The 57,671-nt window shown below is 38.0% G+C and carries 48 protein-coding genes, 6 tRNA genes and 1 pseudogene (1 of these 55 running past the window's edge); 24 read left to right on the top strand and 31 right to left on the bottom strand.

What is annotated here, in order from left to right; genetic code table 11:
- Nucleotides 1-847, top strand: partial view of a leucyl aminopeptidase gene (locus tag DNK85_RS09200; protein WP_235842420.1) — the 3' portion only. Its footprint begins 557 nt before the window's first position; only the last 847 of its 1,404 coding nucleotides appear in the window; its start codon lies off the left edge, out of view; the stop codon is at nucleotides 845-847.
- A 181-nt stretch (nucleotides 848-1,028) separates the two neighbouring features.
- Here DNK85_RS09200 and DNK85_RS09195 read toward each other — a convergent pair whose 3' ends face one another.
- The 7 genes and pseudogenes from DNK85_RS09195 to ilvB form a co-directional block, all read right to left on the bottom strand.
- Entirely contained in the window at nucleotides 1,029-1,430 is a 402-nt protein-coding gene (locus DNK85_RS09195; protein WP_162896646.1) for a helix-turn-helix domain-containing protein, read from the bottom strand.
- Nucleotides 1,414-1,605, bottom strand: coding sequence for a type II toxin-antitoxin system HigB family toxin (locus DNK85_RS09190; protein ID WP_119329274.1), 192 nt, complete (start codon nucleotides 1,603-1,605; stop codon nucleotides 1,414-1,416). The genes DNK85_RS09195 and DNK85_RS09190 overlap by 17 nt, the downstream gene beginning before the upstream one ends.
- Before the next feature lie 22 nt (nucleotides 1,606-1,627).
- Complete coding sequence (gene ilvD, locus DNK85_RS09185) at nucleotides 1,628-3,310, bottom strand: dihydroxy-acid dehydratase (protein WP_119329273.1); 1,683 nt, start codon at nucleotides 3,308-3,310, stop codon at nucleotides 1,628-1,630.
- 21 nt (nucleotides 3,311-3,331) lie between these two features.
- A complete protein-coding gene (locus DNK85_RS12145; RefSeq protein ID WP_328587300.1) occupies nucleotides 3,332-3,703 on the bottom strand; it encodes an alpha-isopropylmalate synthase regulatory domain-containing protein in 372 nt (123 codons plus the stop codon).
- A 363-nt stretch (nucleotides 3,704-4,066) separates the two neighbouring features.
- Nucleotides 4,067-4,957, bottom strand: a pseudogene (thrC, locus tag DNK85_RS12140) (threonine synthase); the annotation flags it as partial.
- Between the two features lie 188 nt (nucleotides 4,958-5,145).
- Complete coding sequence (locus DNK85_RS09175; RefSeq protein ID WP_119329271.1) at nucleotides 5,146-5,442, bottom strand: acetolactate synthase small subunit; 297 nt, start codon at nucleotides 5,440-5,442, stop codon at nucleotides 5,146-5,148.
- A 5-nt stretch (nucleotides 5,443-5,447) separates the two neighbouring features.
- Nucleotides 5,448-7,160 carry a biosynthetic-type acetolactate synthase large subunit gene (gene ilvB, locus DNK85_RS09170; RefSeq protein WP_119329270.1) on the bottom strand — a complete coding sequence of 571 codons (1,713 nt, stop codon included), beginning with the start codon at nucleotides 7,158-7,160 and terminating at the stop codon, nucleotides 5,448-5,450.
- 624 nt (nucleotides 7,161-7,784) lie between these two features.
- On the opposite strand from ilvB, the gene DNK85_RS09165 reads away from it, so the two are divergent.
- The 4 genes from DNK85_RS09165 to DNK85_RS09150 all read left to right on the top strand — a co-directional run bounded on the left by DNK85_RS09165 (nucleotide 7,785) and on the right by DNK85_RS09150 (nucleotide 11,485).
- Nucleotides 7,785-8,357, top strand: a complete 573-nt coding sequence (locus DNK85_RS09165; protein WP_119329269.1) for an outer membrane beta-barrel protein — start codon at nucleotides 7,785-7,787, stop codon at nucleotides 8,355-8,357.
- Between the two features lie 392 nt (nucleotides 8,358-8,749).
- Nucleotides 8,750-9,262, top strand: coding sequence for a DUF4442 domain-containing protein (locus DNK85_RS09160; protein ID WP_119329268.1), 513 nt, complete (start codon nucleotides 8,750-8,752; stop codon nucleotides 9,260-9,262).
- Nucleotides 9,263-9,491: 229 nt separating this feature from the next.
- Entirely contained in the window at nucleotides 9,492-10,229 is a 738-nt protein-coding gene (locus DNK85_RS09155) for a response regulator (RefSeq protein ID WP_119329267.1), read from the top strand.
- Nucleotides 10,226-11,485, top strand: a complete 1,260-nt coding sequence (locus tag DNK85_RS09150; protein ID WP_119329266.1) for a sensor histidine kinase — start codon at nucleotides 10,226-10,228, stop codon at nucleotides 11,483-11,485. The genes DNK85_RS09155 and DNK85_RS09150 overlap by 4 nt, the downstream gene beginning before the upstream one ends.
- 7 nt (nucleotides 11,486-11,492) lie before the next feature.
- On the opposite strand, the gene DNK85_RS09145 is transcribed toward DNK85_RS09150, so the two are convergent.
- Entirely contained in the window at nucleotides 11,493-12,515 is a 1,023-nt protein-coding gene (locus tag DNK85_RS09145; protein ID WP_119329265.1) for a DUF475 domain-containing protein, read from the bottom strand.
- Nucleotides 12,516-12,768: 253 nt separating this feature from the next.
- A complete protein-coding gene (locus tag DNK85_RS09140; RefSeq protein WP_208123163.1) occupies nucleotides 12,769-14,481 on the bottom strand; it encodes a M4 family metallopeptidase in 1,713 nt (570 codons plus the stop codon).
- Between the two features lie 425 nt (nucleotides 14,482-14,906).
- On the opposite strand from DNK85_RS09140, the gene DNK85_RS09135 reads away from it, so the two are divergent.
- A complete protein-coding gene (locus tag DNK85_RS09135; protein ID WP_208123162.1) occupies nucleotides 14,907-15,197 on the top strand; it encodes a type II toxin-antitoxin system HigB family toxin in 291 nt (96 codons plus the stop codon).
- A 2-nt stretch (nucleotides 15,198-15,199) separates the two neighbouring features.
- Entirely contained in the window at nucleotides 15,200-15,643 is a 444-nt protein-coding gene (locus tag DNK85_RS09130; RefSeq protein ID WP_119329263.1) for a helix-turn-helix domain-containing protein, read from the top strand.
- Nucleotides 15,644-15,664: 21 nt separating this feature from the next.
- On the opposite strand, the gene DNK85_RS09125 is transcribed toward DNK85_RS09130, so the two are convergent.
- From DNK85_RS09125 to DNK85_RS09100, 6 genes are all read right to left on the bottom strand, one after another.
- On the bottom strand, nucleotides 15,665-16,078 hold the full coding sequence (locus DNK85_RS09125; RefSeq protein WP_119329262.1) for a hypothetical protein: 414 nt from the start codon (nucleotides 16,076-16,078) through the stop codon (nucleotides 15,665-15,667).
- A 146-nt stretch (nucleotides 16,079-16,224) separates the two neighbouring features.
- A tRNA-Leu gene (locus DNK85_RS09120) sits at nucleotides 16,225-16,307 on the bottom strand.
- 6 nt (nucleotides 16,308-16,313) lie between these two features.
- Nucleotides 16,314-16,389: transfer RNA gene (locus DNK85_RS09115), tRNA-His, on the bottom strand.
- A 178-nt stretch (nucleotides 16,390-16,567) separates the two neighbouring features.
- Nucleotides 16,568-16,644: transfer RNA gene (locus tag DNK85_RS09110), tRNA-Arg, on the bottom strand.
- 29 nt (nucleotides 16,645-16,673) lie between these two features.
- Nucleotides 16,674-16,750, bottom strand: a tRNA-Pro gene (locus tag DNK85_RS09105).
- 12 nt (nucleotides 16,751-16,762) lie between these two features.
- Nucleotides 16,763-16,838: transfer RNA gene (locus tag DNK85_RS09100), tRNA-Phe, on the bottom strand.
- A gap of 200 nt (nucleotides 16,839-17,038) precedes the next feature.
- Here DNK85_RS09100 and DNK85_RS09095 point away from each other — a divergent pair.
- Complete coding sequence (locus DNK85_RS09095) at nucleotides 17,039-17,527, top strand: dihydrofolate reductase (RefSeq protein ID WP_119329261.1); 489 nt, start codon at nucleotides 17,039-17,041, stop codon at nucleotides 17,525-17,527.
- Nucleotides 17,528-17,614: 87 nt separating this feature from the next.
- Here DNK85_RS09095 and lolD read toward each other — a convergent pair whose 3' ends face one another.
- Genes lolD through DNK85_RS11590 form a run of 3 tightly spaced genes read right to left on the bottom strand, consistent with a single transcriptional unit; the run spans nucleotide 17,615 to nucleotide 19,721 of the window.
- On the bottom strand, nucleotides 17,615-18,289 hold the full coding sequence (lolD, locus tag DNK85_RS09090) for a lipoprotein-releasing ABC transporter ATP-binding protein LolD (RefSeq protein ID WP_119329287.1): 675 nt from the start codon (nucleotides 18,287-18,289) through the stop codon (nucleotides 17,615-17,617).
- 7 nt (nucleotides 18,290-18,296) lie between these two features.
- Nucleotides 18,297-19,547, bottom strand: a complete 1,251-nt coding sequence (locus tag DNK85_RS09085; RefSeq protein ID WP_119329260.1) for a lipoprotein-releasing ABC transporter permease subunit — start codon at nucleotides 19,545-19,547, stop codon at nucleotides 18,297-18,299.
- Nucleotides 19,548-19,583: 36 nt separating this feature from the next.
- Nucleotides 19,584-19,721, bottom strand: a complete 138-nt coding sequence (locus DNK85_RS11590; RefSeq protein ID WP_162896644.1) for a hypothetical protein — start codon at nucleotides 19,719-19,721, stop codon at nucleotides 19,584-19,586.
- Nucleotides 19,722-19,780: 59 nt separating this feature from the next.
- Between DNK85_RS11590 and aphA the strand changes: the two genes are divergently transcribed.
- The 4 genes from aphA (at nucleotide 19,781) to dsbD (ending at nucleotide 23,342) form a co-directional block, all read left to right on the top strand.
- On the top strand, nucleotides 19,781-20,482 hold the full coding sequence (gene aphA / locus DNK85_RS09080) for an acid phosphatase AphA (protein ID WP_119329259.1): 702 nt from the start codon (nucleotides 19,781-19,783) through the stop codon (nucleotides 20,480-20,482).
- 90 nt (nucleotides 20,483-20,572) lie between these two features.
- Entirely contained in the window at nucleotides 20,573-21,190 is a 618-nt protein-coding gene (lexA, locus tag DNK85_RS09075) for a transcriptional repressor LexA (protein ID WP_119329258.1), read from the top strand.
- A 177-nt stretch (nucleotides 21,191-21,367) separates the two neighbouring features.
- Nucleotides 21,368-21,514, top strand: a complete 147-nt coding sequence (locus DNK85_RS11585) for a hypothetical protein (RefSeq protein ID WP_162896643.1) — start codon at nucleotides 21,368-21,370, stop codon at nucleotides 21,512-21,514.
- A 13-nt stretch (nucleotides 21,515-21,527) separates the two neighbouring features.
- Complete coding sequence (dsbD, locus tag DNK85_RS09070; protein WP_119329257.1) at nucleotides 21,528-23,342, top strand: protein-disulfide reductase DsbD; 1,815 nt, start codon at nucleotides 21,528-21,530, stop codon at nucleotides 23,340-23,342.
- A gap of 161 nt (nucleotides 23,343-23,503) precedes the next feature.
- Here the strand turns inward: dsbD and iglH are convergent, their stop codons facing one another.
- The 6 genes from iglH to DNK85_RS09040 form a co-directional block, all read right to left on the bottom strand.
- Complete coding sequence (iglH, locus tag DNK85_RS09065; protein ID WP_119329256.1) at nucleotides 23,504-24,976, bottom strand: type VI secretion system baseplate subunit TssF/IglH; 1,473 nt, start codon at nucleotides 24,974-24,976, stop codon at nucleotides 23,504-23,506.
- A 5-nt stretch (nucleotides 24,977-24,981) separates the two neighbouring features.
- Nucleotides 24,982-28,185, bottom strand: a complete 3,204-nt coding sequence (locus tag DNK85_RS09060) for a DUF4280 domain-containing protein (protein WP_119329255.1) — start codon at nucleotides 28,183-28,185, stop codon at nucleotides 24,982-24,984.
- 9 nt (nucleotides 28,186-28,194) lie between these two features.
- A complete protein-coding gene (gene tssI, locus DNK85_RS09055; RefSeq protein WP_119329254.1) occupies nucleotides 28,195-28,686 on the bottom strand; it encodes a type VI secretion system tip protein TssI/VgrG in 492 nt (163 codons plus the stop codon).
- Nucleotides 28,686-29,105 carry a type VI secretion system lipoprotein IglE gene (gene iglE, locus DNK85_RS09050; RefSeq protein ID WP_119329253.1) on the bottom strand — a complete coding sequence of 140 codons (420 nt, stop codon included), beginning with the start codon at nucleotides 29,103-29,105 and terminating at the stop codon, nucleotides 28,686-28,688. The genes tssI and iglE overlap by 1 nt, the downstream gene beginning before the upstream one ends.
- 98 nt (nucleotides 29,106-29,203) lie before the next feature.
- Nucleotides 29,204-32,587, bottom strand: a complete 3,384-nt coding sequence (locus tag DNK85_RS09045) for a hypothetical protein (RefSeq protein ID WP_119329252.1) — start codon at nucleotides 32,585-32,587, stop codon at nucleotides 29,204-29,206.
- Nucleotides 32,584-35,223 carry a hypothetical protein gene (locus DNK85_RS09040; protein ID WP_162896642.1) on the bottom strand — a complete coding sequence of 880 codons (2,640 nt, stop codon included), beginning with the start codon at nucleotides 35,221-35,223 and terminating at the stop codon, nucleotides 32,584-32,586. The genes DNK85_RS09045 and DNK85_RS09040 overlap by 4 nt, the downstream gene beginning before the upstream one ends.
- A 637-nt stretch (nucleotides 35,224-35,860) precedes the next feature.
- Here DNK85_RS09040 and tssB point away from each other — a divergent pair.
- The 5 genes from tssB to iglJ are packed head-to-tail and all read left to right on the top strand — an operon-like array spanning nucleotide 35,861 to nucleotide 40,725.
- Nucleotides 35,861-36,430, top strand: a complete 570-nt coding sequence (tssB, locus tag DNK85_RS09035; protein WP_119329250.1) for a type VI secretion system contractile sheath small subunit — start codon at nucleotides 35,861-35,863, stop codon at nucleotides 36,428-36,430.
- Nucleotides 36,431-36,442: 12 nt separating this feature from the next.
- On the top strand, nucleotides 36,443-37,993 hold the full coding sequence (tssC, locus tag DNK85_RS09030; RefSeq protein WP_119329249.1) for a type VI secretion system contractile sheath large subunit: 1,551 nt from the start codon (nucleotides 36,443-36,445) through the stop codon (nucleotides 37,991-37,993).
- Between the two features lie 57 nt (nucleotides 37,994-38,050).
- Nucleotides 38,051-38,719, top strand: coding sequence for a type VI secretion system tube protein IglC (gene iglC / locus DNK85_RS09025; RefSeq protein ID WP_119329248.1), 669 nt, complete (start codon nucleotides 38,051-38,053; stop codon nucleotides 38,717-38,719).
- A 32-nt stretch (nucleotides 38,720-38,751) separates the two neighbouring features.
- Nucleotides 38,752-39,927: a type VI secretion system baseplate subunit TssK gene (tssK, locus tag DNK85_RS09020; RefSeq protein ID WP_119329247.1), complete on the top strand. Its 1,176-nt coding sequence runs from the start codon at nucleotides 38,752-38,754 to the stop codon at nucleotides 39,925-39,927.
- Nucleotides 39,928-39,936: 9 nt separating this feature from the next.
- Nucleotides 39,937-40,725, top strand: a complete 789-nt coding sequence (iglJ, locus tag DNK85_RS09015; RefSeq protein WP_119329246.1) for a type VI secretion system baseplate protein IglJ — start codon at nucleotides 39,937-39,939, stop codon at nucleotides 40,723-40,725.
- A 44-nt stretch (nucleotides 40,726-40,769) separates the two neighbouring features.
- Here the strand turns inward: iglJ and DNK85_RS09010 are convergent.
- A tRNA-Glu gene (locus tag DNK85_RS09010) sits at nucleotides 40,770-40,845 on the bottom strand.
- A 446-nt stretch (nucleotides 40,846-41,291) separates the two neighbouring features.
- Here DNK85_RS09010 and lepB point away from each other — a divergent pair.
- From lepB to rnr, 4 genes are read left to right on the top strand one after another with little or no spacing between them, the layout of a single operon-like run.
- Nucleotides 41,292-42,125 carry a signal peptidase I gene (gene lepB, locus DNK85_RS09005; RefSeq protein WP_119329245.1) on the top strand — a complete coding sequence of 278 codons (834 nt, stop codon included), beginning with the start codon at nucleotides 41,292-41,294 and terminating at the stop codon, nucleotides 42,123-42,125.
- A 3-nt stretch (nucleotides 42,126-42,128) separates the two neighbouring features.
- Nucleotides 42,129-42,812, top strand: a complete 684-nt coding sequence (rnc, locus tag DNK85_RS09000) for a ribonuclease III (protein WP_119329244.1) — start codon at nucleotides 42,129-42,131, stop codon at nucleotides 42,810-42,812.
- Between the two features lie 2 nt (nucleotides 42,813-42,814).
- On the top strand, nucleotides 42,815-43,747 hold the full coding sequence (truB, locus tag DNK85_RS08995) for a tRNA pseudouridine(55) synthase TruB (protein WP_119329243.1): 933 nt from the start codon (nucleotides 42,815-42,817) through the stop codon (nucleotides 43,745-43,747).
- Nucleotides 43,725-46,145 (top strand): ribonuclease R, encoded by a 2,421-nt coding sequence (rnr, locus tag DNK85_RS08990; protein WP_119329242.1) that lies wholly within the window; start codon nucleotides 43,725-43,727, stop codon nucleotides 46,143-46,145. Before truB ends, rnr begins: the two co-directional genes overlap by 23 nt.
- A gap of 23 nt (nucleotides 46,146-46,168) precedes the next feature.
- Here rnr and DNK85_RS08985 read toward each other — a convergent pair whose 3' ends face one another.
- The 6 genes from DNK85_RS08985 to acnA form a co-directional block, all read right to left on the bottom strand.
- Nucleotides 46,169-46,849 (bottom strand): YdcF family protein, encoded by a 681-nt coding sequence (locus DNK85_RS08985; RefSeq protein ID WP_162896641.1) that lies wholly within the window; start codon nucleotides 46,847-46,849, stop codon nucleotides 46,169-46,171.
- A gap of 217 nt (nucleotides 46,850-47,066) precedes the next feature.
- Nucleotides 47,067-48,020 (bottom strand): protein translocase subunit SecF, encoded by a 954-nt coding sequence (secF, locus tag DNK85_RS08980; RefSeq protein ID WP_119329240.1) that lies wholly within the window; start codon nucleotides 48,018-48,020, stop codon nucleotides 47,067-47,069.
- 9 nt (nucleotides 48,021-48,029) lie between these two features.
- The gene (gene secD, locus DNK85_RS08975; protein WP_119329239.1) at nucleotides 48,030-49,976 is read right to left on the bottom strand and encodes a protein translocase subunit SecD; all 1,947 of its coding nucleotides are present in this window, start codon (nucleotides 49,974-49,976) and stop codon (nucleotides 48,030-48,032) included.
- 214 nt (nucleotides 49,977-50,190) lie between these two features.
- Complete coding sequence (yajC, locus tag DNK85_RS08970; RefSeq protein WP_119329238.1) at nucleotides 50,191-50,544, bottom strand: preprotein translocase subunit YajC; 354 nt, start codon at nucleotides 50,542-50,544, stop codon at nucleotides 50,191-50,193.
- A gap of 308 nt (nucleotides 50,545-50,852) precedes the next feature.
- Complete coding sequence (locus DNK85_RS08965; protein WP_208123161.1) at nucleotides 50,853-51,398, bottom strand: transposase; 546 nt, start codon at nucleotides 51,396-51,398, stop codon at nucleotides 50,853-50,855.
- A 193-nt stretch (nucleotides 51,399-51,591) separates the two neighbouring features.
- Nucleotides 51,592-54,282, bottom strand: a complete 2,691-nt coding sequence (acnA, locus tag DNK85_RS08960; RefSeq protein ID WP_119329236.1) for an aconitate hydratase AcnA — start codon at nucleotides 54,280-54,282, stop codon at nucleotides 51,592-51,594.
- Nucleotides 54,283-54,642: 360 nt separating this feature from the next.
- Between acnA and DNK85_RS08955 the strand changes: the two genes are divergently transcribed.
- From DNK85_RS08955 to DNK85_RS08945, 3 genes are read left to right on the top strand one after another with little or no spacing between them, the layout of a single operon-like run.
- Nucleotides 54,643-55,647 carry a sensor histidine kinase gene (locus DNK85_RS08955; RefSeq protein ID WP_162896640.1) on the top strand — a complete coding sequence of 335 codons (1,005 nt, stop codon included), beginning with the start codon at nucleotides 54,643-54,645 and terminating at the stop codon, nucleotides 55,645-55,647.
- A gap of 43 nt (nucleotides 55,648-55,690) precedes the next feature.
- Complete coding sequence (locus DNK85_RS08950) at nucleotides 55,691-56,386, top strand: response regulator transcription factor (RefSeq protein WP_119329234.1); 696 nt, start codon at nucleotides 55,691-55,693, stop codon at nucleotides 56,384-56,386.
- Nucleotides 56,387-56,395: 9 nt separating this feature from the next.
- Nucleotides 56,396-57,346 carry a hypothetical protein gene (locus tag DNK85_RS08945; RefSeq protein WP_119329233.1) on the top strand — a complete coding sequence of 317 codons (951 nt, stop codon included), beginning with the start codon at nucleotides 56,396-56,398 and terminating at the stop codon, nucleotides 57,344-57,346.
- The last annotated feature ends 325 nt before the right edge of the window (nucleotides 57,347-57,671 follow it).

The raw sequence follows: 57,671 nt of genomic DNA, 5'->3' as shown, positions 1-57,671 counted from the left end.
ACATGGTACATTGCATTATATTGGTGAGGATGAAATGCATAAACTTGGCATGGGCTGCATTACTGCCGTAGGACGTGGTTCGAGCATGCCCAGCTATATTGCTTGTATGGAATACCACGGTGGTAGTAAGGATGATAAACCGATTGTTTTAGTTGGTAAAGGTTTAGTCTACGACACTGGTGGTTTATGCTTAAAGCAATGGCAAAGTATGGCTAGCATGAAGATGGATATGGGAGGAGCCGCCACTGTATTTGGTACAATGAAAGCAATTATTGAACTTAAGTTGCCGGTTAATGTCATAGGTGCTGTTGCCCTAGTTGAAAACTCCATTGATGGTAACTCCTATCGTCCAGGTGATGTATTAACAAGTATGAAAGGTATTACTGTTGAAGTCGGTAATACCGATGCCGAGGGTCGCTTAGCGCTATGCGATACACTGACCTATATAGAACGCTATGATCCAAAAGTTGTGATTGATATTGCGACCTTAACAGGGGCCATGGTCATCTCTCTTGGTGGAGATATCAGCGGACTGTTCGGCAATAGCGATGCATTAGTCAATGATATTAAGCTTGCCGCTGAAGAAAGCCATGATCACGCCTGGCACATGCCTTTGCACCAAGCATATCATGAACAGTTAAAAAGTGAGATTGCTGATGTATATAATATTGGTGGCCCAGCAGCAGGCAGTATTACCGCAGCACTGTTCTTATCGAAATTCACTGAAAAATACACTTGGGCACATTTAGATATTGCAGGTTCAGCAATGAAAGGTTTCGAAAAAGCCACCGCCACTGGACGTCCTGTACCGATGTTAACACAATACATAATCAACCAAGTAAAATAAGACAATATCCATATCACCGCTCGCCTTCATTATTTAACCGTTGGCTGAGCTTAGTCGAAGCCATCATTGTGTGGCTGTTGGCTGAGCCTAGTCGAAGCCTTTCTTAGGGAAACACCCTTCGACTGCGCTCAGGGTACGAGAATGTTACTTCAATAAAACGAATACCATTACGAATGACATATCAAAACCAAGTATTAATGGAAACATTAAAACGCTTGGATAACGCTTTGATATGCTCGAGTGTTAATTCTCTTTCACCATTTAGAATCTTAGACACCAGTGACTGTGAACCAATCTCAGGCAAATCTTTTTGAGTTAAGCCATTTGCTTTTATTAGATAAGCTAAGATATCTTTAGCCTCTGCACTATTATCTGCACCTAAATGTTTCTGTTCATAATAAGCGACTTGCTTAGCTAATGTTTTGGCAAAAGATTGGATCTCGACTGTTCTCTCACCAGTTGGCAAGCCCATGAGTTCACGCAATAATTGCTTTGATGCCTCATACTGTTTCTTTGTTTTGTATGCCTCTAAATATGGCATTAATAAAACCCAAGATTTACTAATATCATTTATCGTTAGCATGCTTCTTTGCCTCTTTTTTGAGTATGCTTTGCTTTTTGTTATACTCTTCGTGCGTCCATATATGGCGCACATCAATCACTGCAAAATCATAATCAACAATCGTTACCATGCGATAATTATGTCCTGCTACGTCAAAATATGACAAATTGTCATCAAAAACGCTAGATGATTTTATGACTTTTTGTCATTTTTAAATATCACAAATCAGTGACACAACCTTGAGAGGCAGAAGCAACTGTCTTAATATACTTCTTCAAAGCGCCTTGTTTAGCTTTAAGCTCAGGTGCTCGCCAATTGGCGCGACGCGCATTAAGCTCATCATCCGATAGGTCAACGTCAATGCGATTATTCACAGCATCAATTGTGATCTTATCACCATTTTGAATCAAGGCAAGATTACCTCCTACTTGTGCTTCAGGAGCAATATGTCCAACGATAAAGCCATGTGATCCCCCTGAAAAACGACCATCGGTGATAAGAGCGACATCTTGCCCTAAACCCGCCCCCATAATTAATGAGGTTGGCTTTAACATCTCTGGCATACCGGGGCCTCCTTTTGGTCCTTCATAGCGAATAACAATAACGTCACCCTTTTTAACACGACCTTCTTCAACGGCAGTTACCAGTTCTTCTTCAGCATCAAATACGTTTGCTACTCCGGTGAAGGTTTCACCTTCTTTGCCCGTAATCTTAGCCACTGAACCTTCACTGGCAATATTACCAAATAGCATTTGTAAATGCCCCGTTGCTTTTAAAGGATTAGTTAATGGACGAATAATGTCATTATCTTTTGGTAGATCTTGAACTTCAGCTAGATTCTCCGCCAATGTTTTGCCGGTTACAGTCATGCAATCACCATGCAACAGCCCTTCTTTTAGCAACATTTTCATCACAGCAGGTGTGCCACCAATCGCATGTAAGTCTGCCATAACATATTTACCACTTGGTTTAAAGTCAGCTAATAATGGCACTTTGTCACTAATACGCTGGAAATCAGCCAAGGTTAATTTAACACCAACCGAATGCGCAATAGCAATTAAATGAAGAACGGCATTGGTTGAGCCCCCCATTGCCGTGATCACAACCATTGCATTTTCAAACGCGTGTTTAGTCATGATATCGCGTGGTTTAATATCTAATGCCAATAGATTCTCGATAACACTACCGGCCTTATCACATTCTTGAATCTTCTTAACATCAGTTGCTGGTGTTGATGAGCTAAATGGCAAACTCATACCCATTGCTTCAATCGCACACGCCATAGTATTAGCAGTATACATACCGCCACATGCTCCAGCGCCAGGACATGCTTTTTTAATCGTCTCAACGCGTTCTTCCTCACTAATGCTACCAGCAAGACACGCGCCATAACTTTGGAATGCTGTAACGATATCTACAGGTTTACCACGCACAACACCCGCTTGAATCGTACCACCATAAATCACAAAACCAGGACGATTGAGTCGTCCTAATGCCATCATGCATCCTGGCATGTTTTTGTCACAACCTGGGATAGCAACCAAGCCATCATACCAATGTGCTGACATCACGGTTTCAATCGAGTCTGCGATTAAATCCCGAGATTGCAATGAGTAACTCATACCATCGGTACCCATTGAAATACCATCACTAACACCAATGGTATTAAAGCGCATACCAACAAGATCTGCTTTAGTAACACTATGTTTTACATATTGTGCCAATTGATTTAAATGCATATTGCAAGTATTTCCCTCATACCAAACACTCGCAATACCTACTTGCGCTTTCTTCATATCTGCTTCATGCATCCCCGTGCCATAGAGCATCGCTTGCGAGGCCCCTTGGGTTTTATCTTGGGTGAGCACTTGGCTATAACGGTTTAGCTTTTGATTTGTCATTATGATTCTATTCCTTTGTTTTTATGCTGGATGCGCAATATTATACGCATCAATAAATGCCTCAACAGACGCCTGAATAATATCTGGTGAAACACCCTTACCAACGGAGTTCTGGCTGCCTTTAATTAATTTCATTTCAACGTATACTGGCGCATCAGCACCCTGTCCACGAATCTGCACCTTATAATCAGTTAATTTATATTGAATCTCACTTGGACACGCTTTGCACAAAGCGTGAATAATTGCATCAACAGGTCCAACCCCTTTATTTGATGCATAGTAAAGCTGACCATTGAGCTCAACAGTAACTTCAGCTTCGGCAATTTTATCTTGTCTTGTGATCACTTTAAATGAAACGACTTTTAAAATATCACTACGTGTGACATCGACCATTTCCATCGCATCTTGAACAATGTCTTGCAGATCTGAAATATGAATCGCACGCCCTTTTGCTAAAAAGCGCTCAATACAACTTTGCACCTTGGCAATTAGATCATCATTATAATTGGCACCAAATAAATCCCCTAACGCTTTTTTTGTTTGACTAGCATTTGGCATTTCATCAAATAACACTTGATCTTTTTCAACGAAAACCATCGTTTTATTATCAAAGAAATTACTGTCATAGAGCTTGTCAAAGTCTTTTTCATTTGGATAAATAATCGGTGGTTGAATCGCTGATTTCAACACTACTGACGGATCCTTTAAACCCTCACCTGATAATACACAAACAACGCGCTGCCCAGCTTTAATCAAGCCTTGTTCCTTTTTCTTAAACAAATGTGCAACCGTTGCCGCTGAAGCACTTTCAACAAATAAACCTTCTTGTGTTGATAGATAGTATTGTGCTTTTAGCATATCAGTATCACTCACTGCGGATGCCTCACCACCGGTTTGGTAAATTGCATCAATTGCTTTATCACCATCAATTGGGAAAGGTACCGCAATTGCTGTAGCAATCGTATCAGCACGCGCTAATGGCTCAAGGTGTTTTGCCTTTTTGTCAAATGCATTCACTAATGAGCACGCGCCTGTTGATTGCACACCGACTAGACGTGGTATTTTATGAATCAGTCCCATGTCTTTATACTCGGAAAAGCCCTTAGCATAAGCCGTAATATTGGTACCACAGCCAACCGGAATAATTACCTCATCAGGTACTTGGAATAATAGCTGATCAATAACTTCAAAGGCACCTGTTTTTTGTCCTTCAACACGAAAAGCATAATCTCCCGCCAGAAAGAACTTGCGTGATTTAGCAATCTTATAAGCAAGATTAGCTGCATCATTATAACTGCCTTTGACTTGGATAATTTTGCCACCAAATGAAATCACTTGCGCAAGCTTCGACATAGAAACCCCTTCAGGTACTATGATAAAGCACGGCATTTTAGCCGCAGCAGCATAGCATGAACACGATGCAGCCATATTCCCAGTTGAAGCTAAAATCACGCCATTGGCACCTAACTCTTTAGCAATACTGATATCAACTGCAGAACCGCGATCTTTAAAAGAACCCGTTGGGTTTTTACCCTCAACTTTGAAATATAAATCAATCCCTAATTCTTTACCCAAAACTTTACTTTTAACAAGCGGCGTGGCACTTTCACGTAATGAAACGAAATTTGCAGGCTCCTGAATCGGCATTAATGGTAAATATTTAGAAAGGCAAGGTGCTGCAGAGACAAAATAATCCAAATTGATTTTACGTTTAATACGCTCAATGTCCATTTGCACTTCCCACGGAGCAGTTTCACCTGCAAAAACAAAATCATCAGTAGTTACAACATCTTTAGTATTAAAATCTAGCAGTTGATACATCTATTTCTTATCCCTTAGGCGACTTTCAGTGATTCTTTATTTGTAGTTTCTTCGGTAGTAATTGTTATACTATTTGAAATCTGAATATCGATCACTTCAATCACTTTTGCTAATTGTCTCACCACTTTTTGTATTTTCTCATCATGAGAGTGCAATACCAAGCTAAAATGTGAAACACCTTTATTGGCAGTTTCGAAAACATTCATCTGTTCGATATTGATTCTGTGACGCGAAAAGATCGATGATATACGTTGTAAAACAGATAAAGCATTTTCTGTCGTCATTGAGATAAAGTAAATTCTCTGTTGCATAAATCTTACCCTCCTACGGATAGTTGTGTATTACTAATTGAAGCACCTGCTGGCACCATCGGAAAAACATTTTCTTGCTGTTCAACCACCACTTCTAAAAAGAATGCGTGTGGTGCGTCTAACATCTCTTGAATACTTGTCTTTAAATCCGCGCGATCAACAACGCGTTTACCGCGGATACCATAAGCTTCAGCAACTTTTACAAAATCAGGTGATGAGATATTAGTATAGGCATAGCGCTCTTCAAAAAAGAGCTCCTGCCACTGTCTTACCATTCCAAGATAGCCATTATTCAGAACGATCATTTTAAGATTAATACCTTCTTGATTAAGTACAGCAAGCTCTTGGATATTCATCTGAAAACCACCGTCCCCAGCAATAGCAATCACTTGCTTTTGATCTTTAACACCAACTTTTGCACCAATTGCTGCAGGAAGTGCAAAACCCATTGTGCCTAAACCACCTGAGGTAATATGACTATTGCTGTTTTTAAACTGATAATAGCGTGCCGCAATCATCTGATGTTGTCCAACATCACTAACAATAATCGCCTCCCCTTTTGTCTTTTCAGATAAAATTGCGATGACTTCCGCCATTTTTAGCTCATCTGTAACTGGCTTTGTTTCATTTTTGATAACGGTGTTATATTCTTTGGCATGATGTTCAACAAATACCTTATGCCAATTATCATGTTTATTCTGACAAACATAAGGCAAAAGTGCTGTTAATGCTTCTTTGGCATCGGCATGAATCGCGACATCAGCTTTAACGTTTTTATCAATCTCTGCCAAATCAATTTCAATATGAATCACTTTTGCATGTGGTAAATAAGACTTAAGATCACCCGTGACTCGATCATCAAAACGCATGCCTACAGCAACAACAAGGTCAGCATCATTGCATAAGACATTAGCCGCATAATTACCATGCATGCCAAGCATTCCATGATACAGTGGGTGATCTACAGGAAAAGATGATAAACCTAACAAGGTACTAACCACCGGCATATCTGCTTTTTCTGCCACTTTGATAAACGCCTCTTCAGCGCCAGAGATCATTACACCGTGGCCTGCAATCATAATCGGTTTTTTTGAAAGATTAATCAGTTGTGACGCCTTGTGCACACTATCCATATTAATCATTGGTTTTTTAAGCCATTTAGGCTTAATCCCCCCTTTTTTTACAGATTGATGGGCACTCATATACTTCATCATTCCCACTTGGGCATCTTTAGTAATATCAATCAACACTGGACCTGGGCGCCCATTTTGAGCAATTTCAAAGGCTTTCTTAAAAACACTAGGAATTTCATTTGGATCTGTGATTTGGTAATTCCATTTAGTAGCAGTTACCGTCATGCCGATAATATCTGCTTCCTGAAAAGCATCTGAGCCCAATAAACTACTAAATACTTGACCGGTTATGCAAACCACTGGGATAGAATCAATAAGCGCATCAGCAATACCAGTGATCAAGTTTGTTGCCCCAGGGCCTGAAGTTGCAATAGCAACGCCAACGCCACCGGTTGCGCGAGCAAAACCAACCGCACCATGAATGGCAGCTTGCTCATGACGAACCAAGATGTGATGCAGCTTATCTTTTGCATCATAAAGGGCATCATAGGTCGGCATAATCGCCCCCCCCGGATAACCAAAAATAGTCTTAGCACCCTCTTCTAATAGTGCTTTAACAATTGCTTGCGCGCCGGTTATTTGCATACCTACTCCCTTCTGTGTCTCTATTTCAACTTATTCACATATACCTATCAAAAAACACTTTACAACTAAACACCACAAAATGATTTGCGATGGGTACATTCTTTCTTTAGCATCACAAAGCAAGCAAGAGAAATAAAAAAGCAAAAAAAAACCCGCATCTTCGGTTGGAAGATGCGGGTTTCCTAATCTTGGCTTTTCTTAGCTACAGCCGCGCACCTTCCGATCGCTCAATGACGACCAGAATAATCAGAATCAGGCTGATTACTGGTGAACGTAGCATAAATCTATCTCCAAAACTTGTGTCTTTACTAATAAATGCTAAGCACTAAACTAGCAATAGATTTTGCGAAACACAACCTTTTATTTACAAATTCTTGAAATTTGTTTTCTTGCGTATAACATAACTCGGCGGATTGAAAACACTACAAATATTCCAACAACCCTCCTCGTATAGCAAAAAAATTGAGATTTTTTGCTATTTTTCTGCATTTTTTATCTAAAAACACTCAATCAAACTTGCGTTTTTAGCATACCTTGACTACCCTTGCGATCGGTAATTGCGTTCAGTTACTTTTGGAACTTAATACATAAGAAATAATAGAAATAAAATCAGGAGAGGAAATTATGAAGAAAATTATTGCAACAACGGTCGCTGCAGCGGCACTGATTAGTGGTTCAGCTTTTGCTGCTGGTGCTCAAACCGGTTTTGTAGTTGGTGGTAATGTTGGCTATGCATATTCACAAAATGGATGGCTTAAAAATGCTAATAACCTTCCGGGTGGTAAAAATGGAAATATTGCGGGTGGATTGCTTGTTGGATATGACTTTGCTTTAAGCCCTATGCTTAGTGTAGGTGTTGAGCTAGGTGGTCAATACTTTAATAAAATAAGTAAAAATGACGCTGGTAAACTCAATATGTGGAGCGTACCTTTATTTGCCACTGCAAAATTCTACATTCCAGGTGCCATGGGCTTAAATATCTTTGGAAAAGCTGGATATGCCTACAATAAACTTACTGGGGACACTGACGGTATGGCAACAAATTTATGGCGCCCAGTTGCAGCAACTGGGTTAGGATTCCAAATCAACCAAATAAATATCTTTGCTCAATATCAATATAACTGGTTACCTTTATACGGAGAAAATGCGGGCGAAAGCACAGTGTCTGTCGGTTTAACTTATACCCTTCCTATGTAATTAATTATCTCAGATCACTCTTTACTTTAGGCGAGCTATTGACTCGCCTTATTATTGCTTTATAGAGCCCATTATTTTGTAATGGCTAAAACCAAATATTTAAACTCAAAGCGCTTATCGTACCCTGAGCATCAGTCGAAGCGATGCACTGAGCATCAGTCGAAGTGGGTATGCTTATGCAACTATATACACATAAAGGCTTAGCCAACGCTTATAAAAGAGCAATGAAATCATATAGCTGATTGCCCATCATTTCGCACTCAGCCAACGTTCACACAACGCTAATGTGCAGGAAAGACAATTATTATCATATTCAACAGCTAGTTTACGCTATGCTTAGTTGGGTGATAAGTATAAAATATGCCATCGCTTAATAAAAAATGGATTGTTATATGCGGCATAAAGCGCGTAAGTTTCTAGGAAAAGTGCCGGTTGGTGTTGTTAAATTTATTATGAACCGTTACCGACCTTATCGCGGCGCGGGTATTAAGACATTACATATTGCCAAAGATTATCGCTATATTAAAGTTGCTATGCCATTAAAATGGTATAATCGCAATTATTTTGGTACACATTTTGGCGGGTCATTATTTGCGATGACTGATGCATTTTATCCAATAATGCTCAGTCACATTTTAGGGCAGGATTATATTATTTGGGACAAAAAATCTTCGATAGAATATATTGCCCCTGGCAAGACAACCGTTTATTGTGAGTTTCGTTTAAGTGATGAAGATATCGATCAAATAAGACAACAAACCACTGTTAATGGCAAAATATACTTCCAAAAAGACATTGAGATCTATGACCAAAATAAACAAACAATTGCTCGCGTTTTACGCACTATTTATATCAAAGACAAGAGATTTACTGCATCAGACAGTGACAAGCTTGTGAAAAGCTAGATGATTGGTTTTGCCAAGAAGTATTTTACATCTGTCGTAAGTCATTTTGCATTTTTGTATTTTTCTATATCCAATTGCGCGATGATTTGTGAAAATTTTGATTAAAAACATGTAGGAAATATATATTAGATATGAACTTGTATTTGATCATTAAATTTACCTTGCAAAATAATCTAAAAAGCTTTTAATTATCTTTATAAGACGGCAACATGATGGAGCAGTACGTAAAATGACTTTACCCCATAGCCCAATGGCTTTGATTAAAACTATTCTAATTATTGATGATGACAAAGAGATCACCAAAAGCTTAACGCAAACACTTCAAAGCCGCTTTAATCTTGAGACATTTGCTATTCATCATCCCAAAGAGGTCAATAAAACCTTAAACCAAAAACAGTTTGATGCCATTTTGCTTGATCTAATGCTACCTGAAACTGACGGTATTGAAGTATGTCGCCAAATTCGAAACATTACCAATACACCAATTGTAATGATTACCGCCTCACAAGAGGTTTCCGATCGCATCTTAGCATTTGATGCCGGTGTTGATGACTTTATAGTAAAGCCTTTTAGCACTTTAGAGTTAATGGCACGGATCAACGCCATTTATCGACGCATGACACATGCTTCGCCAGAGCTTAAAGATAAGATTTATCAGTTTGATCGTTGGCAGTTTGATACGCGTACTTCTTTATTGACAAATGAAAAGGAAGAGGTCCAGCTATCAACGGCTGATGCTAATTTGCTCATGGCTTTTCTTGAACATCCACGGCGGATTTTGGAGCGTGAGTTTCTACTTAATCACACTAATACGAGTAAACGTGATATTTATGATCGCGCAATTGATGTCCGCGTTGGTCTATTACGCAAGAAAATCGAAGAAAATACCAAACATCCTAAACTCATTCAAACCCACCATGGACGTGGTTATGTGTTTAATGCGCATGTTACCAAGAAAGCCATATGAAACAATATAAAAGTTTATTGTATATTTTAGTGTTTTTTGGATTAAGCATTATCTGTGTAAGCTATCTTTTCATGACCGCATATCGCCAGATCAATGAAGATATTCACGCAGAGCTTCATCATAAAATCGCTTGGGAAATTGCCAAAATTGTCAAATATGGTGAAAATGAAGACCTAAGGGAGTTTATTCAAACATTTGACAGTCAACACTTCTCTGATATACAGATTCAGCGTATTGAGCTTGAGATGGCTTTATCTAAAGCACCACAGTTTCACCCGGATTACACCATCAAGAATGCGCAAGATCTTGAGAAAAAAATATTGCAACATCAAACAGGCGTGCATAAGTTCTCAGTTTTTATTCATTCAGACCTATGGCTTAATATCCATGTAGTGAAAAATTACCATTACTTTTTTTCATTATTTACAGCCGAATTTGCAATTATCCTACTGATTGTTATATTACTGCTATTTGCTTGCTGGTTATTACTACGTTTATATCGATTGACTGAACTTAGCCAAAGCATGTTGATTGAACTTGGGCTTCCCCAAAACACATCCATTTACCTTGGATTAATTTCCGGTCCCAAAGCATTATTTGAACAAATGAAAACACGTATCTACAATTTGACGCGTACACGCGCGCAGTTGATGTCTTCGATTTCTCATGATATTAAAACACCCTTAACACGCATGCGTTTTCGCTTAGAGCAATTGGAGTTAAGGGGAGATACTGATGCGACTAAGAGTATGGCTGATATTGACCATATCAATGAGGTTGTTCAGAGCTTCTTATCACTGTCTAATCTACATTTTCAGCAGCGCAAAAAAATTGATCTGAACTTAATGTTACTAACACTACAAGACAACTACGCCGACATGGGGCATTATATTAATTACAAGGAAGCACCTAACATCATTGTCTATGGTTCAGCGCAAGTGTATAACCGCATATTAACAAACATTCTTGATAATGCCTTTCGCTTTGCTGATAAGGTTGACATTTCATTATCTCAAACCAAGCATCTCATTGAACTCATCATTCTTGATCATGGGCAAGGGATCCCTCACGATAAACTAAGCAAAATGACGCAATTTGGTTTCTCTGACAATAGCCAGAATACTAAAGAACATAAACAACACTACGGGCTAGGCTTAGCTATCGTCCATGAACTGGTTAGTCTCACTGGTGGTATGATCATCTTTGAAAATGATCATACTCTTGGCCTTAAAGTTACAATGACTTGGGCAAAATAAATTTTTCTTACATCATAACCATCTTCTTTTCTTGGTTAACATAGCTTTTGGAGTGGATAAAAGCCATCATAATTAACACTATACTAACCACTCCTATAATATATTCAGGTATTGCGATAAAGTTTTTTAACCACATCGTCAGTGCCAAATAACCGATTGAATAATGCGCACCATGCTCTAAAAAAGGTAGATTATTTAAGGTGTTTCTCTTAACTATAAAAAGGGTTAATGAACGAACAAACATCGCACCAATCGCTAACCCCAAGAGAATAATGATAATATCATTACTAATCACAAGAGCAGCAAACAAGCCGTCAAAGCTAAAAGAGGCATCTAACACTTCAAGATATAAAAAGCCAATAATACCTGCTTTAACAAGCGATGATAATTGATTCACCTTAGTATTGATTAATGCCAAGCAATGACTTAATAAAATACCCAATACCAGTGCAATGAGTACTGCAATTGATGCCTTATATATCCATACATAAACACTAAAGAAAATAACACCAAAAATCACCGCAATAATCAGTGGCAGAATGCTTGCGCGCTTATTAGCACATTTCTGCTCTAGCCAACTAAACCATAATGTACGCCCTTCATCTGTGAATAAAAAATTTAAAAAAATCATCAATAAAAACCCACCACCAAATGCACTGATCAATGCGTAATTACTGTCTAAAACGTGTTGAAACTCTGCCGTATTATGCAGCGCTAATCTCAAGGTGCTTAAGAAGGGCAATTGCGTACTGACACTTACCAGTAACACCGGGATTAATAAGCGCACAACAAATACAGCAACGAATATTCCCAACCACAAAAACATCTGCTGCCAAAATGACGACATTTTTGTTAATACTTTGGCATTAACGACTGCATTATCAAAACTTAAAGATACTTCAAGCACTGCCAATAGCACGATCAAATAAATGACATTAAGATAATGCGTCGGTTGATAGATCATACCCAATGCTAAACATATGATCGTCACAAAGCTTGATCCAATAAAGAAGCGTAGGTAATGCTGCATTTATATGTACTTAAGACTAGGCTAACATGCACTAATAGCACAACCATCTCCTAGCCCAGTCAGTTAAGGAAATAGTGTACTACCAGTCTTGCTAAACCTATGTGATTTCTCGACAATCAGTCGCATATGCCATGGCTTTGTTTGCCAATTATGTTGACATATGCCTTGGGTCGACACACCCAAGAAGCTACTCCCTAGTAGAAGTCGGGACATTATAACGTAGATATTATTTGTGTAAACAAGTTTTAAAAACTTAGCAACTAGCTGTACTGACACCAACCTCTGTGAATGCCTTTTTAACATCTGCTGTCGAATAGTGCAGATCTTTGGCAGCATTGACCACGCCACAAGCAGCCTGCTCAAAAGTCACTGAAGGTGTCCAATATTTGACATTTGCCAACATCATCGCATGAAACGCTTCTTTCACACCTTCAGCATATTGATTGGACAACCCTTGCACTTGATTATCAGATGCCCATGTGCTTGCCAATAAATAGAATGCTTTATTAAACACGCCACTACCAGTATGAACGATATATGATTGATTACCACGTGCTTTCTTAAGCATTTGATTGTAACTGATCTTGCATATCAGCGCCCCGTTAAGTGTCGGATCATAACAGTCAGCTGAAGCACCATCTTGTGATGGGTTATTCATATAACGTAAAGCTACGCCATCACCTTTCATAATGGTTTCACCTAATCCCCAACCAATCTGCCCTTTTGGGTCTTCTGGGTAAAACTTCACATAATTAATTTCGTTTTGGCTCAGTAAATAGGCTCTAACGGTTTGTCCTGCCATATCTGAAAATGCCTCATTTAAAGAACCTGATTGATTTGTATAAATAAGCCCTGAATGTTGTTCTGTAAAACCGTGACTTACTTCGTGACCTGCCACATCTAAAGATACCAGAGGATAAAAATCACTACCATCACCAAAGGTCATATTTTTACTATTCCAAAAAGCATTATCATAATTACTGCCATAATGGACACGCATCACAAGTTGCATCGGCTCATTATTTTCAGATAATGCATTAATGCCATACCAGTCTTTATACATATCAATAATAACATCACCAAAATATTGCGCGTCATTAATAGCAGAATATGCGCCATTAATCTCATCTTGCCCAGTATTTTTGCCACAGGTATAAGAATAAGGTGTGGTCGTATTATCATCCCACTTTTGTTGTAAATTGACGGTTCGCACACGAGTATTTTCCATCGTGCACTTTGTCCCTTTTTTTGTCACATCCAAAGAGGGCATCCCATCTTGACCATACCAATATTCTTGCACCTTTTCATTGCCACCAGGACCTGTATCCTCAAAATTTTGGATATTATCCCAGCTTGTCACCACTTGCCCTGTTTTAGCATCAACATAATAACGCATATCCTGTGGTTGATTATTTGCTTTTTGCGCGAAAAACTTAACCTGATAGATCAATTTTGGTTGTTGATTTTCAGTGATGATTTGTAGCTCAGCACTTGGTGCATTACCATTTAGATAATCCACCTGATAACCATTAGCATTTTCATTGTATACAGTCAAAGATTGGGCAATTGCCTGCTGCGCCGAAATATTTGGGCTTGTATCAACATTAAGGTCTTTAACCACTTCACCGTTGGCTTTTTCCTGATTAGCAGCTAATAACATATTATGTCCATTATTTTTAGCAATCGTAATCTGAGCGCCTACGACCTTGATCCCTTTATAATACTGCTGATAACGCTCATAATTAACACCAGCCATACTGGATTGAGATATTTGATTTAAAGTATTTATTTGCGGTGTTGCCATGAGCATTACATGCGCATTATTCACCTGATCTATTTGATTTGTTTGCAAATGAAACCCCTGTAAATCATCGATTGGTACATTGGTTAAATTAACCTTCTCTGCGGCATAAGCTCCTGTTGCTAACATACCTAAGCCTAATACAATACTCTTTTTAAACTTCATTCCTTTCTCCTTGTTATGACTATTTATCTCACAGCTTCTGGTTATAAATGAACATTGGGCAACAGATATTTACAACATCATTTATTAGCAAAAAATGCTGATAAAACATGTCTAAATACACTAATTGCAAGCAAAAGAAGCGATCCTTGCCTGTGTTTTAAATAAACTTTTCCCTTTGTTACATGAAATAGCTTTGCTATGACGGTAGTATTTTTACCACAACATTTTGGGCAGGTAAATAGAATGATTAAAAATTTGTAACAAATTGTATCTTTATGTTGATTGATACTAGATTAAACATACTCTTATTGAGCTACTTAAAAGTACCTTTAAAATAATATGCTTGATTTATATGTCAAAATGACATAATCTTACACAGGAACCCACTAACCAATATTTAAACCATGCATTTAATCAGTAGAGCAATGCTTATCGCATACTGCGAGTACAATACCCAAGCAACAGAACCACTGCTTGAGTGGGCGTACAAGATAAAATTATCTACTGCAAAAAGCCTGCATGAGCTAAGAGAGTCATTTGCTAATAGTGTTGACTCGGTGGGTAAGTATACAGTTTTTAATATTGGTGGTAATGCCTATAGATTAATTACTACCATTCATTACAACAGGCAAAAAGTATACACCAGAGCAATTTGGACTCATGCAGAATATAGTAAGCGTGCAAACCAAATGAAATTATTAAATGGAGGCATATAGCGATGTTAGAAACAAAAAAAACACAGCAAGCACTAAGTGTGGTTGCTCCATGGTTTAAGCCACCAACAAATGATAGCGAACTAAATCAGCTAATAAATTTATCCCTAGAGCTAGCTGACCTTATAGGCGACAACACTCAGCACGAATATTTACCCATTCTGGAGATAATAGAACAGCATATTGCTGATTATGAAAACATGCACTTGCCCGAGCTTTCGGAGCTAACCACACCCAACAAGCTGGTTCAGTTTCTTATGGCGGAATATAACCTTAAGCAAAAGGACCTTGTAGACATCTTCGGCAATCAAGGAAATGTTTCAAAATTTTTAAATGGACATCGCCAGCTAACCCTAGAGCAAGTAGCCAAACTAAGTAAGCGCTTTAATTTAAGTGCTGACGCTTTTATCTCTTGGGAGAATATGAATAATAGTGATTCAGTTCACTAATTTGAGCACCCTGAAGCTACTCTAATTAAGTAATGTACGGTAATTGTAATCATCAAATTTACTATCAGAAGGTATTATATTATCTTTCACTCCACAGCTATAAACTTCCTGCTGATAATCTTTCTCTGTTATCTCATATCTGATGCCCATATACCCTAAGTTAGGCGTAGGGCTATCATATAAATAACAACCCTTTTTATCAAATACCTCAATTTTCACTACTGGCAAACATGTTGATTCTCGTCTTGAGACCCATGGATTGGTCGGAGTATTTTGATATTTAGACATTATCTTTACTGCACCTGAACCAGATGATTCTGAAGCTGCTTCATCTCTTGCTTCTGCCTCGTCCAAAGCTGCAATCAATAAAGTGCTTGTGTCTTTGGTTATATTTTTATTGATTAATTCTAATTTCCATAACGTTAGGTCAGTCATTCTTTACTCCTTTCAACTATTTAGCACCCCACTGACTCAGATATCTCTGACACATAGGGATAGTAAAATGATACATTAATGCCATCTATCGAGAAAGTATAAATAAAAAAGTATCTAATAATTTGAGGCGTTATAAGATGATTATTTGGTGCGGACGGGGAGACTCGAACTCCCACGGTCACCCGCTGGAACCTAAATCCAGTGCGTCTACCAATTTCGCCACGTCCGCAAAGACTGGGGTGAACGATGGGACTTGAACCCACGACAACCGGAATCACAATCCGGGGCTCTACCAACTGAGCTACGCCCACCATAAATTGTAATATTGCAGCCTAAGTTGCTAGAGCTGCTTTTTCTAAGCTCGGCTCCTGCCTCACTAAGAAAACCGGTGCTGCGCTGTCCGTGCTTCGCCTGTTCGATCTAAAACTGTCTGACAGTTTCTTAACGATCTCACCCAACTTGAGCTACGCCCACCATAAACTCTTTTAATGGTACGCCCGGCAGGATTCGAACCTGCTACCCTCGGCTTAGAAGGCCGATGCTCTATCCAGATGAGCTACGGGCGCATTTTCTCTTCCGCCATTGACGGCAATAATGGTCGGAGCAGAGGGATTCGAACCCCCGACCCTCTGGTCCCAAACCAGATGCGCTACCAAACTGCGCTATGCTCCGAATATTTTATAATGGTGGCCAGAGGCAGAATCGAACTGCCGACACGAGGATTTTCAGTCCTCTGCTCTACCGACTGAGCTATCTGGCCAATGCCGCATATTAAAGCGGATTTACCCAACTCGGTCAAGCACTTTTTTGAATAATTTACTCCACCACTGAGAAAGGCTACAAACTAGACAAACAAAGGCTTTGGTTGTTTGCATTAAATACAATTTTATCCCCAATCTTGCTAATTTCTACGCTACAATGCTGACTATCCATTTCAATCACTAAGGAGTAAAATTCATTATGTTATCGATTATCGTCGCCTATGATCAAAAGCAAGGCATTGGTATTAAAAACAGTTTGCCTTGGAAGTTATCTAATGACTTAAAAAACTTTAAAAAACTGACCGAAAACAATTATATCGTCATGGGACGCAAAACATTTGACTCGATTGGGCAAGCACTTCCCAATCGCAAGAATATTATTCTGACACGCAAAAAAAATTATACACAAGATAATTGTGCCATCATCCATGACATTGAACATATCCTCAATCTAGCCAAAGAGAAGCCACATTATGAAATTTTCATTATCGGTGGTGCTGAAATTTATGCTGCTTTTCTACCCTTTGTTGATCGTTTATATATTACAAAAGTGCATACTATAAAAGAGTCAGATGCTTTTTTTCCAAGATGGCAAGAGTCACAATTCAAACGCATTGGGCAACGCAGCTATCAAAGGGATCAAAACAATGAATGTGACTTTGATTTTGAAGTATGGGAAAGGCTTTAGTAGCTTTAATGTTGATGGTATAAAATATCATCATGCAAAAGTACCAAGTAGCTAATGAAAATCATATAGAAAGTGTTTTTGGATTAGCTATATACATCCATCCGTAATTTTATACACCTTGTCCATTTCGCTGGCAAAGCGCTCATCATGTGTCACAACGACAAATGCTGTTTTAAATGCATTACTCAACTCGTGCATTAACTTCAATACTTTCTCTGAGTTTTCAGCATCAAGGTTGCCGGTTGGTTCATCCGCCAAAATGCAACTGGGTTTAGTCACTAAAGCACGAGCAATTGCAACACGTTGGCGCTCACCACCGGATAATGCACTGGGCTTATGTTTAATGCGATGCGCTAAACCTACCGCTTCAAGCATATGCATAGCATCTTTTTGTGCTTGAATTTTTGAGATATCTTTACGCATCATCAACGGCAACATCACATTATCTTGTGCACTAAACTCAGGTAATAAATGGTGAAATTGATAAATAAAGCCTAAGTGCTTATTTCTGAGCAAAGCGCGTTTATTAGGCGATAATGAATCAATGCGTTTACCCGCTAGATAAACCTGCCCTTTAGTGGGAGAATCAAGTCCTGCTAACATATTCAACAATGTGGTTTTACCAGAGCCCGATTGACCTAAAATTGCGACTTTTTGCCCATAATCGACATGCAAATCAATGCCATGCAGGACCCCTGTCTCAAACTTGCCTTCTTTGTAAACCTTGTCAAGGCCTTCACAAAAAATAGCATACTGATTAATATCCGAGTTACTCATAACGCAAGGCCTCCGCTGGTTGGACTCTTGAGGCACTCCATGCCGGATAAAGTGTGGCTAAGAAACTCAAAATAAGCGAGGCAATTGCAACATGCACCAAATCACCCATAATCAGTTTTGATGGAATAAAATCAATTTGATAAACACTCGGACTTAAAAATTGCACATGAAAAACCATCTGAATCCAGTTAACAATTTCTGTGGCATTAATTGATAAAACAATTCCTAGAATAATGCCGATAACCGTACCAATTATACCAATTGCTAAACCTTGAATAATAAAGGTCATAATAATCTGGCGCGATGACATGCCTAAGGTGCGCATAATCGCAATATCTGAGCGTTTATCAGTAACCACCATCACTAGTGATGACAATAGATTAAAAATTGCTACGGCTATAATTAACATTAAGATAAAAAACATCATTGTTTTTTCCATTTGCAATGCCTGGAAAAAGCTCTTATTTTCATCTGTCCAATCACGCGCCATATAAAAATCTGGCAGAATTTGATTATTTAACATCTCCTTTAAAAATGGTGCTTGATAAATATCTTTTACACCCAGTTGCAAGGCTGTAACTGAATTCCCCATTTGAAATAGTTTCGCTGCGTCTTCAATGTTTACTAAAGCATAATAACTATCATATTGGTAACTCACACTAAAGATGCCCGAGACTTTAAACTGCTTCAAACGTGGAATCATGCCAGCAGGTGTTAGATTTGCTTGCGGCACAATAAGGGTAACCTTATCTCCTATTTTGACGCCTAATGAGTCTGCCAAATATTTACCCAGAACGATATTAAACTTACCCGATTGCAATGATGACAACCTTCCTTGTTGCATATGCTCAGCAATCGGCACCACAGAGCGCTCATATTTTGGATTAATCCCTTGAATCGCGGCAAAGGCATTGGTGGCATTGGCTGATAACATGCCTTGGCCTTCGATAATGGGAGCTGCCCCTGAAATAAGCTTATCCTTTTGTTTTAGTGTTTGTGCTAGGCTCTCCCAGTTATATAGCTTACCTCCTGCTTGGTAAACTTTAACCGGTGGCACCATCATTAAAATACGATCTTTGATTTGCTCGTCAAAGCCGTTCATCACTGACATTACTGTAATTAACACAGCAACACCCAAAGCAATCCCAATAAATGAAATGGCTGAAATAATCGAAATAAACTGATTTTTCTTTTTCGCACGTAAATAACGCAAACCAATAAACAATGGTAACGGTCGATACATCTATTCATCCGTCAAATTAAACGCATCAGCATCATATCATAGTTGTGCTTGATGACATACAGTGATGCTAGGGATAATCGTTTTGATCTCATCATGTAATTGAACATCAGAATATTGATCATCGTTTACTTTGATTCCATACACAACAACTAATAATTCAGATGACAATCTCACTTTTTTTGTTTATTTTGCAGCGACAACATACCCATACAATTAAACGAGGAAGTTAAAACATGCTTAAGAAAGTTATATTAATTACATCTTGTGTTGTCTTTGCGTCATTAACACAAACAACATTTGCCAATACGTATAGCACATTAAATCCGGGAGTAACAACGAGTGAGCTTAGCCATCGCATGCCGGTGCACTGGGTGTCTATTGCGCAAATCAAACAGAGTTTAACCAATACACAACCCATTAATGTTGGTTTTGATGTCGATGATACTTTGTTATTCTCAAGCCCTGGCTTCTTTCGTGGCAAGCAAGAGTTCTCTCCTAAAAGCAATAAATATCTCAGTAACCCACAGTTTTGGCAAAAGATGAATAATGAGTGGGATTATTTCTCCATTCCAAAGCAATCAGGATATGCACTCATTCAGATGCATCTTAAACGGGGAGACCATATTTACTTTATTACTGGCAGACCGAAAACAAAAACGGAACAATTAACCCGCATTCTACAACATGATTTTGATATTCCTAAAGATAAAATGAATCCAGTTATCTTTAGCGGCCCTAAGCATGGCGCTAAAACGCCTTATATCAAAGAGCATAAAATCACGCTTTATTACGGTGACTCTGATAGTGATATTACTGATGCACGTGCTGCTGGGGCAAAAGCAATTCGTGTTCTGCGCCCATTGAACTCAACAAATAAACCTATGCCACACAGTGGTAAATTTGGTGAAGAGGTGCTGGTCAACTCACAAAAATAAACTTAATTTGAACTTATGTGCATTTAACACTTGATTTTAAACTTATTTAGAACATAATGAGCGATAAATCAATGGAAATGAGATGCATCCATGTTAAATAACAAAGAGCAGCAAGTTTTAAACATTATTCAAACTTTCCAAACTGAAAACGGCTATTCTCCAACTTTTAGTGATATTGCAGATGCTTTGAACCTTAAATCAAAAGCCACAGTTTCTTACCACATCAAAGCACTTAAAGAAAAAGGTTATATTCATATCCCCAAAGGCAAACGCAAACATATTGAAATCATTGATCAAGCACATAATAAACATCACAATTCCTTACATTTGCCATTGATTGGTACGATTGCCGCTGGTTTACCATTAGAAGCTTATGAGATAATTGAAACCATCGATTTATCTGAACTTTTAAATATGCCTGATCGCTATTTATTGAAAATCTCAGGCAATTCAATGCAAGACAGTGGCATCTTAGACAATGATCTTGTATTGATTCAAAAACAGCATATTGCCCGCAATGGGCAAATTGTCGTGGCATTCATCGATGAAAAGGAAGCTACTTTAAAGGAATTTAAAATGCAGGATAACAAAACTGTAACACTTATCCCGCATAATAAAGACCTCCCCCCGATGGTCTATCCTGCGCATCGCGTGAGCATTCAAGGTGTTTACTTAGGAATGCGCTTGGATAGGTCATTTTTACTATAAAAAAGAAAAGGAGAAAATCATGCTGAAATTCAACAGCCATATCAGTTATACTTTACGGATAAGTAAATATGACCAAAAACATTATGAACAACGCCGCCAAGCGCTAAAACAGCGCCTTTATCAAAGCGTATAATGTCAATAATTTAAATTAAAGTAAAAACTAAGCCAGGAGGGTTTATGAAACATTCATCTTCTTTTGAAAGTAATCTGCGTCACACTGAACTTAAGCTTGAGGCTGAAGAAATGTTAAGTGCAGGTGTACCTTTATCGGTGATTGCCAAAACGCTAAAACTGAAAATCAGCGATATTTTAGACTTGCAATAAATACCACTACTATATGAGGTTGTTTACACTGACCACCACCAAAGAAGCACTGAAATTAAGTGATTTTTTAGCACAGATTAAACCGACTATTGATGCACCTTCTGTTTTACTTAGACAGTTAAACTCTTTGTTGTTGTTATTGATGTTCGCTCTATCGGGTTTTTCTAGCTCTAATAATTTCTTAGCCAGTGATAATTTTAGCAATATTGGTCTGTTTCGCTCACCTGAGCAATCCTTTAACCAACTGAGTATTACTGGAACTCAAAATAAAGGTGAAATCACCTTATGCTGGCGTATTCCCAAAGGGCAGTATCTTTATAAAAATAAAATCAGCATACAACTACAACATGCCGACCAAGCAAAGGTTGGCGAGATTTATTTTCCTCCGGCAATTGCACACCCTGTATTTAAAAATGAACCCGTTTATACAAATCAATTATTATTACAAGTCCCGCTCTCAGGTAAAATCACCCCCCAAAGTAAGCTCGAAATTAAATATCAAGCCTGTGATAACAATCTATGTTATTTGCCTCAAATCAAAGAAATGACGATTGATCAAAACGTATTACCCTATGAACATAATGATTTTAACTGGTTAGGCATTTTCGCACTTCTAGGCGTTGGTTTGTTGCTTGCCTTCACACCTTGCGTGTTACCTATGTTACCGATTATCAGTGCGATTGTTATCGGTAGAAACCACAGTAAATTTTACAGCTTCCTTTTAGCCCTTTCCTATGTATTGGGCATGTCAGTAATGTACGCCGCTTTGGGCATTATTATTAGCATCATTGGACTGTCTTTTCAAATTTTCTTTCAACAAATCTGGGTAATCATTTTACTTGCCTTGCTATTTGTTGTGTTAGCTTTATCGATGTTTGGTGTATTTCAGATTCAACTGCCCCAAGGGCTTAGCACACATCTTGGTCAATCACAACAAAAGATTAAAACCGGTGGCATCTTTGCTAGTTTCTTGATGGGTGCAATTGCAAGCTTGGTATTATCACCCTGTACATCAGCACCACTGATTGGTGTATTAACTACCATTGTACAAACAGGCGATATTTTCTACGGTGGACTTGCACTCTTTGCATTAGGCCTTGGGATGGGTATACCACTGCTGCTGATTGCTCTTGGCCTTAAACGCTTTGTGCCAAAATCTGGTGCATGGATGCAGGAAATCAAAGTCATCTTTGGTTTTGCAATGCTAGCAATGGCAGTTTTCATCTTAAGTCGAATTATCGTATTAGAAGCCATCATTTTTAGCCTGTACGCTTTATTGATTAGTTGTTATCTACTCTATCTTGTTTACGCATCTGTAATGTCCGAATCTATGCAACAAAAAACCAAGCATTTTATTGCTGTCGTTATCATACTTTTAACGCTCTTAACTTTAGTTACTAGCCACAGATTATATACCCCAAGCAAACAAAATATGACATCAATGCAAAATGATTTTACTACCGTTTTTAATAAGCAAGAGTTAGCGCAACAAGTCACTTTAGCACTAAAAACACACCAATATGTTTTAATTGATTATTTTGCACATTGGTGTGAGAACTGCTTGAAACTTAAAGCTATTTTACTCTCTCCAACCATGCAGGATTATTTTGAAAAATATAATATTAAAGTTATTAAGGTAGATGTCTCAGACTATAATGCCAGCAGTACAGAGCTACTTGAAGCGGCAAACGTATTAGGCCTACCCACACTGATTTTGCGCAATCAACAAAATATCGAGATTAAACGTATTGCTGGGGTTGTTGATGTTGACACCCTGATACAAAGTTTTACGACAGTACGCTTAAAACAACCTGAGACTATAAATTAATTCGCCCATTAGCATATTGATGTATTAGCGCTTTAAAAACACTTTGATATTTTAGCCCTTGAGCTTTTGCTTTTTCCAGTTCACTCTCTTTAATAGCCAAACTGATCTGCCGAGTTTACCTCCTTGCTCAACCTCGTATTTAAAAGCAAAGAATCCTTATTTTATTTTACAAACACTTTCACTTCGACCACTTGCGGGGAATTGATATAGAAAAATCGCGTCACGACATAAGCTACATATCTAACATAGGCATAATAATGTGGATAAGTAGCTTCGATAAAGAGTACATTACTGACATGATCATAATAAATCGCTCTAATCACCGATTTAAAAAATTGATATTTTTCTGCATTTTCCTCACCATAAAGAAATTTTAATGCTAATAAGAACCCATTATTCTTACGAATATCAAGATCTGAAAATGCTCTAAATACCTGTACCACACGATCAATATGGCGAAAGCTATTCAGTCTATACTCAGATTTTAGGGTAATCAATTCAAAGTGTGTACTCTGCGTGGTAAAGCTATTGGTACTCACCTTGATTAAACTGCCATGTTCAGATTTTTGTGTCCAGTCTACTTTTGCAAAAACCCTTTTCTCAACATCTAATGCTTCATTAATATCCTTGGGAGAGTAGCTTAGTTTACCAACATGCTTATGAAAGACATACTCACTCACCGTATGATTATAATAATCCTTATACAACTGATTATTAACCCATACTTGATGAACATAACAAGCACGAGCATCGGGATCCTCAGGGTGCAGCAAAGGAATTTTATCATAGCGTTGGTCAATTTTTTGCGATGTTGAATAGGCTTCAAACAGATTAAATAGCGGGATAATGTTGGTAACAAACAGTCGATCCTTCTGGCTGATGAGTTCAAAAAAATCCGCTCTATCATAGATCCCCACAGGAAACATTAATAGTATCTGTTTAACTTTTGTTGTCGTTTCGGTCACCGGGATTTGCGACAACTCGATGCTTAATTTCAGAGAAAATTCAGGTGACAATAAATCTAGACGCGTTTTATCATTTAAGCCTAACGTGTATGCATCGCTATTGTAAACAGTCGCCAAGACCTCCTTTTGTGTGCCATCATCATAGGTTACACGCACTTTAATTTTGCGCTCTTGTAGTGCCATTTCTTTTAACTGACACAGCTTAAATTCCGCTTGTTTCCATAGCAAAGGGTTAACCCATAGATCAAAGACATTATGATTAAGCTCTGTTGCTACATCAGTTTGTAATGAAACTTGTGTTAAGGTACTCGTTAAATCGACATGATCAACTTTGAAGCACGTCAAATTAACTTCGCTTAAATTGCTATAATGAAACCGTTTTTTTGCCTGGATATCATAAACATCAAAGTGCTCTTTTGGTTCAAGATTTAAGCATGCTTTTTTAATCTTTGATTTCACAGCAATGAGCATATGCTTAGGCAATTGCATTAATAGATTTTGATTATAGCGCGATAAACGGTAATCTCGCTCACTTCTAAGTTGTGCCACCAAGTTGCTCTGAATATCCTTACCCAATGCCTCAAATAAATGGGTCAATACCTGATAATGATCATCAGATAAATCATAGTTTTTGCTAACAAAAGCCGTTTTTTCATCAAAAAAATTCATACCCTTCACCCTGTCATTGTCGTCATTTGTGATGGATTAATAAAGCTAATAACCCCGCCAACTGCCGTCGTACACATCGCTTTATTGTTCATCGTATTAATCGGAGAACCTTGCACCATCGTCATAATATTCGTTGGGATAAATTGTCCTGCTGGAATGCACGGCGAAATTGGCTTTAATGGGTTCCAAGCTGGATTCGTCACTGCCGTGCAACTTGGCATTGGCAAGATATTTACCATTGGGGCAGCATCGGTTATATTCGCTGCCGGTTTATTATTAATTAGCACGGTTGCACGCAAAGTACTATACATACCAGGCCCCAAACCAAAAGTGCATAACATTTGTGAGCTTGTACAAGTGACCATTGTTGCCTGAGGCGAACCACTACTGACACTTAATGCACTTGCCGCTTGACCACTTAATACCGCTGTATTACTAATCGCGTTATTTAAATTTGCTAGTGCAACCTCAAGTTGTGTTTGCTCGGTTATTTGCTTTGTTGTTTGTGCATTTTGGATATCTCGCTGCTGAACTGCGATCATATTTTGCATCTGTATCATCTTTGCCTGCATTTCATCTAACGCTTTGGCTGCATTTTTTGACTTTTGCACATATGAACTAATCTCAGCTGTTGCTGAGGCTAAAGCACTATTAATCTCATTAATTTCATCTTCAATATGCGCCAGATTCTTACAACTTTGCAGCTGATTTAATAGCTCGGGTGTTTCAGGGATTAAGTCATTGACACTAGGAACACCCGATGTTGACATACTAGGTGTTGCTCTACTTAACAAAGCTTGCATGTTAGGTAGAGACTCACCCCCCGTAGCCTTAATAAAGTTTTGTTGATCCAATGCCATAAATTGATTTTGATAATTAAGTACTGGTAATAAAACATCATTAAGGGTTGCCACACTGACCATAGAAACACCATTAGGTAATGGAACCTCCTGATTTAGCAATATTGACAAACAATTTTGTAGGTCTTGTAAAGGAGATAATAGATCACCCGACAAAGGTGGTAGGTTTGAGACTCCCATTAAAGGTGGCATTGAAAAACTTATCGCATTTGCTAAATTTTGACATAATACATCAAGTGCTATTTGAATGTGTTTAAGTATGATTAATACATTAGGCAGTGACATCGTATTAAGATCAATTCCTTGTAGAAAGCCCGCAAGATCAGGCAATGAAGCCAAGCTTGGCGTATTGATATTAGTTGTATTAGTATTAGACAAATTGATCCGGGCAATAAGCGATTTCAGCTGACTAAAGGCCTCCAAGACATCATCACACAAACAACTTGCCATTTGCATATTCGCTGTAGGCGTTTTGGGTAGATTTTGCGACAAATTTTTAAGCTTCATAATTTCCGCATTGATACTCTCCTGCAATGCCAATGATGTACTGTCTTGCTCACTTAACATTACATTTAAACTTGCCATATATGGTCCAACAATAGTACTACTATCAAAGCTTCTACCTTGAGGCAATTTGGGCAAATGCTCTAATGCAGCTTGTAGCTCATTCATTTTTGGCAGTATCTCTTGTGCATTAAAACTCATATCAGGCACACATGGACAAAGTGAATCATGTAATGCATTAGCATTTGCAGTAAGCTGTGATTGGAATGCTAAAGCAGTTGGAATTTGTTGTTTAAAATAATCTAACGCTGCTGTCGTACTTTGTAATTGCATTTGATAATTTGCTAAGAGTTCATCACTACTTGGGTTTCCTTGCCATGCCAACGCACTTGTTTTTAATCCCGAGAATTCTGCCATAACTGCATTATTTGCCGTGGTTAATTCTGATAATGGTGATGTGCTCACCTGTGATTGGGCAATGAGTAAACTTATCGTTACTTTCGCAACACTCGTCAAATAATCACTTTGCAACCGTGTCACTTGTTGCGATGGCAGATTTGCAAATGCTTGCTCTAATCGCGCCTGCTTAGCAATTTGTAAATCACTGCCAATAAGATAAGATGCACCATGATCATTCAATATCTTTACTACACCATCACCTGCAACAACCTCCATCTTGCGATTTTCTGTTGTCTGACTTTGCTTGACTGCTATTGATTGTGCATCGCTTAGCATCCGCGCCTTTTTACTGACGTTTTCAGCCACAAGTGGTAAACCAGCAGGTACAACAAACATCGACCAACTTTGCATTTGTCCATTAAGCTTATTAAGCGCTTGTTGCTTTTGTGTCTCTTGTGTACTATTTGCCAGCGCTTGCACATGTATCGCTGCCGCATTAGGATCTCCTAACTGCACATTTTGTACTTTAGCAGCTTCTTCATGATAACTGACAATCGATTTAATCATTTCTACATCATGATCGGGAAGCTTTATTTGCCCCGTTTGTTGCAAAAAGTATGTATTTTTCATCATCAATTGATCTGTTGTAGGCAAAACAGCAATGTTTGCAGTTTTAGCATCAAAAGGGGCATTGGGATAACGCATAAAATCAGCTAAGGTTTGCTTATTTGCAATATCACTTACTGCAGCTTGCTCCCCACTTTCTTTATTTTCTTTATTTCCTTTACTCAAATCACTTAATTCTTTTGATAGATTCTCTTGATAGTCAGCATACGCCTGTGTGTGACTATTGATATCTTCAATACTATCTTCTGCATCTAAGCTCAGAATATTTTTATGAATCTGTACCAAACTTGTTTTTTGACTGCCCTCTGTTGCTGCATTAGTAGTGCTTGATATCGACTCTTGTGCTTGGCTTTTTTTTAGCTGATCATTCAAGACTTTGATATACTCACTACTTGGTGTCATGGTTTGCGGGTCAACATCAACTCGCTGGGCTTGTCGCGTTATTAATGCCTGCTTTTCACTTTGCTGAAAATGACTTACTTGTGTACTTAGACTCTCGGAGATTTTGGCAAGTTTGGACATATCACCAAGCAACCTTGCATCGGTTAATGCATTATTTGCCGCCTTTAAGTTTTGCACACTTGAGACATCCGGTGCTTGAGTTGACTTGGAAGTTAAATCCGCGATTAGTTTTTGCGTTTGATCAAGATTGACATTTTCAAGTCCTGTTGCTTGATACTCTGGTGAGGAATATTGTTTCAATGTACTGAAATTGCGCTGTAATACACTGCTTTTTTGTCTTAACCCTTGCAGTTCACTCTCATGGTAAACCAATAAATTCTCGATAAACTTTTGAAAATATACCAATTCATTTGCCATAGATAGTCCTTAACCAACAGAGGTTGTCAAACCCTTTACTGTCGTACTTGCCGTGCCCTTAATATCCACTGTCATGCCTTGAACAAAAGCCGCTTGAATAGCCTTAACGGCGACACTACCGCCTTGCAAACTCGCACTATCTGTTGATTTTAAGCTAAGTGAGCTAGATCCCGTAATACTGACTTTATCCGCATTCAGCATAATTTCACCGTCTTTGACTTCAATCACACTGCTACCAACAGCAAACTTAATATCCTTATCTTTGAGTGAAATGCTAGTACTACTTTTTTGGATTAACACCTCATCGGTGGTTACTTTAACGGTAATATCACCGACGATAAATGCAATTGTTTTTTCTGCTTTTAAGCTATATTCATTACCAATTTGCAATACTGCGTCGCCTGCACTTTTATACTGGATATTGCAGACTTCTTTTTCCTCTTTACCTTTGACAGCAACCGAAATCCCGTCGCTGTTCATTGCGATTGCGTGCTTTGCCATTATGAGTCCTTTTTAACACTAAATTGATTAATGGTGAAGCTCACACTCTTACCTTGCGGCTTCTCAATATAATACTTCCAACCAGACACCGGCTGATGCTTTAAGATAAAATAGATAGCAACAGGCGTATCACTGACATCTAAAGAAATCTTTTGCGTACGTTGATCTGGCATAAACACATAACGTATAACCCCTTGATCAAGTGCGCTTTGGCTAATTGTTGCATAATCTGCTGTGACAAAACTCTTTTGATCTACCGGTTGGCTAATCAGCATTGTGATTGGCTGTTTATCATTTGCATCTTTGGATAAATCCATTTTCACCGTCATCGTTGTTGAATGATACCAGGGAATTAACGAACAGCCACTTAACACTAAAAACATTGCCGCTATTGTTATATATTTCATCATTTTTGCCATTATTTTACTCCTTTGTGGCGATTTAAGCCTCTGACCGCTTTAATATACCCATATTTCTGTAGACGTGTACAATACGCCTCTACATGCTTTTTATACATCTACGCCTGAAAATTATCCGCATTGTTGTCTTGTTGATACTTAACCAGGTTCAAAATGTCTGACTTTAGCTGAAAACTCACGACAAACGGTGCTACTTTGCTATTGTCGCTACTGATCTTCCAACTACATAGCCAATCACGATTACAATGAGCATCCGCCAACATCTTAAACACCGCCCACTCACCTTGATAGGTTTTTTGATAGGTGATATTACTGCTACTTAACCAACCTATGGATACGGTCGGTTGCAATTGCCAATCATAAACAACAGGGTGATTACTTTGATCATACGTATCTAAACCTAATACACGATCTTTGGCTCCAATCTGCATAAACGACAATACCATTTTGCTAATACCATCTAAAGAAACCTGCTTAAAAGGCGTTGCTGCAACAAACATATCTACCGCTCGCGGTTTGCCATCTGCCGCCCATAAATCACTTTGCAAACGATAAAAGTAATTAAATGAATCAACATAGCTCACAAGCGTCTTTTGCTGTTCTATGGTCAAGTTCTTATCAACTTGCCAAATCCCACTAATCGCATCTAAATGAATAAAGCCCTTAAGTAGTGCATACATTTCATTGTAAACAACACCTTTAGGTCCAAACATGTCATTTAATGCATCTGAGCTCATGACACTACTGGAGTTTAAATCCAGTGGGAATTTACTTTTCACAAGCGCAATTTTAGGCACAATATCCAGATCCCACTGCTGCTTCAAGTCAATAATAAGATACTGCGCAACACTCAAGCGAATGATACTCTCAGGCACTTTAAGCAATTGATATGCCTCATTATTTGGCACTCCCAAAGCATCGATCAAACCATTGATTTTGGCTAATAATGAATCTTCTTTAGTTGAATTAATCTCTTCATATAAACGGGTATAATTTTCACGATTGCGCTGATAAAGATTATTACTAATGGATGATAAAACTTGCTTATAGTCTTGGTATTTCTGGGACGCCACAAACTCATTTAATCGCGCAAAATTATTGGGAATGACTTGCAGCTCAGCTGGCAGTGTTTCTCCTTTGCCAAAACTTGTATTAGTTTTGATATAATCAAGCATATTACTAAATGGCGTATTATCTGAAGTGATATCAATCAAAAACATCTGCAGATTATCAATGGACACTTTGGTTGGCAGCGCATTTTGCAATACTTGATTCAACATCTGCACATATTGACTGGCATAATGTGTTAATGCCCCCTTTTCCAAACGGTCTAATGCGCCATAGTTAATATTGTATTGCTGCAGCAGTTTCACCAGACTTTCATAGCGTTTTAATAGAGGTAACACAATATTCATTAAAGTGTTCTTTGAATACACCAATGACACAGCAGTCACATTACGCGAAAATACGGTTTTGAAAGTGTATTGATAGTAATCACTATTATCAAGCAAATTGATCGTATTTTGATTGCGATCAAGCACACTGACCAAAATAGAGTTAAGCTCGGCACTCAATAAAATTCGCTTCCATACCTGCTCTTTTGATTGGTCGACTGAACGCTTACTAAAGAAGGCATTGACTTTATCGTTATAATGAAACATTTGCTCAACCATATCTGAGAAACTTGTGATATGATTCTGCGTAGCTGGAATAAGGTTTTGTAGATCAATCAATGCCGTACTACCACTACAATAAGACTGATATTGTGGTAAAGCACTGCCTAATTTTGCCAAGAATTTGCTAACACCTGAATTATTATTAAGCACTTCATTGGTTAACATATCTGGTACAACTTGTTGCAATAAACACACCTCTTGGTGGGTAATCACATTGCGACTGATATACTCTTTTAACTGATCATTGGTCGCATGAAAGTAATCACCATCGAAAAAGGCGCTCAACATCTTACCTGAAGCAATGCTACTTGCTGATTTTATAATTTTATAGTCGTCTGATTCTGCTTTGTAGAGATTATTAGGAATATGAGAAACTAGTTTATTGTTGTTACTACCATACCGATAAACAATACTAAATTGCTCAGAAGACAATCCGGTAATCAAGGAAATAAGTGATAAATTATCCTTTAATATATCGGCGACCTTGCTTGAATTGATGCTGGCAATAAGTGATAGATAAATCACTTTGTGCAGATAATCTTCTGTTTGATAAAATTTAGGTAACAACACGTTCTCATACAAATAGTTGGCATATAAGCGGTTTAATGTTTTGTTACCATGCGCATTATACAAAAAAGGCAACAATAACTGGCTGCGATAAAAACTCACCCACTGATCATAGGTTTTAGCAGCTGCTGCCGTTTCCATTGTATCTAGTGGCGCAAAAGGGCGTTTAAGTTGAATAAATTCACTAAATTCATATTGCTGATAGGCATTATAGGCAAACACTGTACTAAAGAATGCCGAAACTAATACTGTCACAGGCACCAAAACATGCCTTGGCTTTAATGCATTTTTATACGCTTTAGAGCCAAAATCAAAAAACGTACTGTGATAGTTTTTAGCATGTATACCAAAATTAAGATGAATCGCTTGAGCGGGCACTTGACCATAGGCACCTTGCGTTAACTCCGAGACTAACTGTATCGCTGGCAAAGTCGCACGTTCAATCTGATATGCAGCGGTTAACGCACGCCGTACTTCAGTCGTATGATTGTTTAAATCACTAAATTGAGTTGAAATGCGGTGACGAATAACAGCAAACACATCATCTAATCTTGTTTTAATATCCTCAGCAGAGCTTGGCACTTCAAAGCTTATCTTGGTATCATGTTTCAATAAATCAAAAAGTGCTTCTATTTCTTCATCCATCGCAAAATCAGCAACTGACAGGTGTATCTGATAATTTCCATGCGAGAATAACGGCATTTGTGCCATAAACTTCTGAAACATCGCAAATTGACTGGATATAAACTCATGACTTGTTGCCTTTAATAAAACGACAGGTAACTGAATATCACCACGATGATATAGCTTATTCAAAAAACCATTAAACAACGGGATATTTAACTGTTTGGTACTTTCTAATGTGATCACGACAATCACCTTACCATGTCCAACAACGATTGATTGATTGGTATCCATGAGAGTAATTTCAAATATATCAAGATCAATCAAACTGCCAAGATAAGTCAAGGCATGATCCATATTGCCTTCATAAACACACAAAAAAGATGGCCAAAATGCATGCTTTGCCTGCTTTTGGATATTTAATTGCGCATCCGCATATGGGTTTTTATTTCTCTTCGCTTTTGGTGCTGCTTTTTTCAAGCGACCAAACATTGACGTTGCCTTACTTTTTTCATTCTTTAATGTCTTGATTAACCAGATAATAAAGACCAAAACAGCAGCTACTCCCATCGCGCCAAACAGCATGACGGCATATTTACTGGTTAATATACTCATTTTGACTCCTTTTCATCACTAAAGCTTAATATAATCCCTTGTTTATCACTAAACACCAAGCCGTTAATTCCCTCGCCATTTTTTGTCGATTGTTTTAGGTTAAATTGTTGATCACTCGCATCTTGGGTATAACTCAGTGCACATTCTTGTTGAGCGCCATAGAGTGTTTGCTGTGCTATTTTTTGTGATGCTTTATCTTCAATCGTTGCCGTATTTAGCTTAACTGATTTAATGTTCACGGTTTCTGCCGAATTAAACTGCAATAACACAACATCACCATTTCGTAATAAATTAAATGTATTTGCTGTTAAGCCAAAGCTCGCTACCGGTACATATAATGGTAAAGGCTTACTCGGATCTTTATAAAGGGCTTTGGGCAAATTACACGCATAGCTTAATAAATTCTCACTTTGCTTGGCATAGACATAATCACTGAGTTTAGTGCTTTGATCATCAGCAAAAGAGCCTTCATTTTCAGACTGCCCTTTATAAAGCTTATACGCATATTTAACACTATCATCAACATCTTTACCGATTGTCACCACTGCTTGTGTTTGGAATGCAATAAAAGGTTGATATCGCGGTAAATCATTTGCTTTGGCACTTTGATCTAACCATTGACTTTGAATCTGCACAAAGTGCGTAATACCAGCCGGTGTCCCAATCATCGTGATCTTCTCATAATGATCCTTATCCGCTTCTGATTCATAGTTCTGCTGGGTTAGTTTACGCTTCACAAATTTGATTGTTGCTTTATTTTGCACAAACTGAAAGCGTTGATAACTCAATATCACTGCTGTGCTTTGACCGACAAAGGTGTTTTGCCATTGTATTTTATCCAAAGCGATCAAATCATAACTTGGTGTTACGGGGAAAAAAGGCATAAGCTCACGCAAGCTTACATGAAACTTAGTGACACAAGCTAAATCGTTTTGCAAATCGTTTAAGATTTTTTGCTCGGTGTTTATGTAAATTTTAGCATCCTCAATGAGTTGAATGCGATCAAGAGCAAAGCCTTTAATTAACGGCTGTTTTTCATTATAAATTTTTACCAATGCTCTTCTATCCATATTCATATCTGCCAGATTCATCATGTTTTGTGCTTTTGACCAGAGTGGTTGCACTTGACAATGCGCATGATCAATTTGGAATAAATCTTTTGAGGTTAATGTACCTTTACCTTCAGGCTTTTTTTGCCAGTCACTTGTTAGCACATCATATAAGGCATAGCTGCTTTTACCCTTTGCAAGCTTATTATAGTCATACACCAAATAAACACTGTAATGACTCAAAGCTTCAATAAAATAATCATAGAAACTACGCGCGTAAGCGGACACCATAATTTGTTTTTGTTTGGCTGCCAACTTTTTGCATTTAGTTACATCAATCTGCACCCAGCTTTGAAAGAAATTATTATCATTAAACACATCAATATATGACTTATCAAAATCAACATAAATAGGCTGATGCTGTGACCAGAATGCCTTTAGTGGATCGCTAAATTTCAAGGTAAAAAATGGCAGCATCGATGCGATTTTACTCGTTTGTTTATCAATATGTTGCTCAACCAAAGGATCGACAAACCGTAAATGTTTATCGTTTGACATGGAAGCAATTGCTTGTAATTGCAGCTTAGTTTGGTACTTGGTATTTTTCTTATTAGGATCATCAAAAACATAGGTATTTTCTAATGTAATCGCCATCGATAACGGAGTATTCTGATACAAAAAAGCATAATCCGGATGGACACCATCATCATATGAGATTTGAAATTTAAGCATACCATCAAATCCATAACGTTTAAGCTCAAGATCAAGCTCTATAATATGATAATTAGCCAACATCAAGCCTTTAAACTGTGACTTTTCCGTTTGGTTTTGATACTTGTTACTCATTAATGTTAATGGCTTTGTTGCTAGATTTTCATCTAATGGATTAAGCTCAATCGTAATGGTTTGCTCGACGATAAACGGATCATAACCGATCACTGGACGAATCTTAGTTTGTAACAGCATAAACAACTTGCGTGACTCGTTCTTACTGACAACACTAAGCGCAAAAAAGCGTGATAGTTTATTCACCACCTGCTTGAATTTAAAAATATCCACGCTATCAAGCTGTAACAACACTTCCTCAAGCAACAAAGCCTCAAGCTCATCCAACATTAAACGCGCATTCTCAAGCATATTCGATGTATTTTGAAAATTTGTCTCTAGAATCTCATCCAATAGATTAATAAAAGTCAATTTTTCAAAATACACCTTAAAAGGTCGTATCACATAGCGTGATAACACGCCAGAAGATAATAAATCTAGCACCCGAGCATAGGCAATACTTTGGCGAAACCCAGGTTTTTGTTTGAGTTTAATTAGGCTTAAAACTTTTTGATGTAACATCTTCAGCTTATCAATAGTTTGATCATTTAACTCATCCATCACAGCAATGGTTAATACATCCAGCAATGCATGTGAGATATGTACAAAGTGCTCTGTACTTAAGCTTAGATTTGGCAAAACTTCAGCTAAGATAATTGACAATTGCATATTAATGTCTTTTGTTTCAGACGCATTTTGTTCTTGTCTTACTTCAGTTTTGCTCTCATCATCAAGCGCCTTATTTTTATCTATTGTTGCCATAACCATACTATTTCCCTATATTACCAATGGCTGCTTAAATTGATGTTTTGGATAAAACTCATAGCAATTAGAATCTTTCTTGCCAACATCCTTAACTGAAGAGATTTTAGATCCATCTTACAATATCAAAACAAATCGACCACTTGTCTGATAAATATCAAATACGTTTATGCTAGTAAGAAGCTTTAGCAGCTACTTAAGCACTATTTTAACGACACTCTTCATATTTTAGAATACCTAACATTCATTATTTTATGATTATTTGTTCTAAGAAGCATTAACATGACAAAGCTTGCTCGAAGATTCCCAATATAAAGTAAAGAATTGTATAGATTAAGTTTATATTTAAGCTAACAGTTAATAGAAATTTCAACTGAGAAATCGCTTATTACTCTGTAATATAAAAGCATCCTATCGATAAAAAAACAATCAGATCAAGCCAAGTTTAAAGCATTTTTTAAAAATAAAAAATAAATTTGTATTTTTTGCCTATATCTATTGACTAACCATAGATCAACAGGTTACATTGACCCAGGCAAATAGCTAACTAGAAAAGTGAATTTCTAGTAAAAATCTTAGATGCTTATAGGAAATAATATAATCAACTATAAGAGCATTAAATTAAGGAGCGGATAACATGGCTGTAAATAAGAAGCTTCCAAAATCAAGATTAATGATTGAATATGACACCAGGGTTAAAGGCGAAGCAAAGAAAAAAGAACTTCCATATCGTATTCTCGTCATGGGTGATTTATCAAAAGGTAAATCTAAAGATGCCAAGCTTCCGTTTGAAGATCGCGATGTCCGCGTGATTAAAAATGGACTTGATACAGTGCTTAAGGATATGGAGATCACCGCAAACATGCGTGTTCCTAATAGCATCAACCCTGCTAAATCACCAATGATTGATATCAATTATATATTCACTTCAATGGCTGACTTTCAACCTGATCGCATTGCTAAGAAAGTGCCTGAACTGAATGCACTCCTTCAATTAAAAGAAATGCTTTCTTCCTTTGAAAAAGATATTGATAACAATCGAACTTTGAAAAAAACCATTGATGGTATTTTTTCAGATAAACAAATGCTTGAGTCTTTGAAAAAAGAGATTCCCAATTTAGATCATTATAATCTTGCCAAAAGTGATGATGTTCTGCTTGAAGGTCAAGTGATCTCTAGCGAAGGAAGTTCACGGAAAAATGGTTAAGGAGAACGCAAAATGTCTGAAACAAGCACTGTAGAACAAAATGCTTTGACAAGTATATTTTCGATGTTTGGTGGATCACAAGAAGAAAAAAATAACAGTATCGAGAAGATAAATGCCAATATTAAAGAAGACGTCCATGCCGTTGACAATATTGCCGATGATTATTACTCAAGAAATATTGCGGCTCTTGCACTTGTACTAGCAAATAACCATGATATTGTAAACTACAATAAAGTATATGTTCAACGCGTAATCGAACGAATTAATCAAATCATTGAGGAACAAGTTAATAGTATCTTGCTGCATCCTGAATTTCGTTATATTGAAAATCAATGGTTACAACTTAAGGAAGTGATGCACCATGATTATGATAACATCGATGTTGCAATACTTGATGTAACCAAGGAAGAGTTACAATATGACTTTGAACGCAATCTGTATGATATCTCAAGCAGTGAACTATTTAAAAAAGTGTATGTCTCTGAATATGATCAATATGGTGGTGAGCCATATGGTTTATTGATGGGGCTATATGATTTCAAAAACAGTATGGATGATATCACTTGGTTAACTGGTATGGGCATGGTTGCTGAGAGTGCACATGCCCCATTTATCTCTGCGATTGACCCACAATTTTTTGGTGTTGACGATATCGCTGAACTCAAACAAATCAAAAGCTTTGAAACATTGCTTGAGCACCCACGCTATCGTGATTGGAATGCCTTTCGCAAAACCGACCAGGCTGCTTATATTGGCTTATGTCTGGGGGATTTTATCTTACGCCAGCCATATCATCCGGTAAACAATCCCGTTGCTGATAGCCGCATGAATAATTTTGTTGAGCAGGTCAACAATTACGAATCAAATGACACTTATCTTTGGGGTAGCTCATCATTATTGTTTAGCAAAAACGTTATGCGCTCTTTTGCTGAAAGCGGCTGGTTCCAGTATATTCGCGGGCCTGAAAATGGTGGCTATATCAAAGAGTTAATCGCACCAGTTTATAATATTCGTGGTTTTGATGAACAACGCTCGGCTTTAAATATTTCATTACCTGACTATATGGAACTGTCATTGGCAAATATTGGTATCATCCCCCTTATTGAAGAGAAAGGCACACCAAATGCCTGCTTTTTCAGTGTCAACTCAATCAAACACATTGAAGAATTTGTTGATGATTTTGATTCAATGAATTCACAATTGGTGGCTAACCTTTCTTACACCTTATGTATTTCACGTATCGCACACTATATCAAGTGTGTTATCCGCGATAAAATAGGGAGTGTGACCAGCACTGAGATCATTCAGGAGCAACTATCAAAATGGCTTGGCCGCTATGTTACCACGGTTTTTCAGCCAACAGCTTTGGAAATGGCAAAATACCCATTTAGAGCGGCAGATATCCAAGTGGCTCAGATCCCAGGCAAAACCGGCTGGTATAAGTGTAATATTACTGTACTGCCACATATTCAGTTTGAAGGTATGGACACGACTTTGAAGATTGATACACGTCTTGATCCAGGTCTTTTTGCTACAGCAGAAGCTAAAGGCGAAGGTGAATAATTATATTATTAACTGGAGTTACACACTTTTAAACCACTATAAAAAAGGAGTTTTAACATGGCAAGTATCGAACCTAAAGTAGCAAGATCCGTCGTCTTAGATGCCAAACCATTGAGCTTTAAACTTGGCGAAGCTGACTTTGCAGGAAGTCACTCTAAACCGCGTGTTTGGTTTGACTCATTGACCATATTAGGGCAAGATATGGGCAAGTTTTTATTTGCCATCGATGGTGGTCAAAACTTAAATGATGTCACAAACCCAACTGCTGCTTGTAATCTGATTGAGTTTCACTTATCTGGCCCACAAATGAAAGCAAGTCTTGAAGTAACTATTGGCCTACCAATTAGTCCAAAAATGAAAACCACATTAGAAGGACTTATTTCTTCTGTTAAGAAATCTGAAGCAAAGGATACATCAATCAAGTTTGGTAGAACCAATGACTCTCAAGAATATAAAAACGATGAGAAATGGGATGTGATTACTGACCTTTCTGAGCTTGTTTTAGTCCCTGTTGAAAACTCAGCCTTCAATATTGACTTTCAACAATATGGCTTTCTAGGCGGCTCAACTGCTGCAGCTGACTACTACATTCTAACTATCACGGGTGTTATGATCGATAAGGCGAATTTCTCCAAGGCTGCATTAGACGTTGTTCATGGTGAGAGTACCGAAAAAGGTCAGTATGGCTTATTGAGTATTGATGAAGCGGCTTCTTCAGCAGGTTAATATACCGTGCATCAATAATAAAAAGGCAAAATATGACAACAAAAGTTCATTGGCAAGATGGTGCATTATTAAGTGCTAAGTATTTCATAACACAAGATACACTAGGACATCAATATGTGGCGCAAGCTTTGCATCTCCCTTATCAAATGCAATATGGCATACTTAGCTTAAAGCTTGATACTAAACTTCTTAGTGTAGGCGAGCTTCAGGTTGATGAGCTTGCATTATATACACAATCCCGCTTGTTCTTTGAACTTTCACCACAACATAATGCCTTACATCTTTCGTTAACGGATCATGATGACACGAAAGCATCTATTTTTGTGAATGTCACACATCAATCACATATCGCTGATATTCCAACTTTGCGTCCTTGTTTTCATCTATCGTTTATACATGATCCAAGTGCTATACACAGCATTAAAATCTGTGAATTACACCTTAGCAGTGAGGGTTGGCAGCTTTCCGAGTTCACACCACCACTTTTAAGTTGCAATAGCACAACCTTCTTGCCAATTTTACATCGGCTGGAGAAAATTCTTATTTCACTTAAGCACCTTATCCAACATTATCAACATAAGTCTTATTTATATCCCCTATTAAATTTAATGCTTTTTAAACTTGAGGATAAACTACAATCCATTACGCAACGTGCTATCCACTATCACCCTATTGAACTGTATACCCTTTTAAAAGAATTATGCTTTATGTTGCCTGATGAACATCAAGTTTTTCAAAAGCACACATTACAAGTGCCTTTTGAGTTTTATGCGCCTTATCAATGCTTTCAAAATTTATTTAACACCCTTGAAACGTTTCTAAATAAACCAATTAAGCAACAGTTTATTGAATTAAAACTTGAGAGTGAATATTTTACTGCATCGCACTTAGCTAGCGATTTCCTTGCAGCTAAGCAATTCTTTTTAGTGGTTAAAAAACCCAACATTGAAAGCGTTGAATTTAATCCAAAATTTATTAAAATTTCATCAATTTCACGCAATAAACATATTAATCAGATGTCACTATCAGGTGTACAACTAGAATACATGCCCGATAGCGGAATACATCAGTTAAATAATCCTTTACTCTATAAAACCTATCGTCTACTACCTGGGCAAGAGTGGGATTATATCCTAAGCGAGAAGAACCTCATTTTCCAAGCCAATACTAAAAATGAGGCTTATCAATTTTTTATCTACTACCGTTAATATTTAATTATGATTAAGACATTTATTGATCGCTACCAGAAGCTCAAACGCTCCGTTAATATTGCCGAGTTACTTGAGTTAATACACTATTACAATATTAGCGCTCAACATGTCTGCTTTGTGTCAAATTTCTCAATCACACCGAGCAATAATCTAATCGAAGAAGTTTATGCTAGTGATCATGATATTTTCGTTATGATCAACCTCTCTAAATTGACGATTTTCGCGGGACTCCAACACTACTATAATCAAGCTGACAAAAATGACCAAATGCAAATTATTAATGCACTTAATCAGGGGACTTCTTTGCTACTGCACCAATATTTTTACGGTTTATACCCAGAGTTTAATCAAATATATGATAGTAGCTATCAAAATGGTCAGGTGATCTATTACCAACATGATACCAATAGCTTATCGATTGCCACACTTGTCACTAGCCTACAATATGCGTTATCGGAATACGGTGTCAGCTTTAGCGTACAATCCAGTAAATGTCTTCAACCTCTAAAGCCCTACTATATTAACCAAACAAGTTATTTAAATGCTTGCTATCTACAAGGGGTAAAAAATACTACCAAAGCACTTCTTAAGATTGTCGTTAGCGTGCCCAGGTTTAACCAATATATTATCGAAAACATTCAAAAAACAATCAGCAATAATGCTTATTTCCAGCGAATGCAAAATCTCATCAAAATTGATTTAACCATAAAACTCAATGAAGTAAATCATAAGTCATTTTTACCCCTTAGCTGTGGCAAAGATATCCTTAATTCCATTTTTCGCATACAACTATAAAAACACCCCAAACAAAAAAGGTCGCTTTCACGACCTTTGAATAATGGCGTCCCCAAGGGGATTCGAACCCCTGTTACCGCCGTGAAAGGGCGGTGTCCTAGGCCTCTAGACGATGGGGACACTAGGAAACTTTCACTGTTTTTCGACTCTCTGGCGAAAACTCCAGCGCATTCTAGTGAGCTTTGTATTTACTGTCAAGCACTATAAGAGAAATATTTTTTATTAATTTTCAAGCAAATGCTCTGATTTACATTAAACCATAATACATCGAAACCGCCTCATTAAAATAATCCAAAATAATATGATTACTGAAGTGCTGACCTGCATTCATATCTAAAAATCGCATTGGAATATCTCAACTAAAAAGGTTTTCTTGTAATAAATCTTGTGGTTTCTTTAAGGCAACAAACATAAAAAGTTATTCCTGATCAATTTATAGCTATCTTGATCACACATTCTAAAACTTCCAATCGACCATAGAAACGACTTTAGCAATAAAAACATAGCGATTTTTGGGCTAGTCCGTATAATAATGCCGGTGTATTGCACAAAGGAAATAAAAACCCATGAATATTGATTTTAGCTTTTGGCTACTGGTACTGACAATTGCCTCTGGCATTATTGCTGCCATTGACAAGTTTAAGTTTGAACCAAAACGTTTAGTACCAGTTATGGATCAGCTCCAAGGTATGAAGAAAAAAGAGCGTCGTAAGTTCATTCAAAAAAACAAAGCATTAAAGGCGCCGTTATTAGCTGATTATGCTCGCTCATTGTTTAGCGTGTTCTTAATTGTTTTTATCTTGCGTGGTTTTTTCATTGGCAATTTCCTAATTCCATCGGCTTCGATGACACCAACATTACCTGTTGGCAACTTTATTTTGGTCAATAAAACGGCATATGGCATCAGAAACCCAATTACCAATAATGTATGGATTAAAACAGGCAAACCGAAGCGTGGTGATATCGCTGTATTTCATTTCCCTGTAAACCCTGGTGTTGATTTTATCAAACGTGTTGTTGGTGTACCAGGGGATGTCATCTCTTACCAGGATAAAAAGCTTACTGTTAATGGCAAAGCAGTTGCGTATACCAACTGCTTAGACAACCAAGTCAATAGTTATAATGGCAATGGGCCAAATACTATTTGTACCGAGCATCTTGGAAAAGTTGCACACCAAATTGACAATATGGCTAATGCACCATCAGCTAACTTCACCAACCTAGTTGTCCCTCAAGGCATGTATTTTGTAATGGGCGACAATCGTGATAACAGTGAAGATAGTCGCTACTGGGGTTTTGTACCTGATAAGGATCTTGTTGGTAAGGCAAGCTTTGTCTGGTTTAGCTGGAATAGTTTAAATAGCTCCGTACGCTGGAGCGAAATAGGACGAGTATTATAAATAATGATCACAGATTACACTTCTTTATATCGTAGCATTGGCTACCATTTCAAAAACGAGGCACTTATTGCACAAGCGCTCACTCACCGTAGCAAACAAAAACAGCATAATGAGCGTTTAGAGTTCTTGGGCGATTCCATTCTTGGCTTTGTAATCGCCGAAGCGCTTTATCAAAAGTTCCCACATGAAGATGAAGGTAGTTTATCGCTCCTTCGCATGTATCTTGTGCGTGGCAAAACACTCACCGACATGGCAAAGCATTTTGACTTGGGTGAGTATATGTCTTTTGGGGTTGGTGAGCTTAAATCAGGTGGACACAAACGCGCGCGCTTATTAGAAGACGCCTTTGAGGCGGTGATTGGTGCAATTTATCTTGATAGTGATATGCTTGTTGTTAAAGAGCGCATCTTGCATTGGTTTAAAGATGTTTTAGCAACACTTAATGTTGAAGAACACACCAAAGATCCCAAATCACGATTGCAAGAGTATTTGCAAGCTAAGATTCAAACACATCCAATATACTCGATCGTTGCCACTGAAGGCTTGGATCATGATCAAACGTTTACGGTAGAAGTTTGTTTAGGCTCATCAACACAAAGCTATCGCGCCAAGGGCAAATCCCGCAAACAGGCAGAACATGCCGCTGCTAAAGAAGCGCTCAAAGCCATTAAAACACAAGATAAATAATTATGGCACGTAAACGTAAAGGTATTGCCTTAAATGGCATTATCGTTATTGATAAACCACAAGGCTTATCCTCCAACCAAGTATTACAACGCGTTAAACGTCTTTTTAATGCGCAAAAGGCTGGACACACGGGCAGTCTTGACCCAATGGCAACGGGTGTATTACCGCTTTGCTTTGGTCAAGCAACACGTATTTCGCAATATCTTTTAGATGCTGACAAGGCTTATCAAGCGACGATCCAGCTAGGCATTAGTACCGATAGCGGCGATGCTGAGGGGAATATTATTGAACAACATGAAGTCCCTGAAATCGCGCTTGAAAGCATTCATAAAGTATTAAGAGAATTTCGTGGTGAAATAAGTCAGATACCACCGATGTATTCAGCACTCAAACATCAAGGAAAACCCTTGTATAAATTGGCACGTCAAGGCGTTGAGATTGAACGCAAAGCACGTAATATTACAATTTACACACTTGAATTGATTAACTACAACCCTGAAAAACACACGATTGACATTGATGTACGCTGCTCTAAGGGTACCTATATCCGCACACTTGGGATGGATATTGCCAAAGCACTGGATTGTGCTGGGCATTTAATCAAATTAACACGCTCAGCATGTGGGTTATTAACAATGAATGATGCATTTTCACTTGAAATGCTTCGTTCACTAACGCTGGATTTATGCTATGAAAAGCTACTTAATCCTGAATATGCATTTACAGATACACCTATTTTTACTATACCTAATGACAAAGTGGACTTATTTTATCTGAAAGGAAAGATGCAACTAACCAATGATTTCACTGGCAGCGCCCGTATTTATGACCAAGATCGATTTGTCGCCCTTGGCCACTTTAGTGATGGCGAACTCGTGAAAAAACAACTTTTTTTACAAGGCATCATCGAAAATGAGCAAGAAATACACGATTGATAACGATCCAAACAAGGATTTAGAAGCACAAAAATATGATGACCCTATTCCAAGCAGGGAAGTCATTTTGACATATTTAAAAGATCTCAAGCAACCAACTGTTTTTGAGAAAATTGCTGATAACTTGGAACTAAAGCGCAGCAAACAACTTGATGCACTTGCCAATAGACTTGGTGCGATGGTACGTGATGAACAAATTGAGCAAGATGGGCAATATTTTAGACTTTTAAAGCAAAAGCGTCATATTATCACCGGCTATGTACGCATTGAGAACGATGGCAATGCGATCATTACTACCGAAGACAGGATGCATAGCGCTTTTTTACCACAACATCAAGCACGTCTAGTATTTAGTGGTGACAAAGTATGCGCAATGATCTTAGGCATTAATCGCAAAGATAAATTAGAAGCACGCATTGATAGTATTATTCAACGTAATACCATTGAAATTACTGGGCGCTATAGCCAACAGTTGGATAGCCACTTTATCCAACCAATTAGCAAAACCATGCCTAAATATATCGCCCTATTACCCCCTTCAGAAGAGCTTGAGCCTGATACGCTGATCAAAGCAAAATTAGTCATCTTCCCATCAACGGTTTGCTCAGCGGTCGCTCAATTTGTTGAAGTCATTGAAGAGCAATCACCTATCCTCACCGCAATCTCAGTTGCCAGTAAAAAGCATAATTTAATTGAACAATGGAGCAATAAAACAGCACGCTTACTGCGCAAACTTCCCTCTGAAGTGCTCGCTACTGAAATATCACCACGCATAGATCTACGTGATTTACCCTTTGTAACCATTGATGGTGAAGATGCCAAAGATTTTGATGATGCCGTTTACGCACGTAAAAGCTCAACAGGCGGTTGGAAGCTTTATGTTGCAATTGCTGATGTCTCGTATTACGTTCGCCCTGATTCTAGTCTTGATAAGGAAGCACAAGCACGATCAACCTCTGTTTACTTCCCAGGTTATGTCATTCCGATGTTGCCTGAAGAACTCTCTAATGAGCTTTGTTCATTAAAGCCCAAAGTGGATCGCTTAGCGCTAATCTGTGAGATGAATATTAGTGCCAATGCCAAGCTTTCACGCTATAGGTTTTATTCAGGTGTTATTAACTCTAAAGCACGTTTGACCTATACTGAGGTATCAAAACTGCTAAATAGTAAAGATAATAGCATCTATTACGAACAACCTGAGCTTATTCCACATTTATTTGATTTATATGACTTGTATAAAGTCTTAGCCAAGGCACGTAAACAACGAGGTGCCATTGATTTTGACACGGTTGAATCACAAATTATTTTAAATGAGCACCAGCATATCTCAGCGATTATTCCACGCCAGCGTAATGAGGCGCATAAGCTCATTGAAGAATGTATGCTTTTGGCAAATGTCGCCACAGCGCGCTTTATTGAAAAAAATAAAGCACACGCTCCTTTTCGCGTGCATGGTGCTCCACCTAGTGGCAAAGTTGATGATTTGAAAGCTTATTTACACTCGCTTGGCATCCACTTCAAACCAAGTAAATCTGGAGCAACTCCGGCTGATTACAGTCAGATGCTAAACTCAGTTAAAGATCGTGATGATTTTGCTAATATCCAATTAATGACATTAAAAAGCATGAATCAGGCATTTTACACACCAGATAATGATGGGCATTTTGGCTTAGCATATCCAGCTTACAGCCACTTTACTTCACCTATTCGCCGCTACCCTGATCTACTGACACATCGCACGATTAAATCAATTATTGGTGAGAAACACCTTGGTGCTTATCACTACACACATAGCCAATTAGATGAGCTTTGTGCCCATGCCTCCAGTCAAGAACGCAATGCCGACTCAGCCTCCAGTGATGTTGAGAAATGGTTAAAATGCCATTTCTTACACAACCGTATTGGTGAGCTATTTGATGCGAAAATCGTCCACATCACAGGCTTCGGCATGTATGTTGAGTTGATTGAAAACTATATTGAAGGATTAGTACATATCTCGTCAATGCATGGTGATTATTACGTCTTTGATGAAGTTCAGCACCGCTTAATCGGTCAACACACAAAAAAAGCCTTTGGCATTGGTCAAAAAATCCAAGTACAACTTGTACGTGTTAATTTAGATGAGATGCAGATTGATTTTGAATTAACGGTTAATGGCAAAGGACGCAGTGATCAAGAGCTTGCTGCAGGTCACACGCCAAAACGCCGTCGCGCACGCATCAAAGCATCAGCCTTAAAATCAACAGCACCAAAACGAACTCGTAAAACCACACGTAATAGCGCCGTTGAGCCAACAAAATTGGTCGATAGCAAACCTGCAAAGAATAAAAAGAAAAAATCTAGTAGCGCAAAACGCCCGCGTAAAAAGTCAAATGCAAAATCAAGTCAATCTGAATGAGAATAATTACAGTAAAAATGTATTTACTGCCCTGGTTTTGCAAAAATTATTGAATTATTTTGTTTTTTATTTAAGTTTAAATAATCATATAGATGTAATCGAAATATCCCTAAATACTCGTGCAGAGCAAAACTAATCAGCGTTAAATTATAAGGGGATGGCGTCCAACTTGCCTTTGTCTTAGATGTATCAGATATTGCTGGAATTGTTTTAATATTGAATTGATCAAAATAAAATAATGAACGATTCATGTGTAGTGAGCTTGTGACCAGCAAGTAGTTGCTATAAGGTAACTTTTTGGTGATGTCTTTTGTATATTCCGCATTTTGATAAGTATTAAGACTTTTAGATTCCAAAATTAAGTCATCTTTCTTAACACCCATATCCTCTAAAATTTTGGCATAAACTTGAGCCTCCGATACACCATACTTTCTGACATCGCCACCTGTAATAATGATTTTATACTGCACGCCTTTTTCATGAGCTATATGATATATACGATAGGCTTCTAGTATCCTGCTATATGCTAAAATTGTTGGTTGCACTACCGAGCCTTGCTTCTCTAACCCCGCACCAAGCAATATTAATGCATTATTTGACATTATTGTAGACTCTGTCACTGGCTTATATTTCTCAAGCCCCGATAGAAAATAACCTGAAACAATGCCAGTCGAGCTAAAGTATAAAATACAAAAGGGAGTCACCACCATAAATATCCTAAACACTTTTTGTTTAATAAACAGGGCAAGCAAAAGCATTAGCAAAACTAAAGTAAGTGGGCTAAGTACCACAACAATCAGTGAGTATAAGTTATCTATCAACCAAAACAAGTCTATCCTCCAGAGCATAAATTCATGCGAGGATTTTCCGTTTTTTTTTGCTAGAATATTCAAGCAGTTTGCTGTAACAAAAAGTAACAGACTAAGGGCGGTCATCATCCAAGCGTTGTGGCGGCAGTAGTGATTCGCGCTTTAAGCCAAATAATACTGCCAGTACACCAGCGACATAAATCGATGAATACGTACCAACGATCACACCCAAGATCAGTGCTAATGAGAACTCATGCAATGAAGGTCCACCAAAGAAGTACAACACAACTACGACCAATAGGGTTAACCCTGAGGTCATAATGGTGCGTGATAAGGTATCATTTACTGAACGATTAACCACTTCAATAACTGACGCCTTGCGCATCTTACGAAAATTTTCACGCACACGGTCATAAATAACTACCGTATCATTTAGTGAATAACCAATCACCGCCAGGACTGCTGCTAAAGTTGTTAAGGTAAACTCTAACTGGAATGCCGCAAAAACACCTAAAATAATAATCGGATCATGGATAAGCGCAATACCCGCACTTATCGCAAATTTCATCTCAAAACGAAAAGCGATATAACCCACGATACAGATCATCGCCACTAACAATGCCAGTAAGCCATTGGTTGCAAGCTCTTTACCGACCTGTGGACCAATGTAGTTTAAACTAACAACTTGTGCATCAGATCCTAGACTTTTTTCAACTTTTACTTTAAGCAATTGCTGTGCTGATTGGCCATCATGATTAATTACTGCCTGATTATTTTCATTCTTTTGAATTGGCAACTTAATCATTAAACTATCGCTAGAACCAAAAGTCGTTACTTGCGCGGTAGGAAAACCATCTCGTGCCAGTATTTTTGCCACCATTTGTGTTGATGGCGCTTTATTATAATTGACTTGAATTTGATAACCTCCAGTAAAATCCAAGCCCATGTTTAAGCCACGAACAATGAGAAATATAACAGACAAACCAATTAATACAATCGAAACAATCGCGGTCCATTTACGGATTCCCATAAAGTCGATATTGGTTTTACGTTTAAAAAACTCCATGCGACACCCCTATATTCCGATTGATAATTTTTTAAGATTACGACGTGAACCATAAATAAGATTCGTCATCGCACGTGAAACAGTTACTGCAGTAAACATCGATGTTAGAATACCGATAATTAATGTTACCGCAAAGCCCTTAACCGCACCCGTACCAATGGCAAAGAGGATAATTGCCACAATCAAGGTTGTAACGTTTGAATCGACAATCGTACCAAAGGCGCGCTCATAACCTGCCGAGATCGCACTTTGTACGGGCATGCCATTTCTAAGCTCTTCACGTATTCGCTCAAACACCAACACGTTACCATCAATCGACATACCTAAATTTAATACAATACCAGCAATACCAGGAAGCGTTAAGGTTGCCCCTGGAATAATTGACATAATGGCAATAATTAACACTAAGTTTAATATCAATGCAACATTTGCGATCATACCAAATAAGTGATAGTAAATCGCCATAAATAGCACAACAAGAATCAAAGCCACCACAATAGACCACATACCTTGCTCAATATTTTGCTTACCAAGAGTTGGGCCGATTTGTTGCTCTTGCGCAATATGCACAGGCACTTGCAACGCCCCTGAGCGAATCATCAACGCCAAGTTATTAGCTTCACGTTGAGCAAGACCTGTAATTTGGAAATTAGCACCTAATGCGCTTTGAATAGTTGCCGCATTGACAAGCTTTTCTGTTTTTTCAATTTTACTGACCTCTTTGCCATTGATCATTTCTTTTTTATAGGTTGTATTAACAAGCATTACCCCCATAAGATCACCAACGTGCTTAGCAGTAACTTCTCTAAAGTGACCCGCCGCATCTGAGCTTAATTGCACTGCAACGATCGGCTGCCCACTTTGATGATCAATGCCAGGAGATGCATTGACAATCGCACTACCACTAACCACTGGATTGCCATTAAGCTGATAGTAACCTGTTTGGCCATTTGTAATTAATGGGTATACTTTAATGCCCTGCTCTTCAACTTTCAAACGATCAGTTACTCGAGTAACAATATAGAAACTTGCCGTTGACGTGCCACCTAAGATCTGCTTGGCACGTGCGGCATCTTGCAACCCGGGTAGCTCAATAATTACACGCGAATCCCCAGAAGCAGCAACAGAAGCCTCGGCAACCCCTAGTGCATTAATACGATTACGCATTACCGTTACCACTTGTGAAATAGCTTCTTGCTTAATTTGTGCTAGCAATTGCGTGTTGAAGGTTACAAGAAGGGTTTTGTCTTTCAAAGCACTATAAACCAACTGATTATTTTGCGTCTTACTATAATCAGCTTTGATATAAGCAATCGCTTTATCTAGATCAGCTTTATTGGTAAAGGTCAAGGCAACATAGCCAGTACCACTATACGTCACAGGTACGGTAAGCACTTTGGTTATGCTGGACTTTTGTGATGCTTTTAATTGCGACTCAGGGGTGACACCCAGTTTTTTAATGCCTTGTGCCAAACTCTCTAAGGCATTGTCCAGACGCGCATTAATCGCAGATTGTGTATCTGCTTCAAGAACTAAATACATCCCACCACGCAAATCAAGACCCAAATTCATGGGTTCAGCACCTAATGCCAGCAACCAGTTTGGTGTGTTTGCTGCCATGTTAAGCGCGATAATATAATCATTACCTATTGTTTTTTGTAAAACTGTGCGTGCTGCAATCTGATCTTGTGCGTCTGCAAATCTGACTTGCACCACTGTGCTTGATTCTTGATGCAATGATTTATATGCAATCTTTTGCGCGTTTAATGTGTCTTTAATTTGCGTTACAAGTGTTGCGCTCACCGTACCATCTTTGGGAGATATTTGTAGTGATGGCGTTTCACCAAACAAATTGGGTAACGCATAAATAATCGACAAAATCGCAATGACCAAAATGGTAATATATTTCCACAAAGGATACTTATTAACCGCAGCTTTTTGTCTGGGATGAAGCATAATCCTAATACCTTAGTTTGAGTTGACTGTATAGCAATATATACCCATCATAAACCATTTCACAGAGTTTCTTGCTTTGCATTTTGCGTGATTTTGATAAGTTGAAGTTTAATGATAGTCCTAGCTATTATCTGCAACCCAGCTTGTCAAAATCTTCACAGAACTTGTTAGCAACTAAACACCACAAAAGGATGCACAATGGGTATAGTCAAAATTAACTGGTTTTAACAGCACCTTTTGGTAAAACACCAGAAACCGCACTTTTTTGCACCTTAATAATAACATTCTCTGCAATTTCAATCTCAGTATAGTTTTCACCAATTTTAGCAATCTTGCCAATAATGCCACCGTTTGTCATCACTTCATCACCTTTAGCCAATTCAGAGATCATTTTACGCTGCTCTTTACTACGTTTCATTTGCGGACGAATAAGTAAGAAATAAAAAATTGCAAAAAACGCAACCAACATCAAAATAGAGCTCATTGCTGAGCCACCAGCAGCGCCTTCAGCAAAAGCGCTTGATGTTAATAACAATAGCGATGACAATGCTACTAATAACTTATTCATTACTAAATCTCCTGTTGAGGTATATTATCACACCGACCGTAAAATAATTAACAAGCGGTATACTATTTAAAATCTCGGATAATGTACATGACAGGGGGTGTTTTGACAACTGTTGTCTGCTGCAAATCCATATACGAGGGAATTCATGTGTATATAAGAGCAATTCATGTAAGGGCAATTCATGTAAGGGCAATTCGTGTAAGGGCAATTCATGTAAGGGCAATTCATGTAAGGGCAATTCGTGTAAGGGCAATTCATGAATTGCCCCTACGACCTTTATACCAAATGATTGCAATAATACATCGCCCTTACAGGTTTTGAGGATGTAAAGAATCCAACTCCCATTGTAATGGATTATTGTCTATGTATTCATATATTCTCAGATAGTCATCCTCATCACGAACAACATGTTCATAATAATTGCGTTGCCACAATTTTTGCCCTGGCATACCTCGAACAAGATTGACTTGCTTTGATACTTGCATTTTGAATCGTCCAATAATTTTGGGTAGTAGCATATTACGTCGTTGCTTTATGGTCATCTGTAGGGGCAATTCATGTAGGGGCAATTCATGAATTGCCCCTACGGTATTGGTGATAACCACAACTCCATGGAAATGATTTGGCATGACAACAAATGCATCACATTTTACATTTGACCATATTGCTTCGATTTTTAACCACTCGCTACGAACAATGTCACCTAATTCATTCAATATCATTTTGCCATTGACGATGTCTCCAAATAAACACGCTCTATCTTGCGTGCAAGTTGTTACAAAATACATCCCTTCTTGAGAATAATCATACCCACTTAGACGGATTGAATGACGATTTTGCTCCCTGCTGCTCATATCCATTTCCAATTTGTATGTATTTTAAGAGAAATATATGTAAGAGCAATTCTTCATGTAAGGGCAATTCATGTAAGGGCAATTCATGAATTGCCCCTACGCCCTTTATATAAAATGATTGCAATAACACACATACGAAGGATTCCCATATGGATACGTAAGGACGATTCACGAATCGCCCTTTTACATATCATTATGACATCATGTTTTTCAAAACGGTCTGCAAAATGCCACCATTTTTCAAATAATCAACATCAACATCAGCATCTAGGCGTGCTAAGGCTTCAAAGATTGTTTTGTGGCCATTGGTGTGCACTGCTTCAACCACAACATTTTCACGTGGTTTAATATTATCCAAACCTTTAATATTAAAGGTTTCTGTACCATCCAAACCAAGTGATTTGGCACTTTGGCCATTGACATACTGCAAAGGTAATACCCCCATACCAACCAAGTTTGAACGATGAATACGCTCATAACTCTCAGCAATCACCGCTTTAACTCCTAGTAAAAAAGTTCCCTTAGCCGCCCAGTCGCGTGATGAACCTGTACCATACTCTTTACCAGCCAATACGATTAATGGTGTATTTGACGCTTTATATTTCATCGCCGCATCAAATACATACTCAATTGAACCGTCTGGATGGTATTTTGTAACCCCACCTTCTGTACCAGGTGCTAATAAATTGCGAATACGAATATTAGCAAACGTACCACGCATCATTACTTCATGATTACCACGGCGTGATCCATAAGAGTTAAAGTCTTTCTTCTCAACACCATGCGCCTTTAAATATTGTCCTGCTGGATACTCCTCTGGAATGGAACCCGCTGGAGAGATATGATCTGTTGTCACGGAGTCACCCAACATTAAAAGCGTACGTGCACCAATAATATCTAAAGAGCCGTTACCTGAATCTGCAAAGTTCTCAAAGAAGCTAGGACACTGAATATACGTTGATTTCTCATCAAATTTATATAGCTCGCCCGTAGGTACCGATAGTTTCTGCCAATCTTTTGTACCGTCTAAAATAGTGGCATAAGACTTCTGAAACATCTCCTTATTAATCACGCGAGATTGCAACTCAGCAATGTCATGTGAGCTTGGCCAAATATCTTTTAAGTAGACGTCTTGCCCATGCTGATCTTTACCAATTGGGTCATGCTCAGGGTCAAAATCAACCGTACCTGCAATTGCGTATGCCACCACATGAATCGGTGATGCCAAATAATTTGCTTTAACATCGGGGTTAATACGCCCTTCAAAATTGCGATTTCCTGAACTTACTGATGCAACGACTAAATCACCTTTGTTAATCGCATCAACAATCGGTTGGTCCAATGGACCAGAGTTACCTATACAGGTTGTACAACCATAACCAACAACATCAAACTTTAATTGCTCGAGATATTTCAACAATCCTGATTTCTCAAGATATTGTGTAACTACTTGTGAGCCAGGTGCCAATGATGTTTTAACGTAAGGTTTAACCGTTAAACCCTTTTCAACTGCTTTTTTTGCTAGTAATCCAGCACCTAACAACACCGATGGGTTGGATGTGTTTGTACATGAAGTAATCGCTGCAATCGCCACATCACCATGTTTCAACTTACAATCCATGCCTTCAACTTTAACCGCTGCTTTGACTTGTTCTTCGGTTAATCCAAAACCATGCAAACCTGTTTCATGCGTTAAGCACTTTTTAAAATTAGCCTTTAAATCATGCATTGCCACACGATCTTGTGGGCGCTTAGGTCCTGCTAATGTAGAATCTACGCTTGACATATCAAGCTCAATTACTGCAGTATATTCTGGTTCTTCTGCTGGATTATGGCGGAATAAATACTGCTCTTCATAGACTTTCTTGGCTAATTCAACATACTCACCACGGTTACTATTTTTAAAGAATGCCATGGTCACATCATCCACTGGGAAGAAACCCATGGTTGCACCGTACTCTGGTGACATGTTCGCAATCGTTGCTCTATCTGGAAGGGGTAAGTATTTTAAGCCTTCACCAAAATACTCAACAAACTTACCAACCACGCCATGCTTACGAAGGAGCTCCGTAATTGTTAATACCAAATCAGTTGCCGTAACACCCTCACGTAACTTACCAGTTAATTTGACACCAACAACATCCGGCAACACCATGTAATAGGGCTGACCAAGCATAACCGCTTCGGCTTCAATACCACCAACACCCCAGCCCATCACACCAATTCCATTGATCATTGTCGTATGTGAATCAGTACCGACAAGTGTATCAGGATAAGCAACTTTCTCGCCATGTTGGTCTTTAACCAAAATACCTTTTGCTAAATATTCTAAGTTCACCTGATGAATAATCCCCATTCCAGGCGGTACAACAACGAAATCATCAAATGCTTTTTGCCCCCACTTTAACAGTGAATAGCGCTCGCCGTTTCGTTCAAACTCTTTGGCAACATTTTTCTCAAGTGCATCTTTCGTACCGTAATAATCAACCTGTACAGAATGATCAATAACCATTGCTGTATCAACTAATGGATTAATCTTTTGTGGGTCCCCTCCTGCATCTTTAATCGCTTGGCGCATAGCAGCCAAATCAACAACTGCAGGGACTCCGGTAAAATCCTGCATTACAACGCGTGCTGGCATGTGTGGAATCTCAGGACGAACCTGAGCTTTTGCATCCCAATTAAGCACATTTTCAACATCAGAAATTTTGACCTTATAATCATCAATATTACGTAATTGGTTCTCAAGCAATACACGAATAGAGTACGGCAAACGTGTAATATCTTTGCCAGTTTCAGCTGCTAATTTTTGTAAGCTGTAGGCGGTATATTGATGCGTTTTTGCATCAATCAAAACCTTCGTTGAACGTTTTAAATCCGTCATGAGGATAGCTCCTTCTTTACTGTTTTTCTGTCTATTGAGGCTTATTTCGGCGCTCATCTTAGCCCAATTAACTGCTTTTGTACAGCGTGATGCAAGCTTGATACAACAATCACTCAACGTGGAAATAAGTCTGAAGTAATACTTCCTGATAAGTGCAAAACCAAGGGCAGTGTACTAACCTTTCAAATACGACTAAGGACTTCCAATCACGAAATGCAAAGAGCATAGAGTCATGCCCCAAAGCATGCCTTGAACAAGTTTCACACTAGAACTAAGTTTTGTAATTTTGTCATAATATCCCCATAAATGCATATGTTTAGCTATATTTAACTCTATATAAACTGTTAAAGCAGCTAATAAGTGAGAACAATAATGCAAACAGCAACCAAACAGTACCATAGACTGCTCAAAAAAGTGCTAAAGCCAGAGTACCTTGTATCATTTCTCACAATTATCATGCTTTTTCGTCTTAGCCAGCATTTAACAGAACAAAAAGACAAATTAAGTACCATTGACCTCACAGATTACTACTATATTTATGCCAGTATTACCTTAGCAATTTTAAGCTTATTTCTCATCTTTGTAATTGCATATTATTTTTACTTCAAGCTTACACGCTTTATTCGCGAAACACGCAAGGTGATCTTAGGCTATAGCGATTATGAAAAAACGCTCAAGCATGGTTATTTCTTCAAACAGCATCTTAAGTTAAATCAATTAGTTAAAGATGTATTAAGGCGACAAAAAAGTGATATGCTTACAATGCTGCACGATCTACGAACACCTTACACACGCCTATCATTTAAACTTGAACTTGATTACACGGATGCTTATAACGCCGTTAAAGATGATATTAAAGAGATTAAAATCATTACAGGGCACTCATTAGCCAAACTCAAGGAAAATCAACTTCTAACTGAGAAAAAAGAGCCGATTGAAATAAGAGGTTTTATCGAACAATTATTTGTGGATTATAAGCGTATGCTTACTCAAGATAGCAAACAACTCACTTTAAACTTAGCACTTAATATCGATCAAAAAACCTATGTAATGATCAAACCTTTTAAGTTAAAGCGCGTATTATATAACCTCCTTAACAATGCCATTGAGTATGCTAATGCCAATATCTATTTATCAGCTGACATTGTTGATAAACAAGTTCGCATTGCCATAGCAGATGACGGCATCATACAGCAAAATTTAGATCTCAAGGTAATGAAACAGCTTTTTTGGCACCACTCGAAAAATGGGCACGGCATTGGACTTTATTCAGTAGCTAAAATACTTGCTGAACATCAATCTGAATTGCAATTCACTACAACTGATCACTGTAAAAGCTTTTATTTTGAACTTAAACCTATTTGAAATATCTCTCAAACTCCACTATAACTTAAAGCATCGCAATAACATGGATCGACAACAAATGGAACGTATTTTAATTGTTGAAGACGACGATTCGTTAGCGCAAATGATCAGTCGCTATCTTGAACGCATGAATTATGAAGTGATCATCAAAACAACGTCGCTTGATACATTAGCCGCCGTTGAAGAAACTGCTTTTGACTGCTTGTTACTTGATATTAATCTTGGCAGTGACAATGGTATCCAACTTTGCCAAAAAATACGCCAAGTGTACGATATGCCGATTATCATGATTTCAGCGATTAGTGATACCACACAAAAATCTTATTCATTAAAGATTGGTGCGGACGATTATGTCACTAAACCCTTTTCACTAGAGGAACTTGAGGCACGCATTAGTGCAAATATTCGTCGCTATAATCAAATGCGTAAGATTGATCAGGCACCTGACACTTTGAGCTCCTACGATTTAGAGGGCTGGCACTTTTATCCTGAGCAATATTTACTTGAACATAAAAACGGTGAGAAGATTTATATTAAGAAAGTCAAAACGCAAATACTATTAATGCTTTTGCAACACGACGGGGTTGTCGAAAAAAAACTTATCCATAAAAAATGCTACGATGAGCCATTTGATAGCTTTGACCGACGTATTGATGTACATATATCACAACTAAGAAAAATTCTGGGCAAAGAAATGATTGAAACCATACACTCCATAGGTTTTGCGCTAAAGTATTAGGAAGTTATGATGAACGACGCTCATTTTTCGCGACGCAATTTTTTGATCTATCTTTTATTGATTGCCGTGTATTTTATTAACTTAAGCCTCATCGATGATAAATATGCAATCACCATACAATTGGATAATTTTTTTAATCGCACTGAAGGTATTTTGTTTACATTACCCTGGATTATTCTACTACCTAGCATTTATGGGTTTATGCGCCAAAATGCACAAATAATGCAAAATATCATGCTTTTTTCTGGCCTTATTTCCATGCTATTTTATGCTGTTGCTTATAAATATATTCCACATCATAGTGTTTTATATCTGGCTATGCTTTTTAATGGGGGATTAGTTTTTGCCTTACCACTTGCCATGATTAATACACTGCAACAGATACACTACGCATTCTTTTTTGTTATCTATTTCATCATTTGTGATTTTCTCTTATTATATGTCGACATGCATATTTTTATCCTATATGTGACCGCTCCTGCTTTAGTGATTATCCTAGCAATCAACATGCTCTCTAGTCATTGGCAAAATAAAAAATGCCGACCAATCACCGTGATGGCTTATTTATTTTTAGCCGATCACAAGGCATCAATCATTTTCTTAAACTACACAATCATCTTAATGATCACTACATTGCTATCAATCTTCGTCTCAATTTTGTCACATCTGGAATGGGTACAAGCCCTGATTTATCTGATTAGCTGTATCATTATTTACTTTTTGTTGTATCGCAAGCTTGCTATTAAACCGAATATATTACTTATCATAATGTTACTAATCAGCGCTTACTATGAATATTTCTTTATTGCATCTGTGGTAAATTACTTAATGCTTACGATTGATTTATCTAAGCAGATTATTCGCAAACGCGAAATTCTCATTTTTGCAACCTTTGTCTTCTACTTGGTTGTTATCTATAACACCTTGCTCGCCAATGTGCTTTTGGCAGTTTTTGCATAGCGATGTACAGGTAACAAAATACTTAATAATTATCATAAAGTTGGTGTTTACGCACGATGATAAGGATTACATCCTATATCTACCACAAAGTGATTACAATAAGTATAAGTCTCGAACGCATTTTACATTTATTTTACATCCTCACAGCAAAATCTTTATAAATACCTTCGTATAGTACCAAGCAAAACAAGCTATATGAATATCTATGGATAAGACATACAGCAATTAGTAGTAATAACAAGCTAAATAAGCAAGTTCGACGTAAGGGACTTAAAACGCATATTAATTAAATAAGGTAGATAGTACATGAAAAAAACATATCTTA

Source organism: Cysteiniphilum halobium, assembly GCF_003574425.1.
Lineage (GTDB): Bacteria > Pseudomonadota > Gammaproteobacteria > Francisellales > Francisellaceae > Caedibacter > Caedibacter halobius.
Note: the sequence above shows the minus strand (reverse complement) of the source record. Positions and strands in the feature narration are given on the sequence as shown.

Excerpts from the sequence above, each read along its gene's own strand:
- aphA (WP_119329259.1), top strand. The coding sequence starts at position 19,781 with ATGCTTAAGAAAGTTATATTAATTACATCTTGTGTTGTCTTTGCGTCA.
- DNK85_RS09195 (WP_162896646.1), bottom strand. The coding sequence starts at position 1,430 with ATGCTAACGATAAATGATATTAGTAAATCTTGGGTTTTATTAATGCCA.
- tssK (WP_119329247.1), top strand. The coding sequence starts at position 38,752 with ATGACAACAAAAGTTCATTGGCAAGATGGTGCATTATTAAGTGCTAAG.
- truB (WP_119329243.1), top strand. The coding sequence starts at position 42,815 with ATGGCACGTAAACGTAAAGGTATTGCCTTAAATGGCATTATCGTTATT.
- DNK85_RS09045 (WP_119329252.1), bottom strand. The coding sequence starts at position 32,587 with ATGAGTATATTAACCAGTAAATATGCCGTCATGCTGTTTGGCGCGATG.
- DNK85_RS09165 (WP_119329269.1), top strand. The coding sequence starts at position 7,785 with ATGAAGAAAATTATTGCAACAACGGTCGCTGCAGCGGCACTGATTAGT.
- iglH (WP_119329256.1), bottom strand. The coding sequence starts at position 24,976 with ATGAATTTTTTTGATGAAAAAACGGCTTTTGTTAGCAAAAACTATGAT.
- DNK85_RS09145 (WP_119329265.1), bottom strand. The coding sequence starts at position 12,515 with ATGCAGCATTACCTACGCTTCTTTATTGGATCAAGCTTTGTGACGATC.
- ilvD (WP_119329273.1), bottom strand. The coding sequence starts at position 3,310 with ATGACAAATCAAAAGCTAAACCGTTATAGCCAAGTGCTCACCCAAGAT.
- tssC (WP_119329249.1), top strand. The coding sequence starts at position 36,443 with ATGTCTGAAACAAGCACTGTAGAACAAAATGCTTTGACAAGTATATTT.
- tssI (WP_119329254.1), bottom strand. The coding sequence starts at position 28,686 with ATGGCAAAGCACGCAATCGCAATGAACAGCGACGGGATTTCGGTTGCT.
- DNK85_RS08945 (WP_119329233.1), top strand. The coding sequence starts at position 56,396 with ATGAACGACGCTCATTTTTCGCGACGCAATTTTTTGATCTATCTTTTA.
- lexA (WP_119329258.1), top strand. The coding sequence starts at position 20,573 with ATGTTAAATAACAAAGAGCAGCAAGTTTTAAACATTATTCAAACTTTC.
- secF (WP_119329240.1), bottom strand. The coding sequence starts at position 48,020 with ATGGAGTTTTTTAAACGTAAAACCAATATCGACTTTATGGGAATCCGT.
- DNK85_RS09125 (WP_119329262.1), bottom strand. The coding sequence starts at position 16,078 with ATGACTGACCTAACGTTATGGAAATTAGAATTAATCAATAAAAATATA.
- rnr (WP_119329242.1), top strand. The coding sequence starts at position 43,725 with ATGAGCAAGAAATACACGATTGATAACGATCCAAACAAGGATTTAGAA.
- tssB (WP_119329250.1), top strand. The coding sequence starts at position 35,861 with ATGGCTGTAAATAAGAAGCTTCCAAAATCAAGATTAATGATTGAATAT.
- lepB (WP_119329245.1), top strand. The coding sequence starts at position 41,292 with ATGAATATTGATTTTAGCTTTTGGCTACTGGTACTGACAATTGCCTCT.
- DNK85_RS09140 (WP_208123163.1), bottom strand. The coding sequence starts at position 14,481 with ATGAAGTTTAAAAAGAGTATTGTATTAGGCTTAGGTATGTTAGCAACA.
- DNK85_RS09085 (WP_119329260.1), bottom strand. The coding sequence starts at position 19,547 with ATGTATCGACCGTTACCATTGTTTATTGGTTTGCGTTATTTACGTGCG.
- DNK85_RS09135 (WP_208123162.1), top strand. The coding sequence starts at position 14,907 with ATGCTTATCGCATACTGCGAGTACAATACCCAAGCAACAGAACCACTG.
- DNK85_RS08950 (WP_119329234.1), top strand. The coding sequence starts at position 55,691 with ATGGATCGACAACAAATGGAACGTATTTTAATTGTTGAAGACGACGAT.
- dsbD (WP_119329257.1), top strand. The coding sequence starts at position 21,528 with ATGAGGTTGTTTACACTGACCACCACCAAAGAAGCACTGAAATTAAGT.
- DNK85_RS09175 (WP_119329271.1), bottom strand. The coding sequence starts at position 5,442 with ATGCAACAGAGAATTTACTTTATCTCAATGACGACAGAAAATGCTTTA.
- DNK85_RS09060 (WP_119329255.1), bottom strand. The coding sequence starts at position 28,185 with ATGGCAAATGAATTGGTATATTTTCAAAAGTTTATCGAGAATTTATTG.
- DNK85_RS09160 (WP_119329268.1), top strand. The coding sequence starts at position 8,750 with ATGCGGCATAAAGCGCGTAAGTTTCTAGGAAAAGTGCCGGTTGGTGTT.
- DNK85_RS09155 (WP_119329267.1), top strand. The coding sequence starts at position 9,492 with ATGACTTTACCCCATAGCCCAATGGCTTTGATTAAAACTATTCTAATT.
- iglE (WP_119329253.1), bottom strand. The coding sequence starts at position 29,105 with ATGGCAAAAATGATGAAATATATAACAATAGCGGCAATGTTTTTAGTG.
- ilvB (WP_119329270.1), bottom strand. The coding sequence starts at position 7,160 with ATGCAAATAACCGGCGCGCAAGCAATTGTTAAAGCACTATTAGAAGAG.
- yajC (WP_119329238.1), bottom strand. The coding sequence starts at position 50,544 with ATGAATAAGTTATTAGTAGCATTGTCATCGCTATTGTTATTAACATCA.
- iglC (WP_119329248.1), top strand. The coding sequence starts at position 38,051 with ATGGCAAGTATCGAACCTAAAGTAGCAAGATCCGTCGTCTTAGATGCC.
- secD (WP_119329239.1), bottom strand. The coding sequence starts at position 49,976 with ATGCTTCATCCCAGACAAAAAGCTGCGGTTAATAAGTATCCTTTGTGG.
- DNK85_RS09040 (WP_162896642.1), bottom strand. The coding sequence starts at position 35,223 with ATGGCAACAATAGATAAAAATAAGGCGCTTGATGATGAGAGCAAAACT.
- DNK85_RS11585 (WP_162896643.1), top strand. The coding sequence starts at position 21,368 with ATGAAACATTCATCTTCTTTTGAAAGTAATCTGCGTCACACTGAACTT.
- DNK85_RS08965 (WP_208123161.1), bottom strand. The coding sequence starts at position 51,398 with ATGAGCAGCAGGGAGCAAAATCGTCATTCAATCCGTCTAAGTGGGTAT.
- iglJ (WP_119329246.1), top strand. The coding sequence starts at position 39,937 with ATGATTAAGACATTTATTGATCGCTACCAGAAGCTCAAACGCTCCGTT.
- DNK85_RS12145 (WP_328587300.1), bottom strand. The coding sequence starts at position 3,703 with ATGGTCGATGTCACACGTAGTGATATTTTAAAAGTCGTTTCATTTAAA.
- DNK85_RS09130 (WP_119329263.1), top strand. The coding sequence starts at position 15,200 with ATGTTAGAAACAAAAAAAACACAGCAAGCACTAAGTGTGGTTGCTCCA.
- DNK85_RS09150 (WP_119329266.1), top strand. The coding sequence starts at position 10,226 with ATGAAACAATATAAAAGTTTATTGTATATTTTAGTGTTTTTTGGATTA.
- acnA (WP_119329236.1), bottom strand. The coding sequence starts at position 54,282 with ATGACGGATTTAAAACGTTCAACGAAGGTTTTGATTGATGCAAAAACG.
- rnc (WP_119329244.1), top strand. The coding sequence starts at position 42,129 with ATGATCACAGATTACACTTCTTTATATCGTAGCATTGGCTACCATTTC.
- DNK85_RS09095 (WP_119329261.1), top strand. The coding sequence starts at position 17,039 with ATGTTATCGATTATCGTCGCCTATGATCAAAAGCAAGGCATTGGTATT.